The 55,320-nt window shown below is 68.2% G+C and carries 55 protein-coding genes and 1 tRNA gene (1 of these 56 only partly in view); 31 read left to right on the top strand and 25 right to left on the bottom strand.

Annotation, left to right across the window (positions count from 1 at the left end; translation table 11 throughout):
• Positions 1–556: the 3' portion of a VOC family protein gene (locus EJO71_RS30830; RefSeq protein WP_125952459.1), read on the top strand. Its footprint begins 59 nt before the window's first position; only the last 556 of its 615 coding nucleotides appear in the window; its start codon lies beyond the left edge, outside the window; its stop codon occupies positions 554–556.
• 22 nt (positions 557–578) lie between these two features.
• Here EJO71_RS30830 and EJO71_RS30825 read toward each other — a convergent pair whose 3' ends face one another.
• From EJO71_RS30825 to EJO71_RS30815, 3 genes are read right to left on the bottom strand one after another with little or no spacing between them, the layout of a single operon-like run.
• The gene (locus EJO71_RS30825; protein WP_164546944.1) at positions 579–1,964 is read right to left on the bottom strand and encodes an L-serine ammonia-lyase; all 1,386 of its coding nucleotides are present in this window, start codon (positions 1,962–1,964) and stop codon (positions 579–581) included.
• Between the two features lie 4 nt (positions 1,965–1,968).
• Positions 1,969–3,138 (bottom strand): M20 aminoacylase family protein, encoded by a 1,170-nt coding sequence (locus EJO71_RS30820; protein ID WP_125952457.1) that lies wholly within the window; start codon positions 3,136–3,138, stop codon positions 1,969–1,971.
• A gap of 28 nt (positions 3,139–3,166) precedes the next feature.
• The gene (locus EJO71_RS30815; RefSeq protein ID WP_125952456.1) at positions 3,167–4,507 is read right to left on the bottom strand and encodes a DUF3100 domain-containing protein; all 1,341 of its coding nucleotides are present in this window, start codon (positions 4,505–4,507) and stop codon (positions 3,167–3,169) included.
• A 126-nt stretch (positions 4,508–4,633) separates the two neighbouring features.
• Between EJO71_RS30815 and EJO71_RS30810 the strand changes: the two genes are divergently transcribed.
• Complete coding sequence (locus EJO71_RS30810) at positions 4,634–5,551, top strand: LysR family transcriptional regulator (RefSeq protein ID WP_125952455.1); 918 nt, start codon at positions 4,634–4,636, stop codon at positions 5,549–5,551.
• 47 nt (positions 5,552–5,598) lie between these two features.
• A complete protein-coding gene (locus EJO71_RS30805) occupies positions 5,599–6,057 on the top strand; it encodes a CopD family protein (RefSeq protein ID WP_125952454.1) in 459 nt (152 codons plus the stop codon).
• Here the strand turns inward: EJO71_RS30805 and EJO71_RS30800 are convergent.
• From EJO71_RS30800 to EJO71_RS30775, 6 genes are all read right to left on the bottom strand, one after another.
• Entirely contained in the window at positions 6,054–6,461 is a 408-nt protein-coding gene (locus EJO71_RS30800) for a hypothetical protein (RefSeq protein ID WP_125952453.1), read from the bottom strand. The two genes, EJO71_RS30805 and EJO71_RS30800, sit on opposite strands and share 4 nt — an antisense overlap.
• Positions 6,462–6,474: 13 nt before the next feature.
• A complete protein-coding gene (locus EJO71_RS30795) occupies positions 6,475–7,050 on the bottom strand; it encodes a hypothetical protein (protein WP_125952452.1) in 576 nt (191 codons plus the stop codon).
• Between the two features lie 161 nt (positions 7,051–7,211).
• Positions 7,212–7,628 carry an organic hydroperoxide resistance protein gene (locus tag EJO71_RS30790; protein WP_125952451.1) on the bottom strand — a complete coding sequence of 139 codons (417 nt, stop codon included), beginning with the start codon at positions 7,626–7,628 and terminating at the stop codon, positions 7,212–7,214.
• Between the two features lie 179 nt (positions 7,629–7,807).
• Positions 7,808–8,239: a VOC family protein gene (locus tag EJO71_RS30785; RefSeq protein WP_125952450.1), complete on the bottom strand. Its 432-nt coding sequence runs from the start codon at positions 8,237–8,239 to the stop codon at positions 7,808–7,810.
• A 28-nt stretch (positions 8,240–8,267) separates the two neighbouring features.
• The gene (locus tag EJO71_RS30780) at positions 8,268–9,506 is read right to left on the bottom strand and encodes a CaiB/BaiF CoA-transferase family protein (RefSeq protein ID WP_125952449.1); all 1,239 of its coding nucleotides are present in this window, start codon (positions 9,504–9,506) and stop codon (positions 8,268–8,270) included.
• A gap of 7 nt (positions 9,507–9,513) precedes the next feature.
• Positions 9,514–10,713 carry an acyl-CoA dehydrogenase gene (locus tag EJO71_RS30775; RefSeq protein ID WP_093195687.1) on the bottom strand — a complete coding sequence of 400 codons (1,200 nt, stop codon included), beginning with the start codon at positions 10,711–10,713 and terminating at the stop codon, positions 9,514–9,516.
• A gap of 186 nt (positions 10,714–10,899) precedes the next feature.
• On the opposite strand from EJO71_RS30775, the gene EJO71_RS30770 reads away from it, so the two are divergent.
• Together EJO71_RS30770 and EJO71_RS30765 are read left to right on the top strand one after the other, a co-directional pair.
• Positions 10,900–11,802, top strand: a complete 903-nt coding sequence (locus EJO71_RS30770; RefSeq protein ID WP_125952448.1) for a LysR substrate-binding domain-containing protein — start codon at positions 10,900–10,902, stop codon at positions 11,800–11,802.
• A gap of 7 nt (positions 11,803–11,809) precedes the next feature.
• Complete coding sequence (locus EJO71_RS30765; RefSeq protein WP_206169065.1) at positions 11,810–12,730, top strand: GyrI-like domain-containing protein; 921 nt, start codon at positions 11,810–11,812, stop codon at positions 12,728–12,730.
• Positions 12,731–12,754: 24 nt separating this feature from the next.
• On the opposite strand, the gene EJO71_RS30760 is transcribed toward EJO71_RS30765, so the two are convergent.
• Genes EJO71_RS30760 through EJO71_RS30750 form a run of 3 tightly spaced genes read right to left on the bottom strand, consistent with a single transcriptional unit; the run spans position 12,755 to position 14,417 of the window.
• On the bottom strand, positions 12,755–13,258 hold the full coding sequence (locus EJO71_RS30760) for a GFA family protein (protein ID WP_125952447.1): 504 nt from the start codon (positions 13,256–13,258) through the stop codon (positions 12,755–12,757).
• Positions 13,255–14,073, bottom strand: a complete 819-nt coding sequence (locus EJO71_RS30755) for a zeta toxin family protein (RefSeq protein ID WP_125952446.1) — start codon at positions 14,071–14,073, stop codon at positions 13,255–13,257. Before EJO71_RS30755 ends, EJO71_RS30760 begins: the two co-directional genes overlap by 4 nt.
• Positions 14,070–14,417 (bottom strand): hypothetical protein, encoded by a 348-nt coding sequence (locus EJO71_RS30750; RefSeq protein ID WP_240651570.1) that lies wholly within the window; start codon positions 14,415–14,417, stop codon positions 14,070–14,072. The genes EJO71_RS30755 and EJO71_RS30750 overlap by 4 nt, the downstream gene beginning before the upstream one ends.
• A gap of 117 nt (positions 14,418–14,534) precedes the next feature.
• Here EJO71_RS30750 and EJO71_RS30745 point away from each other — a divergent pair, with 117 nt between their 5' ends.
• Positions 14,535–15,245, top strand: a complete 711-nt coding sequence (locus EJO71_RS30745; protein WP_125952445.1) for a 2OG-Fe(II) oxygenase — start codon at positions 14,535–14,537, stop codon at positions 15,243–15,245.
• A 218-nt stretch (positions 15,246–15,463) separates the two neighbouring features.
• Positions 15,464–17,467, top strand: a complete 2,004-nt coding sequence (locus EJO71_RS30740) for an adenylate/guanylate cyclase domain-containing protein (RefSeq protein ID WP_125952444.1) — start codon at positions 15,464–15,466, stop codon at positions 17,465–17,467.
• Here the strand turns inward: EJO71_RS30740 and EJO71_RS30735 are convergent.
• Positions 17,448–17,897: a YbaY family lipoprotein gene (locus EJO71_RS30735; RefSeq protein ID WP_240651569.1), complete on the bottom strand. Its 450-nt coding sequence runs from the start codon at positions 17,895–17,897 to the stop codon at positions 17,448–17,450. The genes EJO71_RS30740 and EJO71_RS30735 overlap by 20 nt on opposite strands.
• Before the next feature lie 8 nt (positions 17,898–17,905).
• Positions 17,906–19,909 (bottom strand): acetoacetate--CoA ligase, encoded by a 2,004-nt coding sequence (locus tag EJO71_RS30730; protein ID WP_125952443.1) that lies wholly within the window; start codon positions 19,907–19,909, stop codon positions 17,906–17,908.
• A gap of 100 nt (positions 19,910–20,009) precedes the next feature.
• On the opposite strand from EJO71_RS30730, the gene EJO71_RS30725 reads away from it, so the two are divergent.
• From EJO71_RS30725 to EJO71_RS30690, 9 genes are all read left to right on the top strand, one after another.
• The gene (locus tag EJO71_RS30725; protein WP_125952442.1) at positions 20,010–20,762 is read left to right on the top strand and encodes a TetR/AcrR family transcriptional regulator; all 753 of its coding nucleotides are present in this window, start codon (positions 20,010–20,012) and stop codon (positions 20,760–20,762) included.
• Positions 20,759–21,703, top strand: coding sequence for an ABC transporter substrate-binding protein (locus EJO71_RS30720; protein ID WP_125952441.1), 945 nt, complete (start codon positions 20,759–20,761; stop codon positions 21,701–21,703). The genes EJO71_RS30725 and EJO71_RS30720 overlap by 4 nt, the downstream gene beginning before the upstream one ends.
• On the top strand, positions 21,700–22,557 hold the full coding sequence (locus EJO71_RS30715) for an ABC transporter ATP-binding protein (protein ID WP_125952440.1): 858 nt from the start codon (positions 21,700–21,702) through the stop codon (positions 22,555–22,557). The genes EJO71_RS30720 and EJO71_RS30715 overlap by 4 nt, the downstream gene beginning before the upstream one ends.
• The gene (locus EJO71_RS30710) at positions 22,550–23,320 is read left to right on the top strand and encodes an ABC transporter permease subunit (RefSeq protein WP_125952439.1); all 771 of its coding nucleotides are present in this window, start codon (positions 22,550–22,552) and stop codon (positions 23,318–23,320) included. The genes EJO71_RS30715 and EJO71_RS30710 overlap by 8 nt, the downstream gene beginning before the upstream one ends.
• The gene (locus tag EJO71_RS30705) at positions 23,317–24,105 is read left to right on the top strand and encodes an ABC transporter permease (RefSeq protein WP_125952438.1); all 789 of its coding nucleotides are present in this window, start codon (positions 23,317–23,319) and stop codon (positions 24,103–24,105) included. The genes EJO71_RS30710 and EJO71_RS30705 overlap by 4 nt, the downstream gene beginning before the upstream one ends.
• 58 nt (positions 24,106–24,163) lie before the next feature.
• Positions 24,164–24,970 carry a cyclase family protein gene (locus EJO71_RS30700; RefSeq protein WP_125952437.1) on the top strand — a complete coding sequence of 269 codons (807 nt, stop codon included), beginning with the start codon at positions 24,164–24,166 and terminating at the stop codon, positions 24,968–24,970.
• Positions 24,971–24,983: 13 nt separating this feature from the next.
• The gene (gene fahA / locus EJO71_RS30695) at positions 24,984–26,309 is read left to right on the top strand and encodes a fumarylacetoacetase (protein ID WP_125952436.1); all 1,326 of its coding nucleotides are present in this window, start codon (positions 24,984–24,986) and stop codon (positions 26,307–26,309) included.
• Between the two features lie 95 nt (positions 26,310–26,404).
• Positions 26,405–26,545 (top strand): hypothetical protein, encoded by a 141-nt coding sequence (locus EJO71_RS34500; RefSeq protein ID WP_164546940.1) that lies wholly within the window; start codon positions 26,405–26,407, stop codon positions 26,543–26,545.
• A 105-nt stretch (positions 26,546–26,650) separates the two neighbouring features.
• Positions 26,651–27,691 (top strand): RNA ligase (ATP), encoded by a 1,041-nt coding sequence (locus EJO71_RS30690; protein WP_125952435.1) that lies wholly within the window; start codon positions 26,651–26,653, stop codon positions 27,689–27,691.
• 52 nt (positions 27,692–27,743) lie between these two features.
• On the opposite strand, the gene EJO71_RS30685 is transcribed toward EJO71_RS30690, so the two are convergent.
• The 3 genes from EJO71_RS30685 to EJO71_RS30675 all read right to left on the bottom strand — a co-directional run bounded on the left by EJO71_RS30685 (position 27,744) and on the right by EJO71_RS30675 (position 29,251).
• Positions 27,744–27,819: transfer RNA gene (locus EJO71_RS30685), tRNA-Gly, on the bottom strand.
• Positions 27,820–27,894: 75 nt separating this feature from the next.
• Positions 27,895–28,800, bottom strand: coding sequence for an NAD(P)/FAD-dependent oxidoreductase (locus EJO71_RS30680; protein ID WP_125952434.1), 906 nt, complete (start codon positions 28,798–28,800; stop codon positions 27,895–27,897).
• Positions 28,790–29,251: an Rrf2 family transcriptional regulator gene (locus tag EJO71_RS30675; RefSeq protein ID WP_093195704.1), complete on the bottom strand. Its 462-nt coding sequence runs from the start codon at positions 29,249–29,251 to the stop codon at positions 28,790–28,792. The genes EJO71_RS30680 and EJO71_RS30675 overlap by 11 nt, the downstream gene beginning before the upstream one ends.
• A 682-nt stretch (positions 29,252–29,933) precedes the next feature.
• Here EJO71_RS30675 and EJO71_RS30670 point away from each other — a divergent pair.
• From EJO71_RS30670 to EJO71_RS30655, 4 genes are all read left to right on the top strand, one after another.
• The gene (locus tag EJO71_RS30670) at positions 29,934–30,848 is read left to right on the top strand and encodes a reverse transcriptase family protein (protein WP_125952433.1); all 915 of its coding nucleotides are present in this window, start codon (positions 29,934–29,936) and stop codon (positions 30,846–30,848) included.
• 60 nt (positions 30,849–30,908) lie between these two features.
• On the top strand, positions 30,909–32,081 hold the full coding sequence (locus EJO71_RS30665) for a helix-turn-helix domain-containing protein (RefSeq protein ID WP_125952432.1): 1,173 nt from the start codon (positions 30,909–30,911) through the stop codon (positions 32,079–32,081).
• A 113-nt stretch (positions 32,082–32,194) separates the two neighbouring features.
• On the top strand, positions 32,195–33,226 hold the full coding sequence (locus EJO71_RS30660; protein WP_125952431.1) for a dienelactone hydrolase: 1,032 nt from the start codon (positions 32,195–32,197) through the stop codon (positions 33,224–33,226).
• Positions 33,227–33,402: 176 nt separating this feature from the next.
• Positions 33,403–33,867: an adhesin gene (locus tag EJO71_RS30655; RefSeq protein WP_125952430.1), complete on the top strand. Its 465-nt coding sequence runs from the start codon at positions 33,403–33,405 to the stop codon at positions 33,865–33,867.
• Between the two features lie 70 nt (positions 33,868–33,937).
• Here EJO71_RS30655 and EJO71_RS30650 read toward each other — a convergent pair whose 3' ends face one another.
• The 5 genes from EJO71_RS30650 to EJO71_RS30630 form a co-directional block, all read right to left on the bottom strand.
• The gene (locus EJO71_RS30650; protein WP_125952429.1) at positions 33,938–34,381 is read right to left on the bottom strand and encodes a MaoC family dehydratase; all 444 of its coding nucleotides are present in this window, start codon (positions 34,379–34,381) and stop codon (positions 33,938–33,940) included.
• Positions 34,382–34,391: 10 nt separating this feature from the next.
• A complete protein-coding gene (boxA, locus tag EJO71_RS30645; RefSeq protein ID WP_125952428.1) occupies positions 34,392–35,684 on the bottom strand; it encodes a benzoyl-CoA 2,3-epoxidase subunit BoxA in 1,293 nt (430 codons plus the stop codon).
• A 49-nt stretch (positions 35,685–35,733) separates the two neighbouring features.
• The gene (boxB, locus tag EJO71_RS30640; protein WP_093195708.1) at positions 35,734–37,161 is read right to left on the bottom strand and encodes a benzoyl-CoA 2,3-epoxidase subunit BoxB; all 1,428 of its coding nucleotides are present in this window, start codon (positions 37,159–37,161) and stop codon (positions 35,734–35,736) included.
• 136 nt (positions 37,162–37,297) lie between these two features.
• Positions 37,298–38,974 (bottom strand): 2,3-epoxybenzoyl-CoA dihydrolase, encoded by a 1,677-nt coding sequence (gene boxC / locus EJO71_RS30635; protein WP_125952427.1) that lies wholly within the window; start codon positions 38,972–38,974, stop codon positions 37,298–37,300.
• Positions 38,975–39,233: 259 nt separating this feature from the next.
• Positions 39,234–40,178, bottom strand: a complete 945-nt coding sequence (locus EJO71_RS30630; RefSeq protein ID WP_125952426.1) for a helix-turn-helix transcriptional regulator — start codon at positions 40,176–40,178, stop codon at positions 39,234–39,236.
• 163 nt (positions 40,179–40,341) lie between these two features.
• Here EJO71_RS30630 and EJO71_RS30625 point away from each other — a divergent pair, with 163 nt between their 5' ends.
• The 11 genes from EJO71_RS30625 to EJO71_RS30575 all read left to right on the top strand — a co-directional run bounded on the left by EJO71_RS30625 (position 40,342) and on the right by EJO71_RS30575 (position 52,377).
• Positions 40,342–40,836, top strand: a complete 495-nt coding sequence (locus tag EJO71_RS30625; RefSeq protein WP_125952425.1) for a DUF4863 family protein — start codon at positions 40,342–40,344, stop codon at positions 40,834–40,836.
• Between the two features lie 123 nt (positions 40,837–40,959).
• The gene (locus tag EJO71_RS30620; RefSeq protein WP_125952424.1) at positions 40,960–42,510 is read left to right on the top strand and encodes a 3,4-dehydroadipyl-CoA semialdehyde dehydrogenase; all 1,551 of its coding nucleotides are present in this window, start codon (positions 40,960–40,962) and stop codon (positions 42,508–42,510) included.
• 34 nt (positions 42,511–42,544) lie between these two features.
• On the top strand, positions 42,545–44,092 hold the full coding sequence (locus EJO71_RS30615) for a benzoate-CoA ligase family protein (protein WP_125952423.1): 1,548 nt from the start codon (positions 42,545–42,547) through the stop codon (positions 44,090–44,092).
• Positions 44,089–44,895, top strand: a complete 807-nt coding sequence (locus tag EJO71_RS30610) for an alpha/beta hydrolase (RefSeq protein WP_125952422.1) — start codon at positions 44,089–44,091, stop codon at positions 44,893–44,895. Before EJO71_RS30615 ends, EJO71_RS30610 begins: the two co-directional genes overlap by 4 nt.
• On the top strand, positions 44,892–46,073 hold the full coding sequence (locus tag EJO71_RS30605) for an ABC transporter substrate-binding protein (RefSeq protein WP_125952421.1): 1,182 nt from the start codon (positions 44,892–44,894) through the stop codon (positions 46,071–46,073). Before EJO71_RS30610 ends, EJO71_RS30605 begins: the two co-directional genes overlap by 4 nt.
• Before the next feature lie 146 nt (positions 46,074–46,219).
• Complete coding sequence (locus EJO71_RS30600) at positions 46,220–47,092, top strand: branched-chain amino acid ABC transporter permease (protein WP_093195716.1); 873 nt, start codon at positions 46,220–46,222, stop codon at positions 47,090–47,092.
• A complete protein-coding gene (locus EJO71_RS30595; RefSeq protein ID WP_125952420.1) occupies positions 47,089–48,048 on the top strand; it encodes a branched-chain amino acid ABC transporter permease in 960 nt (319 codons plus the stop codon). Before EJO71_RS30600 ends, EJO71_RS30595 begins: the two co-directional genes overlap by 4 nt.
• Positions 48,045–48,800: an ABC transporter ATP-binding protein gene (locus tag EJO71_RS30590; RefSeq protein ID WP_125952419.1), complete on the top strand. Its 756-nt coding sequence runs from the start codon at positions 48,045–48,047 to the stop codon at positions 48,798–48,800. Before EJO71_RS30595 ends, EJO71_RS30590 begins: the two co-directional genes overlap by 4 nt.
• A 1-nt stretch (position 48,801) precedes the next feature.
• Entirely contained in the window at positions 48,802–49,503 is a 702-nt protein-coding gene (locus EJO71_RS30585) for an ABC transporter ATP-binding protein (RefSeq protein WP_125952418.1), read from the top strand.
• An 8-nt stretch (positions 49,504–49,511) separates the two neighbouring features.
• Positions 49,512–50,390, top strand: a complete 879-nt coding sequence (locus tag EJO71_RS30580; RefSeq protein ID WP_125952417.1) for an AraC family transcriptional regulator — start codon at positions 49,512–49,514, stop codon at positions 50,388–50,390.
• 106 nt (positions 50,391–50,496) lie between these two features.
• Positions 50,497–52,377, top strand: a complete 1,881-nt coding sequence (locus EJO71_RS30575; protein WP_125952416.1) for a tannase/feruloyl esterase family alpha/beta hydrolase — start codon at positions 50,497–50,499, stop codon at positions 52,375–52,377.
• A 21-nt stretch (positions 52,378–52,398) separates the two neighbouring features.
• On the opposite strand, the gene EJO71_RS30570 is transcribed toward EJO71_RS30575, so the two are convergent.
• From EJO71_RS30570 to EJO71_RS30560, 3 genes are all read right to left on the bottom strand, one after another.
• Positions 52,399–53,616 (bottom strand): glycosyltransferase, encoded by a 1,218-nt coding sequence (locus EJO71_RS30570; RefSeq protein ID WP_125952415.1) that lies wholly within the window; start codon positions 53,614–53,616, stop codon positions 52,399–52,401.
• Complete coding sequence (locus EJO71_RS30565; protein WP_125952414.1) at positions 53,613–54,281, bottom strand: TetR/AcrR family transcriptional regulator; 669 nt, start codon at positions 54,279–54,281, stop codon at positions 53,613–53,615. The genes EJO71_RS30570 and EJO71_RS30565 overlap by 4 nt, the downstream gene beginning before the upstream one ends.
• A 132-nt stretch (positions 54,282–54,413) precedes the next feature.
• The coding region (locus EJO71_RS30560) for an alpha/beta hydrolase fold domain-containing protein (RefSeq protein WP_206169064.1) at positions 54,414–55,320 on the bottom strand (907 nt) is incomplete at its 5' end.

The following is a 55,320-nucleotide window of genomic DNA, read 5'->3' as shown; positions in this document are numbered from 1 at the left end:
GCTGCGCCCCGTCAAGCTCGCGCACGTGGTGCTGCGCGTGGGCGAGCTCGAGCGCTCGCGCGACTGGTACCTGGAAGTGCTGCAGGCCCGCGTGGCCTTCGAGAACGCAATGCTGTGCTTCCTGAGCTACGACGACGAACACCACCGCGTCGGCCTGATCGCGCCGCCGGGGCTGAAGCACGAGGCCGACGCGAGCACGGGGCTGGAGCACATCGCCTTCACCTACGGCTCGCTCGGCGAGCTGCTGGCCAACCACCGGCGGCTGGCGGCCCACGGCATCCTGCCCTACTGGTGCATCAACCACGGGCCGACGATCTCGATGTACTACCGCGACCCCGACGGCCACCGGCTGGAGCTGCAGCACGACGTGTTCGAGACGGCCGAGGAAGTCGACGGCTTCTTCGCGGGCGGCGCCTACGCCGAGAACTTCATGGGCGTGGTGTTCGACCCCGTCGAGCTGGCCGCGCGCTACGAGGCCGGCGAGCCGCTGGCTTCGCTCTCCGCGCGACCCCGGCTACCCGCAGGCAAGGGGCCGTGGGACATGTTCGTGCCCTGAGCCCGGCGCGACCTGAGGGCGCTCAGCACTCCACCACGTTGACCGCGAGGCCGCCGAGCGAGGTTTCCTTGTAGGTCGCCTTCATGTCCTCGCCGGTCTGCTTCATGGTGCGGATCACCGCGTCGAGCGACACGTAGTGGCTGCCGTCACCGCGCAGCGCCATGCGCGCCGCGTTGATGGCCTTCACCGCGCCCATCGCATTGCGCTCCACGCACGGTATCTGCACCATGCCGCCGACCGGGTCGCAGGTGAGGCCCAGGTTGTGCTCCATGCCGATCTCGGCCGCGTTCTCGACCTGCGCCGGCGTGGCGCCGAGCACCGCGGCCAGCGCGCCGGCCGCCATCGAGCAGGCCACGCCGACCTCGCCCTGGCAGCCGACCTCGGCGCCCGAGATGGAGGCGTTGGTCTTGTAGAGCATGCCGATGGCCGCGGCGGTGAGCAGGAAGTCGACGATGCCTTCGTTGCTCGCCTGCGGCACGAAGCGCTGGTAGTAGTGCATCACCGCGGGCACCACGCCGGCCGCGCCGTTGGTGGGCGCAGTGACCACGCGGCCGCCGGCGGCGTTCTCCTCGTTCACCGCCATCGCGAAGGCGTTGACCCAGTCCATCGCCGCGAGCGGATCGGCCGCACCGGCCTGCGCCAGCAGTTCGCGGTGCAGCTCGGGCGCGCGGCGGCGCATGCGCAGCGGGCCGGGCAGCGCCTGCGCGGCCAGCGGGTTGTCGATGCCGAAGCCGCGCTGCACGCACTGCTGCATCACGCTCCAGATGCGCAGCAGGCCGGCACGCACCTCGGGCTCGGGCCGCCACACGCATTCGTTGCGCATCACCAGCTCTGCCACCGACAGGCCGTTGCCGCGGCATTGCGCCATGAGTTCGTCGCCGGTCGAGAAAGGATGCGGCACGGCGGCCGCCGCCGCCACCGTGGCGGCCACGGCCTGGCCGCCCTCGACGACGAAGCCGCCGCCGACCGAGAAATACGTGCCCTCGGCCAGCGCGCCGCCATCGGCCGCGAAGGCGGTGAAGCGCATGGCGTTGGGGTGTTCGGGCAGCGACTCCTCGCCGCGGAAGGCGATGTCGCGCACGCGGTCGAAGTCGATGGGCGTGGTGCCCAGAAGGCTCAGTTGGCCGGTGCGGCGCAGCGCCTCCAGCCGGGGCTGCACGGTCTCGGGCCGCACGGTGTCGGGCGCGTCGCCGAAGAGCCCGAGGATCACGCCCTGGTCGGTCGCATGGCCGTGCCCGGTGGCCCCTAGCGAACCGAACAGGTCCACATGCAGCCGCGCCACCTGCGCGAGCACGCCGCGCCGCTCGAGCGACTGCGCGAACATCAGCGCCGCGCGCATCGGCCCCACGGTGTGCGAACTGGAGGGGCCGATGCCGATCTTGAAGATGTCGAAGACTGAGAGCATCAGCGCATCATGCGGCCGGAAGCTGCTGTTTGACCAGTGCCACCCAATAGGCCGCGCCCAGCGGCAGGATGTTGTCGTTGAAGTCGTAGTACGGGTTGTGCACGTTCGGGTCGTTCGGGCCCTCGCCCGCGCCGATGCCGATGTAGGCGCCCGGGCGCTTCTGCAGCATGAACGCGAAGTCTTCCGAGCCCATGGCGGGCGGGATGTCGGTGTGCACCTGCGCGAGCTCCACCAGGCTGGCGGCCGCGGCGATGGCGGCATCGGTCTCGGCGGGCGTGTTGACCACGCCGGGGTAGCCGCGGCGGTAGTCGAGCGCCACCTTCGCGCCGTGCGTGGCGGCCACGCCGTCGCAGATCTGCTGCATGGCGGCCTGGGTCTTGTCCTGGATCGCGGGGTCGAGCGTGCGCACGGTGCCGCGCAGCACCACGGTTTCGGGAATCACGTTCCAGGTGTCGCCGCCGTGGATCTGCGTGACGCTCACCACGGCCGAGTCGGTGGCGCCGGTGCGGCGGCTCACGATGGTCTGCAGCGCATTGACCAGCTGGGCCGAGACCACCACCGAGTCGATGCCGGTCTCGGGCATCGCGCCGTGGCTGCCCTTGCCGGTGACGACGATCTCGAAGGTGTCGAGGAAGGCCGTCATCGTGCCCTTGCGGATCGCGAACCGGCCGCGCGGCAGGCTCGGGAAGTTGTGCATGCCGTAAACGGCGTCGGCCGGGAACTGCTCGAACAGGCCCTCGTCGACCATCACGCGGCCGCCGCCCTCGTTTTCCTCGGCGGGCTGGAACACGAAATGCACCGTGCCCTTGAAAGGCTTGTGACGCGACAGGTGCTCGGCCGCGCCCAGCAGCATGGCCGTGTGGCCGTCGTGGCCGCAGGCGTGCATCTTGCCGGCGCACCTCGAGGCGTGCGGCTGCGTGCCCAGCTCCTGCATGTTCAGCGCGTCGAGGTCGGCGCGCAGCGCGATGCCCGGGCCCTCGCCGTTCTTCAGCGTGCCGACCACGCCGGTGCCGGCCAGGCCGCGATGCACGGGCAGGCCCATCAGCATCAGCGCGTTGGCGACGACGTTGGCGGTGCGGTGCTCCTCGAAGGCGGTCTCGGGGTTGGCGTGGATGTCGCGGCGCCAGCTCAGCATGCGGGCGCGGGTGTCTTCGGCGATTTCGGGGTCGCGGTACATGGCTTTGGGGTTCTCTCGTGGGACGGGGTCAGTGGAAGAATTCGGCGATCACGGTCGCGCCGAGGAAGGTGCCGGCGGTGGCCGTCAGCGACACCACCACGATGCGCCAGCCCAGCTGGCGGAACACCGGCAGGTCCTTCGCGACCGAGAAGCCGGCCAGCGCGAGCACCGGCGTGGTGAAGGCCAGGAAGTTGAGCTTGGCTGTGATGGCGATGAGCGCGTCGGAGAACGGAAACAGCCCCGGAATGCCGGCCAGCGTGGCGACCACCGACAGCACCAGCACCATCGGCAGGCGCGGCACGAGGCGCTTGATGCCTTCGACGATCAGCGCAATCGCCACCACCGCGGCCATGCCTTCGAGCGACACCAGCATCGGCACCTTGTAGGTCAGCGAATTGCCGATGAGCACGCCGCCGCCCACCACCGCCCAGGCGATGAGCGTGTCGCGCAACGGCAGGGCGCCGCCATGCGCGACGCTGACCTGCGAGACGGCACCGGTGCCGGCATCCTGCGCACCGCGCTTCGAGAAGCGGCCCAGCACCGGCTCCAGCTTGCCGTAGAGCCACGAGCACAGCGGCAGCGACAGGAACAGCGTGAAGTAGAAGCCCGCCACGGTGGTCAGCAGGTTCGACGCGGCGGCAATCGCGGTGAGCTGCGGCAGCATCTCGGCCGGCTGCTGCGCGGCGATGGCGCCCAGCGCCGCCGCCATCAGGCTGCCCGAGCCCACGCCGGCGCCCATGGCCAGCGAGCGCGGATCGAAGATATGCAGGCTGGCGACGAAGCCCGCCAGCACCGCAATGAAGAGCGCGCCCAGCACCGTGCCGGTGATGTACTCGGCCAGCACGCCACGGCCCTCGGGTGAAGCCATGCCGTACTTCTCTCCGATGATCACGAGGTTGCCCTCGCGGCCCACCGAGAAGGTGGCGCCCACCGCCTCGCGCTTGATGCCCAGCAGCAGCGCCAGCGGCAGGCCCAGCGCCAGGGTGCCGAGCGCATGGCCGAACTCCTGGAACAGCAGCGCCCAGCCGGCCTGCTTGACCTGCGGCAGCGCGGCGCCGACCGTAAGACCCAGCTTCACCACGAAGAGCAGCAGGCCCGCGTTCAGCAGGCCGCCGGCGAACGACTGCTCGGCGGTCGCCACGCGCACCACGCCCGGCACGCGACGATGCGCGATGCCCCATGCGGCCGCGATCAGCAGCGCCCACAGCATCGGCAGCAGCGCCACCTTGCCGGGCCCGACGCTGAACTGCACCGGCCCGATCAGTTCGGCTGCGGCCACGATGGCCAATGTGACGAGCGCGAGCCGGAGTTTTCCGGAAGCCGAGGAAGGAGCGACGGCAGCGAGCGTGGTGGAGGCGGCGGATGTCATCGGTGGGGCATCTTGTGGCGCAGTACCTGCGGGGTACCGGCGAGTGTCAGGGTGCGGGCCTATTGCATCAATGGCCGTGAATCGACATATTCGTTGCATTCAATGCAACACTCAGGAGACCGGGCCATGGACGACAGGCTCGACACGCGCCGCGTGCGCTACTTCATGCAGGTGCTCGACAGCGGCTCCGTGCGCGGCGCCGCCGAGGTGCTCGACATGGACCCCTCGGCCGTGAGCCGCGCCATCGGCATCCTCGAGCAGGAGTGCGGCCTGCCGCTGCTGGAGCGCCACGGACGCGGCGTGGTGCCCACCGACGCGGGCCAGATGCTGGCGGGCTACGTGCGGCGCCAGAACAGCCAGAAGCAGCACCTGATGGCGCAGATGGACGGCATCCGCAAGATCGAGCGCGGCCACATCGACATCGTGGCCGGCGAGGGATACGTCGACTGGCTCATGCGCCACAGCCTGCGCGACTTCATGACCACGCACCCGAAGATCACCATCGACCTCGACGTGGCGAGCACCGACGAGATCGTGCAGCGCGTGGTCGAGGAACGCGCCCACATCGGCATGCTGTTCCAGCCGCCCAAGGACGAGCGGCTCACGTCGCACCAGTCGCACTCGCAGCCGATCCAGGCGCTGGTGCTGGCCTCGCACCCGCTCGCGCAACTGGGCCGGCCGCTGAAGCTGAACGACCTGCTGCCCTACGCGGGCGCCACGCTGCACCGCAACTTCGGCGTGCGCCAGCACATCGAGGCCGCCGAGATCAGCGAGGGCGTGCGCCTGCCCTCGCTGCTGACCACCACCTCGTTCAGCGCGCTTGGCCATTTCGTGTCGGCCGGGCTGGGTTATGCGCTGGGCACGCGCATCTCGCTCACGCCGAGCGCCACCAACCCCGAGCTGGTCGAGCTGCCGATGAAGAACCCGCTGCTGTCGCAGGGGCGCTCGCACATCGTGTCGCGGCACGGCCGCATGCTGTCGCCGGCCGCGGCCGAACTGCTGCGCTGCGTGGTGGCCGACATGCGGCGGCATGCCGCCGCATGAGGCGCGACATTGCGCGGCGCGCCCTTTCGGTGTTCTGATCGGGCCCCATGTCGTACGTCATCCCGCTCTTCATCCACCTGCTCTGCGCCGCCTTCTGGGTCGGCGGCATGGCGACCATGCACTTCGCGGTGCGCCCCTCGGCCGTCGCCACGCTGGAGCCGCCGCTGCGCCTGCGCATGATGGCCGCGACGCTTCGGCGCTTCTTCGTGGGGGTGGACGCGTCGGTCACGCTGCTGTTCGTGACCGGCGTGACGATGATCCTCGCGGCCGGCGGCTTCCGCGGCCTGCACTGGCGCATCGAGGCGATGATGAGCATCGCGATCGTGATGCTCGCCATCTACGTCTACATCCGCGCCTCGGTGTTCAGGGCCATGCGCCGCGCGGTGGACGAAAGCGCTTGGCCGGTGGCGGCCGCGCGGCTGAACACGGTGCGCAAGCTGGTGACGGTGAACCTGGCGCTGGGCGTGATCGTGTTCGGCGTGGCGACCGTCGGGCGAGCCGGTTAGCTATTGCCGCACTCCAACTCGACCCGCAGCGCGCCGGTACAAAGCACGGAGACGCAATCGGTGCATCCGGCAACGAGATATTCACGGACATCGCCATAGAACAATCCGATGCAGCTGTCGGGACGCACCAACTCCTGTGCCAACCACCCACCCGATTGAATCAAGAACACCCAGACGTCCGGCAAGGAGCAGGCCGGCCAGTATTCGCCCAGATCGCGCTCATCCATGACCCGGTAGGCCACGACGCCGTCGAACCTTGCACAGATCGACGTCTCCCTTTTTGCGTCCTGGGCGACGACTGTGAGTTGATGCGGCGCGTAGTCGATGCGCACGATCTCCCAAGCGCCGCGGCCATCGAATGCGGTAGGTACTGGGACCGCCTCGACCTTTGCTACGCGAGTCATCGTCCAAGAATCCTCAGCGCTCGCCCAGCACCGCGCCGTCCACCGGCTTCAGCAGCCACTGCGCGATGTCCTCGCCCAGCTTGTAGGTCACGACACCGACCATGCTGCAGGTGCTGCGCGGCATGCCGAAATAGATGAACATCTGGCGCTGCGCGGTGAACTTCGCGGGCGCCTCGCCCTGGCGCTCCAGCGTGCCGCGCAGCTGGACGATCTTGGGGCCGCCGTAGAGGCCGCCCGCATTCGCCAGCAGGTCGGTGATCTCCACTTTCAGCACGGGTGCGGCCTGCGCCGCATCGGGCGCCGGCGGCGTGAGCACGAACTCGTAGGGATCGAGCAGCTGGTCCTGCACCGCCTGCCGCAGCGATGCCGGCACGTCGCACGCATCGTCGGCCTTCGACAGCTGCAGGCCCTTGGCGGTGGTGCCGTAGGCGATGGCGGGCATGATGACGCTGTTGCGCGGCGTGGCGGTCGCGGGCGGCGGCTCGGGCGGCGCCGGCTGGCGCGAGCCGCAGGCGGCGAGCAGCGTGGCGGCGGCCACGGCCGTGGAAAGCCGCGCGGCAACGCGCGCGGCGAATGAATGTCCGGACATCGGAAGCTCCCTCGAATAATCGTTCTGCGCGAGATGGCGCAGGCTGATTCTGCGTGAAGCTCGAGAGCCGAAACGGTAGTCCGAATGGGTTACCGGCACCGGACTTCCAGCGCCTGCCGATGCCGTCTTCGGTTGCAAACCGCTGCGGCAGGCCGCGTCGCTCAGACCAGGTTGAGCTCGACGTCGATGTTGCCGCGCGTGAGCTTCGAGTAGGGGCAGGTCTGGTGCGCCGCGTCGACCACGGCGCGCGCGGTTTCGCGGTCCAGGCCGGGCAGGCTCACGTTCAGGCGCGCCCGCAGGAAGTACTGGCCCTCGTCGAGCACGAGATCGACCTCGGCGTTCACCGACAGGTCGGCCGGCAGCTTGATCTTCATCGCGCCGGCCGCCTTGCCCATCGCGCCGATGAAGCAGGCCGACCAGCCGGCGGCGAACAGCTGCTCGGGGTTGGTGCCCGCGCCCGAGGTGCCGGGCGACGAGAGCTTGATGTCGAGGCGCCCGTCGTCGCTGCGCGAGACGCCGTCGCGTCCGCCCGTGGTGTGGGTCTTGCCGGTGTAGAGGATCTTCGCGGTGGAGCTCATGGATGTTCCTTGCAGTGGTTGCCCGCCGGACGAGGAATTCGCCGTACGGGTCGCCTCGGTGGCGATGCATGGATTGAATCGGCCGGCTGTATCCGCGATGTGTCGGGCAAGCCATGCTTTTGCATGCCCGTGTGTGCGGCCGGCGGCCGGACACATTGGCGTACAAAAAGCGCCCGCCGTCAGGCGGCCGGGCCCTTGAGCTCGATGGTGTTGCCGTCGGGGTCGGCGATGTAGATCGAGGGCCCGTTGCCCTCCGCGCCGAAGTTGTTCTGCACCTCGCCATGCACCGCGACGCCATGCTCGGCCATCAGCGTGCGGATGGCGGCTTCATCGAAGGGTTCGATGCGCAGGCAGAGGTGATCGACGTTGCGGCCTTCCGCGCCGGCGAGCGCCCCGCCCTGCCTGCCCAGCGGGCCATCGTGCGTGACGAGGTCGATCAGGCTGGTGCCCGCGCGCAGGTGCACGAGCCCCAGGTCGTCGCGGCGCTTCTCGACGGCGCAGCCCAGCACGCCTCGATAGAAGGCGATGGAGCGTTCCGCATCCTTCACGCGCAGCACGACGTGGTCGATGCGCAGCACCGAGAAAGCGGGCATGGGCATCGGGCTGACCATGGCCTCTTCCTTCTTTTCTCTTTCTTCGTCAGACCACGCCGGCCGAACGCAGGGCCTCGAAGCGGGCGGCGTCGATGCCCATCTCCGCCAGCACCTCCTGCGTGTGCTGGCCCAGCGCCGGCGGTGCATGGCGCAGCACCGGCGGCGTGGCCGTGAGGCGCAGCGGGCTCGCCACGCCGGTGATGCTGGCAATGCCGTCGCCCGCGTCGCGCGGCAGCGTCACCGCGAGGCCGCGCGCCTTGACCTGCGCGTCGTCGAAGGCCTGCGCGATGTCGTTGATCGGGCCGCAGGGCACGGCCTTGTCCTCGAGCAGCGTGACCCACGCGGCGGTGGTGCGCGTGCGGGTGAGCTCTTCCATCATCGGAATGAGCACGCCGCGGTGCTTCACGCGCAGCGTGTTGGTGGCGAAACGCGCGTCGGTCGCCCACTCGGGGTGGCCACCGGCCTCGCAGAAGCGCGCGAACTGGCCGTTGTTGCCGATGGCCAGCAGCATCGCGCCATCCTGCGTCGGGAAGTCCTGGTAGGGCGCGAGGCTGGGGTGCGTGTTGCCCTGGCGCCCAGGCGCCTTGCCGGTGTTGAGGAAGGCGCTTGCCTGGTTGGCAAGGATGGCCATGCCCACGTCGAGCAGCGCCATGTCGATGTGCTGGCCCTCGCCGGTGCGGTCCCGCACCTGCAGCGCGGCCAGGATGGCGGTGCTGGCGTAGACGCCGGTGAAGAGGTCGGTCAGCGCCACGCCCACGCGCAGCGGGCCGCCACCGGGCACCTCGTCGGGGCGGCCGGTGATGCTCATCATGCCGGTCATGGCCTGGATCATCAGGTCGTAGCCCGCGCGCTCGGCGTACGGACCGTCGTGGCCGAAGCCGGTCACGCTGCAGTAGATGAGGCGCGGGTTGGCCGCGCGCAGGCTCTCGTGGTCGAGGCCGTACTGCTTCAGGCCACCGGTCTTGAAGTTCTCCACCACGATGTCGGCCTGCGCCGCCATCTGCTTCAGAAGCGCCTGCCCGTCGGGCGTGGCCATGTCGACCGTGACCGAGCGCTTGTTGCGGTTGCAGGCGGTGAAGTAGCTGGCCTGGTCGGAGTCGTTGCCGTTCGCGTCCTTGATGAAGGGCGGGCCCCAGGTGCGCGTGTCGTCGCCGACGCCGGGGCGCTCGATCTTGACGACGTCGGCGCCCAGGTCCGCGAGGATCTGCGTGCACCACGGGCCCGCGAGCACGCGGGAGAGGTCCAGAACCTTGATGCCGTCGAGTGCTGCGGGCTTGGCGGTCATGCGCGGATCAGTTCGAGAACGCTGCGATGCCGGTGATGGCGCGCCCGAGGATCAGCGCGTGGATGTCGTGCGTGCCCTCGTAGGTGTTGACCACTTCGAGGTTCACCAGGTGGCGGGCCACGCCGAACTCGTCGCTGATGCCGTTGCCGCCCATCATGTCGCGCGCCATGCGGGCGATGTCGAGCGACTTGCCGCAGTTGTTGCGCTTCATGATCGAGGTGATTTCCACCGCGGCGATGCCCTCGTCCTTCATGCGGCCCAGGCGCAGGCTGCCCTGCAGGCCCAGCGTGATCTCGGTCTGCATGTCGGCCAGCTTCTTCTGGATGAGCTGGTTGGCGGCCAGCGGGCGGCCGAACTGCTTGCGGTCGAGCGTGTACTGGCGGGCGCGGTGCCAGCAGTCTTCGGCGGCGCCCAGGGCACCCCACGAGATGCCGTAGCGGGCGCTGTTGAGGCAGGTGAAGGGACCCTTCAGGCCCTGCACTTCGGGGAAGGCGTTCTCTTCAGGGCAGAACACGCCGTCCATCACGATCTCGCCGGTGATGCTGGCGCGCAGGCCGACCTTGCCGTGGATGGCGGGGGCGCTCAGGCCCTTCATGCCCTTCTCGAGCACGAAGCCGCGGATCGGGCCGACGGCGCCGCTCTCGCTGACTTCCTTGGCCCACACCACGAACACGTCGGCGATGGGCGAATTGCTGATCCACATCTTCGAGCCGGTGAGCGAGTAGCCGCCGGGAACCTTCTTGGCGCGCGTGGCCATGCTGCCGGGGTCGGAGCCGTGGTCGGGCTCGGTCAGGCCGAAGCAGCCGATCCATTCGCCGGTGGCGAGCTTGGGCAGGAACTTCTGCTTCTGGCCCTCGGAGCCGAATTCGAAGATCGGCACCATCACCAGCGAGCTCTGCACGCTGGCCATCGAGCGGTAGCCCGAGTCGACGCGCTCGACTTCACGGGCGATCAGGCCGTAGGCCACGTAGTTGAGGCCGGGGCCGCCGTACTGCTCGGGAATGGTCGGGCCCAACAGGCCGAGGGCACCCATCTCGCGAAAGATGGCCGGGTCGGTCTCGCCGGTGCGGAAGCCTTCGAGCACACGGGGAGCGAGGCGCTCCTGGCAGTAGGCATTGGCCGCGTCGCGGATCATGCGTTCTTCGTCGGTCAGCTGCTGGTCGAGAAGAAGGGGGTCGTCCCAGTGGAATTGCGCTTTGGCGGCCATGTGGCTGTCTCCGGAAAAGGGGGAGGAAAGAAAAAAGAGGGGGATCGGCCGATGCTAGCCACGCGGGGACCATGACGCAAACGATGATTCCTCACCCAGATATGCGTTCGTAGAATGTCTTGCAAGATGTTCGAGCGGCTTCTCCATTGATGAGCCCTCGATTCCATACATACAGCCGAGGCATACATGCGCCGCAAGATCCCGCCCCTGCAGACCCTCGTGTGCTTCGACGCCGCCGCGCGCCACGAGAGCTACACCCGAGCCGCGCAGGAGCTCGCCCTCACGCAGAGCGCGGTGTCGCGCCAGATCGGCACGCTCGAGGCCTTCCTGGGCGTAGCGCTGTTCCGCCGCACGCGGCACGGCGTGGCGCTCACGGCAAGCGGAGCGGCCTACGCTCGGCAGATCAGCAAACGGCTGGAGGCGATGGAGCGCGACACGCTCGACGCCATGGCGCACCAGGGCGAAGGCGGCTCGCTCTCGCTGGCGGCCGTGCCCACCTTCGCCACCCGCTGGCTGATGCCGCGCCTGAAGGGCTTCGCGGCGCTGCAGCCCGACGTGGTGGTGCACATCGAGACGCGCACCCGCCCCTTTCTCTTCGCCGACGCGGAATTCGACGCCGCGCTGTACGCAGGCACGCCCGCGCAGGTCGAGAACTGGGCCGGCACGCGCGCGCTGCTGCTGATGCACGAGGACGTGGTGCCCGTGTGCAGCCCGTCGCTGCTGCCGCGCGGCAAGGCCGTGACGCCCGCCGCCATCGCGAAGATGCCGCTGCTGCAGCAGAGCACGCGGCCCGACGGCTGGCGCCAGTGGTTCGACGCGCAGCAGATCGACGCGCCCAACGCGCGCGGCGGTCCGCGCTACGAGCTGTTCTCCATCCTCGCCGCGGCAGCCTCGCACGGGCTCGGCGTGGCGCTGATGCCGACGATGCTGGTCGCCGACGAACTGGCGCGCGGCGAGCTGGTGGTGGCATGCGCGCGACCGCTCTCGGGCGAACGCAACTACTATCTCGTGACGCCCGAGCGAGCCGACCAGCGACCGCTGCTGAAGTTCTTCAGCGACTGGCTGCTGGAGCAGGCCCGACAAGTCTGAGTACTCCATGACGCGCGACAGCCGATCCGAATACGAATGGCGCATGCACAAGGTGCTGACGCACATCGACGCGCACCTGGACGAACCGCTCGAACTCGCCGAACTGGCCGATGTTGCGCATTTCTCGGCCTTTCACTTCCACCGCCTGTTCGCGGCCTGGGCCGGCGAAACGCTGGGCGACTACGTGCGGCGGCGGCGCGTGGAAGTCGCCGCGCTGCGGCTGGCGACGCAGCCGCGCGTGTCGGTGCTCGACGCGGCGCTGTCGGTGGGCTTCGGCTCGGGCGAGGCCTTTTCGCGGGCATTCCGCGCGCGCTTCGGCAGTTCGCCGACGGCGTGGCGCGCGGCTCACCGATGGTCGCCGTCCGACACGGAAAGCAATCCTGATCAGATCGCATTGCACGGCTTCACGAAGAATGAGCCCTCGTCGCGCGACACCGCGCCAACGGAGGCCAAGCCCATGAACGTCGAACTCATCACCCGCCCGCCCGTCACCATCGCCTACCTGCGCTACGTCGGCCCGTTCGGCGCGCCCATCGGCGCCTTCTGGGAGACGAAGGTGGCGCCGTGGATCGGTGCGCACCAGCTGTGGCCGAACCCGCGCTACGGCATCAGCCACGACGACCCGAGCATCACGGCGCCGGAGCAGTCGCGCTACGACGCCGCCGTGGAAGTGCCCGAAGACTTCGTGCCCGACGGCGGCTTCCAGAAGACGGTGCTACCCGGCGGGCGCTACGCGGCGATGAAGTTCAAGGGTCTGCCGCAGGAGATCAACGAGGCCTGGGCCAGCGTGCTGCGCGACTGGCTGCCGGCCAGCGGCTTCCAGATCGACAACCGGCCGGCATTCGAGCACTACCCGCCGTGCGGGGCATTCGACGAAAAGACCGGCGCCTTCGAATGCGACATCTGCATTCCGATCGCGCCGCTCTGAGCGCGGCGGCGGACCGACATCGCTTCAAGCCTTCGCAGGCCGGGCGCCTTCCCGGGCATAGGCCTCGATCAGCGCCGGAAAGGCGTCCATCGCAGGCAAGGCGCCGAAGCTGTGCTTCGCGGGCGTCGTGGCCCAGGGCAGCTTCTCGTCGGTCCAGGTCTCGACGAAGGGCTCGACCCATCCGTGGCGGTCGAGCATCGACGGCCGGAGGTTGACGAAGTAGTCGAGGCCTTCGGTGCGCGTGAACATCCAGCTCTTGCAGTGCGGGCAGAAGAAGTGGTGCGAATCGTCGCCGTGCAGCCCGCCGATGACAGGCTCGCCCGACACCACCTCGAAGCCCTGCGCGGGAATGGCGAGCGAGAGCGAGAAGGCACTCGCGCTCATGGTCTGGCAGCCGGTGCAATGGCAGGCCATCGACAGCAGCGGCGGCGCGGTGATGCGCAGGCGCACCTGGCCGCAGCGGCAGCCGCCGGTCCAGGGGAGTTGCCAGCCGTCGGCCTGGTCGGGGGATGGATTCGAGGTGCTCATGAGGTGCTCCGGCCTTCTTGTCGTTGCTGCCGCTGGGTTGTCTTCTTCGGCTGCGAAGTGCGCGGCGGCCTGAACGGCCCCGTCACCTTCTCCAGCCATGGGTCGCAGACGGCCCGCAGTCCGGGGTCCACGTCGAACTGGGGATCGCGCGCGTCGAAAAGAATCGATTTCTTCGCCTGCGCCCGCACCAGCGCGAAGGCGTCCTTCTCGGAGCGGCTGTTGTCGAACATGAGCGTCATGTTCGCGATCTGCGCCGCGTGGCCGACCGCCGCCTGCGTGCGGGGAAAGCGTTCGATGAGCTTCTTGCGGTCCACGTCGTGGCCGCCCTGCTGCTTGCGCGTGCTCACGCGGAAGACGGACATGTCCACCGAGATCAGGCCGACGAAGAGCAGCACGACGAAGTAGCCTGCCTCCTGCATCGCGCGGATGTCGTCCGCCTTCGACTCGTGGCCGCCGCCGGGCAGCGGCTTCCAGTGGGAGAAGACGGTCTCGAATGCGAAAGGCATGCGCTGGTCCATCACCAGGCTCTTGAAGGCGCGCACGCCTTCCTGCGACAGGACCTGCCATTTCTCGTCGTCGTCGCGCAGGCGCTGGGCCCAGACGGGGATGTGCCCCGTGGCGGGATCGGCATCCGGCAGGATGGACATCATCATCCGGTCGGCGTTGACCAGTGGCAGGCGCAGCGACGGCGCAAGGCGCGAATACCAGAGCGTCGACTTGCCGGAGCCGTTGTGACCCGCCAGCACGAAGGCCACCGGACGCGGGCCCTGCGTCTGCTCGAGGAGCTTGTCGAGCTTCGGGGGACGGCGGCTCACGCCTTGCTCGCGCGGAACCTGCCGTCGACCATGCGGCCGATGACCTTGGTGCCGTCGGCCGCCTCGCGAACGACCAGGGTCGGGTCCTGGGAATAGGCGGAGTAGGAAAAGATCTTCGCGGCGTTGGGGCCGCGGAAGACGACCGACCTGTCGATGCCGGGCTTGTTCAGCGCGCGGGCCGCTTTCTTCAGCAGCACCGTGGTGTTGTCTTCGGGGCGCACGACCGGACGCGGAGCCTTGCCGACCTTGACCAGTGCCATGCCGCGCCCCAGCGTGGCAACCGACCGGCCCTGGACCAGTTGCCCTGTCGAGCTTTCGCGTGCAATGGTTTTTTCTCGTGCCATGGCCGGATGATCGCTCAAAACGCGGGGCGTCCGCAGCAGCGCGGGCCAAAGCCCGTGCCGGAAACCCGCGTCCGGAAATGGCGAGCCGTGCCGGTCCGGCGGCGGGACACTGGCGGCATGACAAGAAAGCTCTCCCGGATCGACGCCTTCGACTGGCCCCGCATCGAAGCGGACCTTGCCGCCCGCGGCTGCGCCGTCACCGGCCAGTTGTTCACCCCCGAGGAATGCGCCGCGCTCGTGGCCATGTACGACGAAGGCCAGCGCTTCCGCAGCCGCGTGGTGATGCAGCGCCACGGCTTCGGGCAGGGCGAGTACCAGTACTTCGCCAACCCGCTGCCGCCGAAGCTCGCGGCGTGCCGCAGCGTGCTGTACGCGCGCCTCGCGCCACTGGCCAATGCCTGGGCCACGGCCATGGGCCTGCCGGCCGACTACCCGCCGGACCACGCCGCGTATCTCGCGCGCTGCCACGCGGCGGGCCAGCAGCGCCCCACCCCGCTGCTGCTGCGCTATGGCGAGGGCGACTACAACTGCCTGCACCAGGACCTGTACGGCGACCTTCAGTTTCCGCTGCAGCTCACGGTGCTGCTGAGCAAGCCCGGCGAGGACTTCACCGGCGGTGAGTTCGTGCTGACCGAGCAGCGCCCGCGCATGCAGTCGCGTGCCGAGGTGGTGTCGCTCGCGCAGGGCGAGACCGTGATCTTCGCGGTCAACCAGCGGCCGGTGGCCGGCACGCGCGGCAGCTACCGCGTGACGATGCGCCACGGCGTGAGCCGCGTGCGTTCGGGGCGGCGGCACACGCTGGGGATCGTCTTCCACGACGCGCGCTGACGGGCCCGCGCCCTGCAGCTCCCACGATCTGGTCTAGACAGGCTTGAGCCTCCACGGCGCCGTGCAATACCGCACGGAAAGCCGAAGTAGAGCGAGAATCACGCCCGCTTCCGAGCACCCACGGACCCCGACGCCAATGATCGGGGCCATGGATCTGCCGGAGGCCGGCCCGCGGCTTCGGCCTTGCGGGCGCGTCCGAGTGATCGTCAGGGAGTTGTATGAACAAGAACTGGTCCGGGAATCCGGAAGCGGCTGGAAAGCCGTTGCTCAAATCCGCCGGGGGCACGGTGCCGCCCACGGCATCGCTGGTCGCACCGCCCGGGCGCTCGCGCCGTTTCCGGGTCGATGTCGGCACCATCGTCAGCGCGGTGGCGCTGGCGCAATCGCTGTTGCTGGTGTCTCTCGGCTATTGGGGGTCGCAGCGGCTGGTGTCACGCGTCGGCGTGTCCGCGCACAAGGCCAACCACGACCGCACCGAGGACAAGGTGCTGGCCTTCCTGCACAAGGCGGAGTCGGTCATCAACGCGGTGGGCAGCGCCCCCAGCCTGCGCCCCGCGGGCGAGCACTCCGAAAAGACCTCGGAACTGCTCTGGACCCTGCTGCAGCAGTCGCCCGAACTCGACAGCATCTACGTGAGCAACGAGAAGGGCCAGATGCTGATGGCGCTGCGCTACCCGGTGCCGGCCATGCGCCACATAGAGCGGGGCGAAGAGTTCACCACCGAGACCTGGCAATACAAGCTGCCGCTGGACGCCGAGGCCAGCGTGCAGCAGCGCTACGCCACCCAGCGCCTGGACGCGTTCCGCAGCGACTACAACCCGACGAAGCGAAGCTGGTACACGCAGGCGCACGACGCGGGCGGGCCCGTCTGGACGCAGCCCTACGTATTCGCCGCCGCGCAGGAACTCGGCGTGACCTATGCGCTGCCGAGCAAGCGCAGCTACGCCGACAGCAGCGCCCAGGCGCTGGTGGTGGCGGGCGACGTGTCACTCGGGCGGCTTTCGGATTTCGTGCGCCAGTTCAACAACGACGGCTACGGCGACAGCGCACTGCTGAGCGCCGACTTCCGCGTGCTCGCGCGCAGCGACATGCCCGGCGTGCTGCACAAGCTCGAGCCGCCGAGCGGCGTGCTCGGCGCCTTGCACGCTCACATGGTGGCCACCGGCACGGCGGGCAGCGGCAGCGACACGGCGTTCGCCTTCGCCTACGAAGGCCACCGCTACCTGGTGCAGACCTCGCTCATCCCGAGCACCGGCTGGCAGCTGGTGAGCTGGGTGCCCGAGGAAGTGCTGCTGGGCGACCTGCGCCGCACGGTGCTGTGGGGGCTGGTGCTGGCGGTGGCCTTCCTGGCGATCGCACTGTTCCTGTCGCTGAAGCTGTCGAAGCTGGTGACCGCGCCGGTGGAGAACCTCTCGCACATCGCGCGCCGCATCGGCCTGCTGGAGCTCGACAACCTGCCGCGCGAGCCCAGCCGCGTGCTCGAGATACAACACCTCGACCAGGCCCTGGACGACTCCGCGCGCAGCCTCAAGGCTTTCAGCAAGTTCGTGCCGGTGGGCCTGATCAACCAGCTGATCGACGAGGGTCACACGCTCGGCCCTTCGGGTTCGCCGCGCCGCGTGACGGTGATGTTCACCGACGTGGAGGGCTTCACATCGATCTCGGAGTCGCTCGACACCGACGTGCTGGTGGGCATGCTGACCGAATACTTCAACCTCGCGACGGGCGTGTTCGCGCGGCATGGCGGCATGGTCGACAAGTTCATCGGCGACGGCATCATGGTGCTGTGGGGCGCGCCCTCCGACCTGAAGGATGCCGAGTACCGGGCCTGCGTTGCCGCGCTGGAGCTCCACGAGGAAATGAGCGCGCTCAACCGGAAGTGGCGCGAGCAGGGGCTGCCGGTGTTCCGCACGCGCGTCGGCATCCATACCGGCAAGGTGATCGCGGGGGTACTGGGTTCGAACGACCGGCTGTCCTACACCGCGTTCGGCGACGTGATCAACGTGGCGAGCCGCATCGAGGGCATCAACAAGCAGCTGGGGACGCAGACGCTGATGTCCGAGGCCACCTTCGCGGGGCTCGATGGCCGGCTGCGCACGCGGCGCATCGAGGAGCTGGTGGAACTGCGCGGCCGCCAGACGGGCCTGGTGCTCTACGAGCTCCTGCCCGGAGCCGAAGCCGGTCCGTGGACCGGCGGGCCGCTCAGCGCGGAGCCTGCGTGACGCGCACCAGCACGAGGTCGGCGCTGTTGGCGCCGCCTTGCGTGAGCACGGAATACTGCGTGTCGTTGATGAACAGCAGCTGATCGCCGCGCGTGATGCGCGCCGACACCGCATAGCGCATGCGCGGGTCGATGCGCGCGGCATCCACCTTCAGCTCGTAGGCGAAGGGCACCTGCTTGCCGTTGGCCTTGATGCGCTGCTCGGCAAGCACCTTCGAGGGCGCATCCATGAGCGACACGTCGAGCAGCTGCACCACGATTTCGGCCGCGGGGTCGAGCGCGATGCGTTCGCGGTACGTGACGGTGCCGCTCACGCGCAGTTGCGCCGCACTGCCACCGCCCGCCGATGGCGAGGAAGGCACGGCGCAAGCGCTCAGCAACGAGGCACCTGCGATGGCGGAGAACATGAGGAGGCTGGTTCGTCTTTTCATGCGCCGCATTATGCGGAGGCGGCCTCCGCACGCCGTGCGGCAAAAGCCACGAACCAGTCAAGGCTTCCCGGATTGGCCATGGCTTCGCGGTTGACCACCTTCTCGATGGGCTGGCCCAGCAGCAGCTTCTTGATCGGCAGCTCCTGCTTCTTGCCAGACAGCGTGCGCGGGACCTCGGCCACCTGGAAGATGTCGTTGGGCACGAAGCGCGGCGAGAGCGATGTCTTGATGGCGTTGTTGATCTTCGCGCGCATGGCGTCGTCGAGCGTCGTGCCGGGGCGCAGCACCACGAACAGCGGCATGTAGCTTTCGCGGCCCAGGTATTCGAGGTCGACCACCATGGAGTCGAGCACTTCGGGCAGGCCCTCGACGGCGCTGTAGATCTCGCTGGTGCCCATGCGCAGGCCCTGGCGGTTGATGGTGGCGTCGCTGCGGCCGTAGATGATGCAGCCGCCGTCCTCGCCGATCCTGATCCAGTCGCCGTGGCGCCAGACGCCGGGGTAGGTGTCGAAGTAGCTCGACACGTAGCGCGCATTGCCCTCGTCGCCCCAGAAGTAGAGCGGCATCGAAGGAATGGCCCTGGTGCACACCAGTTCGCCCACTTCGCCGATGACCGGCTGGCCCTGCTCGTTCCACGCCTCGACCGCGTGGCCGAGCTCGCGGCACTGCATCTGCCCCGGCACTTCGGGCAGGTCGCGGTTGCCGCCGACGAAGGCGCCGCAGAAATCGGTGCCGCCGGAGATGTTGCACCACCACACATCTTTGGAGCCCGCGTCGAGGATCTGCTTCGAGCCCCAGCGCTGCACTTCCTCGGGCAGCGGCGAGCCGGTGCTGCCGAGCGCGCGCACGCGCGAGAGGTCGCCGCACTCCTTCGCGACAAGACCCGCCTTCATGCAGTTGGTGAAGTAGGCCGCGCCTGCACCAAAGAAAGTGACCCTGTGCCGCGCCACGAAGCGCCACAGCACGCTCCAGTCGGGCTTCTCCTTGCTGCCCGCCGGATTGCCGTCGTAGATGCAGATGGTGGCGCCGAAGGCCATGCCCGAGAGCTGCGAGTTCCACATCACCCAGCCCGTGGAGCTGTACCAGTGGTAGCGCTCGCCGTAGTTGTTGGCGCCGTAGCTCGCGCCCACGTCGTTGTGCAGCCCGCAGGCATGCATGGTGAGGATGATGCCGCCCTGCCCGTGCACGATGGGCTTGGGCAGGCCGGTGGTGCCGCTCGAATAGACGATCCAGATCGGGTGGTCGAAGGGCAGCCACTCGGGCTCGAAGGCCGCGACCTCTGCATCGTTGCGCGCCACGGCCTGCGTCCAGTCGACATCGTGCGGAACGGCGCCGGCGGCATAGCGCGACTTCACGAGCAGCAGCTTCTGCACGCTCGGCAGCTGGCCGCGCAGCTCCTGCAGCACGGCGCTGCGGTCGAGCGGCTTGCCGCCGTAGTGAACGCCGTCGACGGCGATCAGCACCTTGGGCGCGATCTGGCTGAAGCGGTCGGCCACGGCGGCCGTGCCCATGTCGGGCGCGCACACGCTCCAGATCGCGCCGATGCTGGAGCATGCGAGAAAGGCCACCATGGTCTCGGGCACGTTCGGCATGTAGGCCGCGACGCGGTCGCCGCGTTGCACGCCGAGCGACTTGAGCGTGAGCGCCACCGACGCGACCTGGCGGCGCATCTCGGGCCACGACATCTCGCGCACCTGGCCCAGCTCGTTGTCGCTCACGATGGCGGGCATGCCGGCCGCGTGCGCCGCATCGACGTGGCGCAGCACCTCGCGGGCGTAGTTGACCTGTGCGCCGGGAAACCAGCGAGCGCCGGGCATGCGCGACTCGGCGAGCACCGCCGTGTGCGGCGTGGGCGACTCGATGCGGGCGTAGTCCCAGATGCTCTGCCAAAAGGCATCGAGCTCGGTGACGGACCAGCGCCACAGGGCGTCGTAGCTGTCGAAGACAAGGCCGCGCGTCTCGCGCAGCCAGTCGCGGTAAAGGCGGATCTGGGGAATATTGGGAGCGGGCATGGCACGAGCGTAGCGCTGCGAACGACCGTGCTCAATGAGGGTTGACCTCAGGGTTTGTACGTGTGTTCAATGTTTTTGTACAAGCGTTCAATACGCCCCGATGAGCACCCGCACACCCACCGCAAGGCGCGGCACCTCGCGTGCCGCGACGCCAGCCCTCGCCGCAGTCGCCACCGAGACTGCGCGGCCCGACCGCAAGCAGGCGATCCTGCTGGCGGCCGAGAAGCTTTTTTCGCAGCATGGCTACCACGTGGTGACGATCCGCCAGATCGCCGAGGAGGCCGGCGTGCCGCTGGCGCTGGTGGGCTACTACTACGGCCAGAAGCACGAGCTCTTCCATGCGATCTTCGAGCACTGGTCGCACTCCATCGATGCGCGGCTCGCGGGCCTGGCCGCGGTGAACAACGACCCCGACGACCCGCGCACGCTGCAGCGGATCATCGAAGCCTTCACCGCGCCCGTGCTCGCGCTGCGCGCGAGTTCCGAGGGCGAGTACTACGCGCTGCTGGTGGCGCGCGAGCTGTACCACGCCACCGAGGAAGCCGACCGCGTGCTGCGCGCCTACTTCGACCCGCTGGCCGAGGCCTACATCGATGCGCTGCACATCGCGCTGCCGCACGCCACGCGCAGCCAGGCGGCCTGGGGCTACCAGTTCGCGCTGGGCGCGCTGCTGCACCACCTGAACGACAGCCGCATCGAACGCCTCACGCGCGGCGAGAACAGGCGCGCCGACCCGGCCGTGGCGCCGATGCTCGTGAACTTCATCGTCGGCGGCCTGCGCGCGGCGCTGCCGCGCCCGAAGACAGCCAGGCCCACGCAAAAGAAAACCACCCCCAGGAGACAGAAGACATGATGAAACGACGCACCCTGCTGTCGGCGCTCGCCGCTGCATCGGCCGCCGCCGCGCTGCCTTCGCGCGCCCAATCCACCACGAAGATCGTGTTCGGCTACACGGCCGTGACCGACTTCGCATCGGTGTTCGTGGCCGCCGAGGAGGGCTACTTCAAGAAGCGCAGCCTCGACGTCGAGCTCAAGTTCATCCCGCTGAACTCGACCATTCCGGCGGCGCTGCAGTCCGATTCGCTGCAGATCGGCGGCCCCACGCCCTCGGTGTTCCTGCAGGCGGTGGACGGCGGTCTCGACCTGGTGCTGGTGGCCGGCGGCGGCCTCACCTCTAAGACCATCACCGGCTTCGGCCTGGTGGCGCGCGCGGGCTCGGGCATCAAGAGCCCGCAGGACTGCGTGGGCAAGAAGATCGGCGTGCCGGGCCTGGGCGCCTTCCTGCACGTGACCTTCCGCGCCTGGCTGAAGGACAGCGGCGTGGACTACCGCAAGGTCAACTTCGTCGAGGCCGCGTTCCCGCAGCATGCCGACCTGCTGCGCGGCGGCTCGGTCGACGCGGTGGTGTCGGCCGACCCGTTCATGAGCCGCATCACCGAGAGCGGCGCGGGCTACGTGGCCTCTTACTACTCGACCTTCCTGCCCGAGAACAACCAGACCATCGTGCACGCGGCCAAGCGCGAGTGGGTGGCGAAGAACCCGGTGGCGGCGCGCGCCTTCCGCGAGGCGCTGGTGGAGGCCGCGTCGTTCATGCAGCAGCCGAAGAACGACGCGAAGGTGCGTGCATCGATCGGCAAGTACATCAAGCTGCCGCCGGACGTGCTGGCCAAGGTGCAGGTCTCGCCGCCCGGCCCCGTGGTGACGGAAAAGCAGCTCGCCTACTGGACCGGGCTGATGAAGGATCAGGAAATGCTCAAGACGAGCATCGACGTGGCGAAGCTGGTGGCGAAGTGATCGCTGCTCCCGCCCCCGTTACTGCGCGTGCCGCACTGTCGGCGAGCGCCTTTCATTCGCCAGCCAGCCCCACGATGCAAGCCACCCCTTTCCTGCGCTTCGACGGCGTGACCATCCGCCTCGGCGGGCGCGAGATCCTGTCGCCCACATCGTTCGACGTGGCGCGCGGCGAGTTCGTCTGCATCGTCGGCCCGAGCGGCTGCGGCAAGACCACGCTGCTTCGCGCGGCCAGCGGGCTCGTCACCGCGAGCGCGGGCGAGGTGCGGCGCAACGGCGCGAAGATGACCGAGCCATCGCGCGAAGTGGCCTTCGTGTTCCAGGACTACGGTCGCGCCCTGCTGCCCTGGCGCACGGTGGAGGGCAACGTGAGCCTCGCGCTGGAAGCGGCCGGCGTACCCGCCGCCGAGCGCGCGCCGCGCATCGCCGACGTGCTCGGCAAGGTCGGCCTCGCGAAGCACGCACACAAGTTTCCGGTGCAGCTGTCGGGCGGCATGCAGCAGCGCGCGCAGATCGCCCGCTGCCTTGCGCAGAAGCCCGAGCTGATGATGATGGACGAGCCCTTCGGCGCGCTGGACGCGCTCACGCGGCAGAGCCTGCAGGACGAGCTGGCACGGCTGGTGCGCGAGGACGGGCTCACCGTGCTGTTCGTGACGCACGACCTGGAAGAGGCCATCTACCTCGGCGACCGCGTGATCGCGCTGCAGGCCAACCCGGGCCCCGGGCGGCCGAGCCTCGCACGGATGATCGACGTGAAGATCCCCCGCCCACGCGATCAGCTCTCGACCAAGGAGCACCCGGAATACCTGCAGCTGCGCCGCGAGCTGTTCGCCTTCATCGAGCAGGGCCATGACTGAGAACCGCCTCTTCCGCTGGCTGCGGCCGTGGGTGTTTCCCGTCGTGCTGATCGGCGCCTTCGAGTGGTACGCGCGGCGCGCGGCCGCGCTGGGCAGCGATGCGCTCGCGCCGCCGAGCGCGGCGGCCAAGGCGTTTGTCGGCGCAGCCATGGACGGCTCGCTCTGGCAGGCCACCGGCTTCACGCTCGGCACGGCAGCGCTGGGCCTGCTGCTGGGTGCGGTGCTCGGCATCGCATTGGGCGTCGTGCTCGGGCTCTCGCGCCGAGCCGCGCAACTCGGGTCTGTCTCCATCGAGGTGCTGCGCCCCGTGCCTTCCGTCGCACTGATTCCGCTCGCCATGCTGGGCTTCGGCTTCGGCGTGCGCATGGAGCTGGCCATCGTCGCCTTCGCCACCTTCTGGCCGCTGCTGGTGCTGGTGCAGTCGGCGGTGCAGCAGGTCGAGCCCCGGCTGCTCGAAGTCAGCCGGGTGCTGGGGCTGTCGGCGCGCGAGCGTGCCTTCAAGATCGTGCTGCCCGCCATCGTGCCGCGCCTGTTCGTCGCGTTGCGCCTCGGCGTTGCCGTGGCGCTGGTGGTGGCCGTGACGGTGGAGATCGCGGCCAACCCCAACGGCATGGGCTACGCGATGATGATCGCGCAGCAGAGCTTCGACCCCGCGCTGATGCTCGCCTGGCTGGGCTGGATCGGCGTGGTGGGCTTCGCGGTCAACGCGGGCATGCTGATGCTGCAGCGCGCGGTGTCGCGGCGCATGGGAGTGCAGTCATGACCGGCAACAACGACCGCATCGGCCTGTACCGGCTCGGCTCGGCGGGCGTGCTGCTGGCGCTTGTCGCGCTGTGGTGGGTGGCGAGCAACGCGGGCTGGGTCAGCCGCGTGTTCCTGCCTACGCCGCAAGCCACTTTCGCGAGCCTGCTCGAAGGACTGAATCTTGCGGGAGGCAATGGCAATGGCGAGCTGATCGCCTTCACGCAAGCGACGGTGGGCCGCATGATCGAAGGCTGGCTGCTCGCATCGCTCTTCGGCGTGCTGCTGGGCGCGGCCATCGGCGTGTCGCCCCAGGTCCGGGCGTGGATCCAGCCGACGCTGGAATTCATCCGCCCCCTGCCCGCCTCGGCGCTGCTGCCGCTGGCCATCTCCATCTTCGGGCTGAACCCCGGCATGGTGCTTTTCGTGGTCGCGTTCGGCGCGATGTGGCCGGTGCTGCTGGCCACGGTGCACGGCTTCGCGGCCGTGGAGCCGCGCCTGTCGGAAGTGGCGCGCTGCCTGCAGATGTCGCGCGCGGCGTACATCTGGAAGATGGGCCTGCCCAACGCGATGCCCGACATCCTGGCCGGCATGCGGCTCGCGCTGACCATCGCGCTGATCGTCGCGGTGGTGGGCGAAATGATCGCCTCGCAAAGCGGCCTGGGCCAGGCCATCCTGCTGGCTGCGCGCGCCTTCCGCGCCAGCGACCTGTTCGCCGGCATCGTGCTGCTCGGGCTCATCGGCTTCGTGAGCAACGCGCTGCTGGCCCTTGCCGAGAAGCGCCTGCTGCGCTGGCAGCAGCCCTGATTCCTTCTTTTTCTCTTTCCTTCTCTTCCAACACGAACACCCCACAAGGAGCCCCGACATGCCACGCAAATTCGTCGACCTCTCGATCTTTCTGGAGAACGACGTGCTCTCCGACCCGCCGGCCTTCGCACCGAAGATCCAGTACTTCACGCACGAGCAGACCTACGAGCAGATCGAGCCCTTCTTCCCCGGTTTGAAGAAGGAAGACCTGCCCGACGGCGAGGGCTGGGCGGTGGAGCTGGTGCAGTTGTCGACGCACAACGGCACGCACCTCGATGCGCCCTATCACTTTCACTCGACCATGGACAAGGCGCTGGGCGAGAAGAAGCCCGCCATCGCCATCCATGACGTGCCGCTCGAATGGTGCTTCCAGCCGGGCGTGAAGCTCGACTTCCGCCACTTCGCCGACGGCTACGTGGTGACGGCCGACGATGTCGAGGCCGAGCTCAAACGCATAGGTCACACGCTGAGCCCGCTGGAGATCGTCGTGGTCAACACGCGCGCCGGCTCGCGCTACGGCCACCCCGACTATGTTTCCGCCGGCGCGGGCATGGGCTACGAGGCGACGATGTACCTGCTGGAGCGCGGCGTGCGCCTCACGGGCACCGACGCATGGAGCTGGGACGCGCCCTTCGTGCACACCGCGAAGAAGTACGGCGAGACGCACGATGCATCGCTGATCTGGGAAGGCCACAAGGCCGGCCGCGACATCGGCTACTGCCACATCGAGAAGCTGCACAACCTCGAAGCGCTGCCGCCCACGGGCTTCTACATCAGCTGCTTCCCGCACAAGATCCGCGGCGCGTCGGCCGGCTGGACGCGTGCGGTCGCGATCTTCGACGAAGCGTTGATGGCATCGGTGTGAGGTTCCGTTCATCATGAGCATCACACTCAACCACACGCACGACGTCCATGCGCGCAGCTGGGTCGAATCGGCCAACGCAACGGGCGCCGACTTCCCGATCCAGAACCTGCCGCATGCAGTGTTCCGTCGCGCCGGCAGCAGCGAGGCATTTCGCGGCGGAGTCGCCATCGGCGACCAGGTGCTTGACCTCGCGGCACTCGTCAGGCTGCAGCAGCTCGACGGCCTCGCGCTCGATGCGGCGAAGGCCGCCGCGCAGCCTGCGCTGAACGACTTCTTCGCGCTCGGCAACGCGGCGTGGAAAGCGTTGCGCCACGCACTCTTCGCCTTGCTGAAGAACGACGCACCCGTCGCCACCGTTCAAGCCGTGCGCGACTGCCTCGTGCCGCAGTCCGAAGCCGAATACACCGTGCCCGCGCGCATCGGGGACTACACCGACTTCTACACATCGATCGACCACGCGCTGAACATTACCCGCCTGATGAATCCCGATGGCGACGTGACGCCCAACTTCCGCTGGATCCCGATCGCGTACCACGGGCGCGTGTCGACCATCGGCGTGAGCGGCCAGCGCTTTCACCGGCCGATGGGACAGGCGATGGCACCGGGCGCGAAGGCACCGACCTATCAGGCCTGCGCGCGGCTCGACTACGAACTGGAGCTCGGCGTGTGGATCGGCACCGGCAACACGCAGGGCGAGCCCATTCCGCTCGAGCGCGCGGAGGAGCACATCTTCGGCATCTGCCTGCTGAACGACTGGTCGGCGCGCGATATCCAGTTCTGGGAGATGGCGCCGCTCGGCCCCTTCCTCGCGAAGAACTTCGCGACCACGATCTCTCCGTGGATCGTGACGATGGAGGCACTCGCGCCCTACCGGCAGGCATGGACGCGCCCGACCAGCGAGCCACAGCCGCTCGCATACCTGGAGCACGCGGCGAACCGCGAGAGCGGCGCGCTCGACATCCGGCTGGAGGTCTGGCTCGAAAGCGAGAAGGCACGCAAGGACAAGACCGGGCCGTCGCGCCTGTCGTCCACCAGCTTCAAGCACCAGTACTGGAGCGTCGCACAGATGGTCACGCACCACACGATGGGCGGCTGCAGCCTGAACCCCGGCGACCTGTTCGGCAGCGGCACGATTTCAGGCCCCGGCGAAGGCGAGGCCGGCGCGATCATCGAACTGACGCGCGCGGCGCAAAGCCCCGTGACACTGGCCAACGGCGAGCAGCGCGGTTTTCTGGAAGACGGCGACGCGGTGCTGCTGCGCGGCTGGTGCGAGAAGCCGGGACATGCGCGCATCGGGTTTGGAGAGAGCCGGGGGACCGTGTTGCCGGCGAGGGGTTGACGCCGGCGCAAACACTCTTTACAGTCCGGCTCCCTTCGCGGCATCGCTGCGAAGATCCCGGACAACACCATCCGCATTCATCCGAAAGCCACTCCGTGAGCACCGCACTGGTCATCGCCAAGAACGTCAGCAACGCGAACCCGACAACGGGTCACGCGTTCGCGTACGTCGCGGGCCATGCAATCGGCCAGCAACAAACGGGCAACCAGGCCTCACCGGGTGGAGTCGGCGCATAGCGCGCACCGCTTCAGAACTCTTTCTTTTCAAAGAGGCCCGGACACCGATTGGTTCCGGGCCTTTTTTCTTTTTGCGTCACCATCAACCACAGGGAGAAAACAACCATGCGCAAACTTGTCACCGTCCGCACCGTCGACGTCGTCCGCCCCATTGCCGGGGCCGATGCCATCGAATGCGCCGTCGTCGAAGGCTGGACCGTCGTCATCAAGAAGGGAGAGTTCGCCGTTGGCGACCGCTGCGTCTTCTTCGAGATCGACGCCTTCCTGCCGCTCGACGACCCGCGCTTCGCCTTCCTGGAGAAGGCTGCGATCACCTGGAACGAACAACGCGGCGTGCGGCTTCGCACGATGAAGCTGCGCGGCCAGATCTCGCAGGGGCTGATCCTGCCGCTGTCGCAGTTCTCGGAAATCGACGCGCTCGCGCTGGCCGATCCGATGCTGCGCCAGCGCGATTGGGCAGAGCTGCTGGGCATCGGCAAGTGGGAGCCCGTGATCCCGGCCTGCCTGTCGGGCGAGGTGGAGGGCCCGTTCCCGCTCTTCATCGCCAAGACCGACCAGGAGCGCATCCAGAACCTGCCGGAGGTGCTTGCTGCGAACGACGGACATGCGTTCGAGGTCACGGTCAAGCTCGACGGATCGAGCATGACCGCGTTTCACAACGCAGGTGCCGTGGGGGTGTGCGGGCGCAACTGGCAGCTGCGCGAAACCCCGGGCAACAGCCTGTGGCGCGTGGCGCGGGAAGACCGACTTCTGGAAGCGCTCTCGACGCTGGGCCGCAGCGTGGCGCTGCAGGGCGAGATCGTCGGCGAGGGCATCCAGGGCAATCCGGAGAAGCTGCGCGGGCAGCAGTTCCACGTCTTCGATGTATTCGACATCGACCGTGGCGACTACTGCGGCATGGACGAGCGCAACGCGATCATCGATGCGCTGCGCGTGCTGGGAGCAACGGTGCGTACCGTGCCGCTGCTCGAAGTGAGCGCGCTCGATCGCTTTGGTGGGTCGATGGCCGAGGTGCTGGCGTACGCCGAAGGGCCGTCGCTGAACCCGGGCACTTCGCGCGAGGGGGTCGTGTTCAAGCGGCTGGACGGCGGACTGTCGTTCAAGGCGATCTCGAACAGCTACCTGCTGAAGCACGCGGACCGCTGAGCAGGCGCCCAAATGAAAAAGGCCACCGATGAGGTGGCCTTTTTTTGCAATATGGAGCGGGAAAAGAGTCTCGAACTCTCGACCTCAACCTTGGCAAGGTTGCGCTCTACCAACTGAGCTATTCCCGCGTGAGCCTCAGATTATAGGGTGATCTGAGGCCGTTTTTCCGAATCCCGGAAAAAAGTTCTTCTTTGTCCATTTCTTCAGGCATCGAACACCATCGACCGGTGCATGGACACGCCGGCGAACAATCCGTCCGCCGACGCCAGCGTGGCATTGGAGAACATCATCGAGAGATCGCCCGCAGCGTAGACGCCGGGCACGGTCGTCATCTTCATCGCGTCGACGCGCAGCACCCGGCCGAACGGACCATCGTCGAAGGCGCAGCCGAGGCCTTCGGCCAGCGGGCTTGCCGGACGCGTATGCGGCGCCACGTAGAGCGCCTCGATGGGCACCAGCCTTCCGTCGTCGATGCGCACACCGGCCAGGTCCCGCCCCTCGCCTTCCAGGCCGGCGATTCGCCCCGGCTCGATGGTCACGCCGCGTGCCTGCAGCCTTGCGCGCGCTTCGGCATCGGGCCCCTCGCCGCCATTCAGGAAGACCGTGGTCGGTCCCCATTCGGCAATCAGCAGCGCATGGTCCGGCGGGTGCGCGCCATGGTGATAGAGCACGCCCAGCGGACGCCCGCTGAACTCGTAGCCATGGCAGTAGGGACAGTGCAGCACGCTCTCGCCCCAGCGTTCGCCGATGCCGGGAATGTCCGGCAGGCCGTCCTGCACGCCGAAGGCCAGGAGCAGCTTGCCGGCCGAGCGCTGCCCGCCGCTGTCAAGGGACACCGTGAATCCCCCTTCGCCGTCAGCACTCACGTCCACCGCACTGGCCTTGATGAACTCGACGCTGGGGTACGCGAGCAGCTTGTCGCGCGCGTCGGCGATCATCTTCAAGGGCGGCACGCCGTCCTGCCCGAAGAAGCCGTGCGACGCGGCGGCGAAGCGGTTGCGCGGCGCGCCCGCGTCGACGACGCAGACCTTTCTTCGTGCGCGGGCGAGCTGCATGGCAGCGGAGAGGCCGGCAAAGCTGCCGCCCACGATCAGAGCGTCATGACGCATGTTCGATGTCCTTCAATGTGAAGCCGCCGCCAGTCATGCGGCGATGGAAGTCCCTGGAAAGATCCGCCAGCGTGATGCTGTTGAAGCGCCGCAGCAGCAGCGCCTCGGCCTCGTCGCACACGCCGTCGAGCGCCGCGTTCACGGCCTGCTCGACGATGCAGCCGGGGCTCTCGGTGCGGTTGCCCATCGCCAGCAGCGCGGGCGCGCCGACGGCGTTGTGGATGTCGCCCAGCGTCACCGCCGACAAGGTGCAAGACAGCACCCAGCCGCCGCCGTGGCCCTTGGCCGAGCTCACGAAGCCCGACTGCCGCAGGCCCGCCATGAGACGGCGCACCACGACCGGATTGGTCTGCATCGCGATCGCGAGCGACTCGGAAGTGACGGGCGTCTTCATCTCGGCCATGTGCAGCAGCACGTGCAGGACGGCTGAAAGCTTGCTGTCTCGTTTCATGCAACATTATGAGTTGCATAATTATGAAGGCGTAGTCAGACGGGCACTGAACCCTTGAGAAAAGGTGGGTCTTTGGAGAACGGCAGGAGTCGCAAGCAACAGAGGAAAGCCCTCTTGTATGAGCTAACAGACAGATGTAGATTTCCTCTCGCTTGGGCTAAAGGGTGCACTCGTCAAGAGCGGGGCCACGGTGACGGGGCCCGTGGAAATCGAAAGATTTCTGGCATCTGCCGGGGCACGGAGTCTTTGCGAAGACCTTTATTTCTAGTGACGAAGTCGTCGCGATGACTGCTTGTCTTGGCAGCTTCGGCTTCAGGCGAGTTTGAAGCCGAAACTAGTGGTCCAGAGGTAAAACTGCTGGCGCTCTCCCACTTTCTCCAACTCGGACGAGAGGCCTCGCACGTCGCGAGGCCGGGTTGAAGAAGGAGTCATGACATGACTAAGAAGAAGCGTAGGCGCCCAAGTCGCCAGCGGGCATCGACAAAGCCGATGTTTAGCCAGATTGCACGGAGCGTAGTGTGGATCGCGAGGTTCATCGTCCTCCTTCTGGAAATCTGGGACAAGCTGAGGGATGTCCTCTGGTCCGCATATTCAGCGAATGGAGACCTCGGTGACGCCTGCTGCGTCGAAGTCAACTATGCATGAGTTCTGATCCGCGCCTGCCTTTTGACGTGAGGACCACTTGCCCGCTTCAAGACGCTATCCGATCAACGAGAGCCCGCTCTACAAGATTCGAAGCCGACGAACGCTGGCCGCAGTTCTTTTTTCCAGTCTGCCAAAGCTAGAGGCGTTGGCAAATCAAACGGACAACTATCGGCGTTTCGATGTGGTGTACGCCGGAAAAAAGAGATCAGTGGAACTTCCAAAGCCCGCATTGGCGCGGCTGCACAGGCGCATCTTCCAGATACTCGACTACATCGAGAAGCCCGACTATTTGCACTCGGGGTGCAAGCAGCGCTCTTACATTACGAACGCTCAAGTTCATGTTGGTTCGGTTCCCCTCGTCAAACTCGACATCAAGAAGTTCTACGCCTCGGTGTCATCCGCTCACGTATATCGGTTCTTTCATGGTGGTCTTCAATGCGGTCCCGACGTATCGGGCCTGTTGGCAAGACTCTGCACTGCGAACGGTCACCTCCCCATAGGAAGCAGCGCTAGTCAATTGTTGGCCTTCTTCTCGGCGAAGCCCATGTTTGATGAGTTACACCGGCACTCGATCAGACACGAAGTCAGGGACAGCTATTACGTCGACGATCTGACTTGGTCAGGCGTGAACGCAACTCCTCGCTTCCTCTGGGCGGCAAAGCAAATAGTTCACCGCCATGGGTTCAAATACCACGGTGATCGTGTCTACACGGCGAGTCAGCCCAAGGTTGTGACGGGAGTGCTGATCGCCGGGGACCGCATTGCTGTTCAGCCGAGGCGCGAGCTTGAACTATGGAACACGATCAATACTCTGAGCATGCTGGATCCAGCGGAAAGGCTGGAAACAATCAATAGCCTCATCGGCAAAGCGGCAGCGAATGCACAGATCGATGAGCGCTTCCTTGCACGAGTCCGGCAACTTCGGGCCTACAAGATAAAGATGCGGCTTTAGAAGCGGGCAAGAGGCCGAGCCACCTGTTATCGTCGGCCGCCGCCAAACGCACGCCACCCGATGACAGCGCTGCCACTTTCGTCAAGCCTGCTCGACGCCGCCCTGCGCGGCGTGCTGCTGGCCCTGCTGCTCGTGCTCGCCCTGATCCTCGGCCGCGACCGCCCGCGCCTGGCGGTCGCGCGCGCCGGCGTGCTGCTCGCGATGGGGCTTTGCGTCCAGGTCATCGGTTCCACGCCGATGTTCGAGGCGTCGGTGCGGCGCGCGTGGCAGTCGCCCTTCGTCGCTGTCTCGGTCGGCAATGCGGTGCTGTTCTGGGTGTTCGTGCAGGCGCTTTTCGACGACGACTTCAGGCTGCGGCCCGTGCACGTCGCTGCGTGGCTCGTGGTGGCCGCGGTGGCGGCGCTCAACTGCGCGGTGGTCGCGGGGAGTGCTTCAGTGCTTGCACCGGTCACGCTGGGCGTTCAGCGCGCCGTGCCGCTGGTCTTCGCGGTGTTGGCCGCGACGGCGGCGGCTTCGCAGTGGCGAGCAGACCTGGTGGAGGGGCGCCGCCGGCTGCGTGTGTTCATCGTCGTGACGGGCATCGGCTACAGCGTCGGGATGCTGGCCATGCGGCTCGCCTCGCCGCGCGGGCAGCTGTCGAGCCTCTCGGCCACCGCCGACGTGGCGATGCTGCTGCTGATCGTGGCGGTGGTGACTTGGCGGATGGTCCGGCTGGCAGGGTCGGAGCTCTTTCCTGTCATGCAGGCGCCCGTTGCGATTCCGGTCATGGCGCCGGAAGAAGAAGAAAGGGAAGCAGCCGAAGAACAGCCCGCCGCGGCGCCCGCACTTGCCAGGCCCGGGTCAGATCCCGCCCCGGAGCCCACGCTCAACCCCGACCCCGCCGAAGACCGCCTCGCCGAATCGCTGCAGCACGCCATGGCGGTCGAGCACGCCTACCGCAGCGAAGACCTGAGCATCGCCAGCCTCGCCGCCCGGCTGTCGGCGCCCGAGTACCGCCTGCGCCGGCTCATCAACCGGCGGCTGGGCCATCGCAATTTCAACGCCTTCGTCAACGGCTTCCGGCTGGCCGAAGCGACGGCTGCTCTGGCCGATTCCTCGAAACGCGAGCTTCCCGTGCTGACCATCGCACTGACCGCGGGCTTCCAGTCCATCGGCCCGTTCAACCGCGCATTCAAGGCCGCCACCGGCCTCACGCCCACCGAATTCCGCAAGAAAAAGCTGGCCGATTCCTGAAATCTCTGGCCGAAAGCCGCGCTTGCGGGTTTCGGCAAGACGCGGGCCGCATCGCCCGGCATCGTGCGGTCACCGTGGGCGTGGGCCCTCGATGACGACAAGGAGTTGGTTCGATGAGAAGACGTCTGTATTTCCTGTGCCTGCTGCTGGCGCTGTGGTCCGGTTGGGTTCACGCCTCGATGGGACTCGCGGAAATTCCCGCCGCGCCCGGCGACGGCCCGGTAACGGTGTTCTACCCGTCCGCCGACGCGGCCCAGCCCACCCGCCGCGGGCGCTTCACCTTCGACCTCGCCGTGCAGGGCACGCCGGTGCGTGGCAACGGCCGGCTGGTCATCGTCTCGCATGGCTCCGGTGGCGCACCGTGGGTGCACGCGGACATCGCGCGCAGCCTGGTCGGGGCCGGCTTCATCGTCGCCATGCCCGAGCACAAGGCCGACAACTACAAGGACGACAGCAATCCCGGCCCCGACAGCTGGTCGATGCGTCCGGCCGAGGTGTCGCGCGCCATCGACGCGGTAGGGCGCGACCCGCGATTCGCGCCGCTGCTGCAGCTCGACAAGGTCGGCATGTACGGCATGTCGGCGGGCGGCCACACGGCATTGAGCCTCGCGGGCGGGCGCTGGTCGCCGGCCGGGTTCATGCAGCATTGCGAGGCGAACCTGGTGGACGACTTCCAGTCCTGCGTCGGACTCATCACGCGACTGACCGGCGGCCCGCTCGACGGCATCAGGAAATGGGCCGCGCTGTTCGTCATCCGCCATCGCTTCGACGACGCCGCGCCGCGCGAACACACGGACCCGCGCATCGCCGCCATCGTGGCGGGCGCGCCCTCGTCGGCCGATTTCGACATGGCCTCGCTGGCCAATCCGCGCGTGCCGCTGGGCCTGATCACCGCGCGGCATGACCGATGGCTCATCCCGCGCTTCCACAGCGACCGCGTGCTGGCGGCCTGCCTGCCGCGCTGCGAGTTGATCGCGGACATGCCCACCGGTGGCCACGGCGCACTGCTCTCGCCCCCGCCTCCGGGCCTCACGGGGCTGGTCGGCGACATGCTCGACGACCCACCCGGCTTCGACCGCGCGGGCGTGCTGCCGGAAGTGAACCGCAAGACAACGGCGTTCTTCAGCGCGCATCTGCTGCCTTGAGCAGGTCGGGGCTAACGTCCGAGCCCCCGATTCCGCCGACAGCCGATTCCCACACGCACGGACGACTGTGGCGCACATGGCGACAGATCGCGGCCCGGCCATGGTTGCCCCCGAACCGATCGAACCCCGGTCGGTTCGTTGAAACCGTGACCATGCTACGAAAGGAACAGTCACCCATGAAGCAGCAAAAGCAACACAACCGCATCGTTCTCGGCGCCCTGCTCGCAGGCCTCCTGGCCATCGGCGGCGCAGCCCAGGCGCAAGGCGTCGGGGTCGGTGTCGGGGTCAATGCCGACGTGAATGCGTCGGGCTCGAGCACGGGCACACGCAGCGGCGCGAGCGCAGCGACCGGCGCCAATGCCGGGGCCGGCGCGAACACGAACGCCGGCGGTGCAACGGGCGCCGCGGGCAATGCAGTCGGCGGCGTGCTGGGTGGCGCGACTGGTGCCGTCAGCGGCGCCACGAACGCGGTCGGCGGAGCGACGAATGCCGTCGGCGGCGTGACCAACACCGTGGGCGGCACGCTCGACGGCGCGACCGGAGCGGTCGGCTCGGCCGGCGGCGCGGTGAAGGCGCCTGCCGTCGGTGCGAAGGCTCATGGCAAGGCCCAGGGCTCGGGCGCGGTCGACATCAAGAAGTAACGACGACTTCAGCCCGATGAGAAAGGCCCGCGGTGCCGGTGCGCCGCGGGCCTTTTCCTTGCTCGGTCGATCAGTCCGCCGGCTTGAGCTTGAACAGGCTCGTGACCTCGGTGTCGAGCACCATCAGTTCGCGCTGATTGAATAGCCGCCAGCGCCAGCGCAGGATGCCGAGCGTCGGGCGCTTCCCGGAACGGCGCACCTCGATCACGTCGGCCACCAGCCGCAACGCGTCACCTGGGCGCACGGGGTTGGGCCAGCGCACGTGCTCCAGGCCCGGCGATGCGAATGATTCGGAGCCGGCGAGCGCCGCCCTCACCACCAGTTTCATCGCGATGGAGCAGGTGTGCCAGCCGCTCGCGATGAGTCCGCCGAAAGGGCTTTCGGCTGCCGCTTCCGCATCGGTGTGGAACCACTGCGGGTCGTAGGCCCGCGCGAACTGCAGGAGCTCGGCTTCGGTGAGCACATAGGGCCCGGCCTCGATGACCTGGCCGGCGTGGAAGTCGGCGAACTTCATCCGCCGCAGCTTAGTACGTTTCGAGGTGCAGGCGGCCTTCGCGCTTCAGCGCGGCGCCCACCGTGTCCCAGTCGAGCCCCGCTTCCTTCGCCACGTCGCGCAGTGCGAGCACCACGCCCTCTTCCATGCTCTTCAGGCCGCACACGTAGAAGTGGCTGCTGCCGTCCTTCAGCAGCGCGGCCAGGTCGGCGGCGCGCTCGCGCATCAGGTCCTGCACATAGCGCTTGGGCTGCCCCGGCGTGCGCGAGAACGCGAGGTTGATGTCGATGAAGTCCTTGGGCAGCGACTGCAGCGGGCCGAAGTACGGCAGCTCCTGCTGCGTGCGCGCGCCGAAGAACAGCATCAGCTTGCCGCCCTCGAACTTGCCGCTCTTGCGCAGGCGGCGGCGCCATTCGGTCATGGCGCGCATCGGCGCGCTGCCGGTACCGGTGCAGATCATCACGATGTGCGAGCGGGGATGGTTCGGCATCAGGAACGAGGAACCGAAGGGCCCCACCACCTGCACCGTGTCGCCCACCTTCAGGTCGCACACGTAGTTGGAGCACACGCCACGCACCGGCTCGCCTTCGTGGTCCTCGGTCACGCGCTTCACGGTGAGCGAGACGTTGTTGTAGCCGGGCCGCTCGCCGTTGCGCGGGCTGGCCACCGAATACTGGCGCGCATGGTGGCGTTTGCCGATGGCGTCGACGCCCGGCGGCACGATGCCGATCGACTGGCCTTCGAGCACCGGGAACGGCACCACGCCGAAGTCGAGCACGATGTGGTGCGTCTCGCTGTCGAAGCCGGCCTCGGTGCAGTTGAAGTTGCCCACCACGGTGGCCGTGGTCGGCGTCTTTGGCGGAAAGAGGTTGGTGTAGGCGTGCGCGGCCGACCAGGGCGGCACGGTGGCACCGTACTGCGCGGAGTTGAAGGCCGGCTCGAGCGATTCGACCGCCGCCTGGGCCTGTGCCTGCGTCTGCGCGGGCACGGCGGCTTCGGGGTCGCCCGCCACATCCGCCGAAACGCCGGCCGCCTCGAGCTCCTCGGGCGACAGCTCCGCAGGCAGCGACTCCCACGTGAACTGCTCCTCGATCGAATACGCGCGCACCAGAGGCATGGTGCGCCAGTTGTCGATCGAGCCCGTCGGGCACGGCGAGATGCAGGCCATGCAACCGTTGCAGATGTCGGCCCGCACGACGTAGTTGTTGTCGTCGTGCGTGATCGCATTGACGGGGCAGGTGGCCTCGCAGGTGTTGCAGCGGATGCAGATCTCGGGGTCGATCAGGTGCTGCTTGATGACCCCGGCTTCAACGGCCATGTCCATGTTGTTCTCCATCCCCTCGCCGTGGGGACGAGGGATTCAATTCACGCGTTCAGCCGAAGCGCACGTACTCGAAATCGACCGGCTGGCGATTGATGCCCATCACCGGCGGCGAGATCCAGCCCGCGAACTTGCCCGGCTCCACCACGCGGCCCATCAACGATGCCACGAAAGCGAAGTCTTCGGCACTGGGCAACCACTCGTCGCGCTTGGCGGCCCATTCCATGTCGTTCACCACGCGGCCTTCCGGCGACATCTTGATGCCGGCGAGCGCACCGATCTGGCGGTTGAAAGCCTTGTGCGGCACGACCAGGCGGGTCGGGATGCCGGCTTTCTCCAGCACCTTGTTCCAGCGGCCCACGCCGGCCACCGAGTCCTTGATGAAGTCGTCGCGCAGCACTTCGTTGAGCGCGTTGAGCATCGGCACGTCCTTCTCGACGAGCTGGCCGTCCTTCACCTCGAGCACCTTGTAGGTCTGGCCCTTGAGCACGTGGTCGTCGGTGCGCTTGCCTTCTTCGTAGCGACCCTTCAGGCCCGAGCTGTAGAAGATGGCCGCGTTGCTCGACTGGTCAGCGCCGAACAGGTCGATGGTCACGCTGTAGTGGAAGTTCAGGTAGCGCTGGATGGTGCCCAGGTCGATGCAGCCGGCCGCACGCACCTTCTGCGGGTCGTCGGTCTTCAGCTCGTTCATGACCTGCGCGGTGCGCGCGATGACGCGCGACACGCCGCTCTCGCCCACGAACATGTGGTGGGCCTCTTCGGTCAGCATGAACTTCGTGGTGCGCGCCAGCGGATCGAAGGCGCTCTCGGCCAGCGCCGACAGCTGGAACTTGCCGTCGCGGTCGGTGAAGTACGTGAACATGAAGAACGCGAGCCAGTCGGGCGTGCGCTCGTTGAAGGCGCCCAGGATCCGCGGGTTGTTCTCGTCGCCGGAGGTGCGCTGCAAGAGCGCCTCGGCTTCCTCGCGGCCGTCGCGGCCGAAGTGCTTGTGCAGCAGGTAGACCATGGCCCACAGGTGACGGCCCTCCTCCACGTTGATCTGGAACAGGTTGCGCAGGTCGTACATGCTGGGCGCGGTCAGGCCCAGGTGGCGCTGCTGCTCGACCGAAGCGGGCTCGGTGTCGCCCTGCGTCACGATGATGCGGCGCAGGTTGGCGCGGTGCTCGCCGGGCACGTCCTGCCAAGCCTTCTCGCCCTTATGGTCGCCGAAGTGGATCTCGCGGTTGGCGTCGCCCGGGTTCAGAAAGATGCCCCAGCGGTAGTCGCGCATCTTCACGTGGCCGAACTGGGCCCAGCCCTGCGGGTCGACGCTCACGGCCGTGCGCAGGTACACCTCGTGGTTGGTCGAGCCCTCGGGGCCCACGTCATCCCACCAGTTGATGAAGTTGGGCTGCCAGCCTTCGAGCGCGCGCTGCAGCGTGCGGTCTTCGCCGAGGTTGACGTTGTTGGGGATCTTCTCGCTGTAGTTGATCGTGCTCATGGCGAAACCTTTGTCGAATGGTTGCTGGAGAGATGTCTGTTCAAGGAACGCTGCGGAACCGGCTTTGCCGGGCCGCTAGCGTTGCCCCCTGGAAGGGGGTTGGCGAAGCGACACGAAGTGCGCGAAGCCCTGGGGGTCATACCCGATTCATGTCGAAGCCGGCTTTCTGGCCGGTGCCGTAGACCTTCAATGCCCCCTTCTCGCCGACGGCGTTCGGGCGGTTGAAGATCCAGTTCTGCCAGGCGGTGAGCCGGCCGAAGATGCGCGTGGCCATGTTCTCCTTGCTCGCGAAGCGCAGGTTGGCTTCGAGGCCGGTGAGCGCATCGGGCGACATGGCGGCGCGCTCCTCGATGACGATGCGGATCTCGTCGTCCCAGTCGATGTCGTCGGGCGCGGCGGTGACGAGGCCGAGCTTCAGCGCCTCGTCGGCATCGAGCGCCTTGCCGGCGGCGGCGCGCGCAGCTTCGAGCGGCGCGGCCTCTTCATAGAAGCGGCGCTGCAGGCGGCTCTGGTCGTTCACCATCGGGAAGAAGCCGAAGTTGAATTCGTTCAGCACGAGCTTCGGCGCGCGGTCGGCGTCGTCGGGCAGCGCGAGCATGTACGTGCGGTCGGCGGCGAAGGCCAGCTCGGCGAGCGTGCCGGCGAAGCACGAGCCGGCTTCCACCAGCGCGAACAGGCTGCGCGAGGAAACATCGAGGCGCGCCAGCGTGCGGCGCAGCGCGCCGATGGTCTCGCGCACCAGCCAGTGGTCATTGTTGGCGAGCATCACCGCGTCCGACGCGAGCACGGCGGCGGCGTCGCCTTCGGTCTTGAGCAGCCAGGTGCCGATGTCGAGCTCGTTGGTGCGCAGGTTGAGGATCGCGTCGTCGAGCTCGCGGCACACCGCGAGCGGCCACCAGGCGGTGCCGGCGGCTTCGATGGCGGCCACGTCGGCCGGTTGCGCGCCGGTGGGCGACTTGACGGTGATCGTGGCGGTTCGCTTGCTGCGGTCGATCTGCACATTGACGTGCGAGTAGGCAATGCCGTCGGCGCTGTCGGTGCGCTCGAGGCGGGTCAGCGCCACGCCTTTGCCGCTGGCCGGGCGATCGCTGCCGGAGGCGAGCTGCGAAGCACGCTCCTGCACGGCCGCTGCGAACTGCGCGGGCTTGGCCACTGCGTCGACCAGGCGCCAGTCGACCGCGCGCTGGCCGCGAACGCCTTCGACGCTGGTGCAGAAGATGTCTGCAAGGTCATGGCGCACGTGGCGCTTGTCGGTCACGCGGGTCAGGCCGCCGGTGCCGGGCAGCACGCCCAGCAGCGGCACTTCGGGCAGCGACACGGCCGAGGAGCGGTCGTCCACCAGCAGGATCTCGTCGCAGGCCAGCGCCAGTTCGTAGCCACCGCCCGCGCAGGCGCCGTTCACGGCCGCGAGGAACTTCAGGCCCGAGTGCTTCGACGAGTCTTCGATGCCGTTGCGCGTCTCATTGGTGAACTTGCAGAAGTTGACCTTCCAGGCGTGGCTGGACACACCCAGCATGAAGATGTTGGCGCCCGAACAGAAGATGCGGTCCTTGCCGCTGGTGACGATCACGCTGCGCACCTCGGGATGCTCGAAGCGCACGCGGTTGAGCGCGTCGTTCAGCTCGATGTCCACGCCCAGGTCGTAGCTGTTGAGCTTGAGCTTGTAGCCGGGGCGGATGCCGCCGTCTTCCGCGATGTCGAGCACGAGGCGCGCGATGGCGCCGTCGAAGCTCAGCGACCAGTGGCGGTACTGGCCGGGTTCGGTGCGGTAGTCGACGCGCGGGGGCGCCTGGAGCGTGGTGGTGTCGGTCATGCGGAAGTCTCCTGTGGGGCAGTGTTCGGAAACCGTGAACAGGAAAGATAGTGCACTTTCTTGCTCCGATGACATGCATCATGCTGCATGCAAACAGGCAAGTCAATGCCTGCTGCACTTTTTTTCAGATTTCAGCCCGATTCAGGCTTCCAGGGACTTTTCCAGGAACACCGCGGATCCGGCTTTGCCGGGCCGCTGGTGTTGCCCCCCGTAAGGGGGTTGGCGCAGCGACACGAAGTGCGCGAAGCCTGGGGGTGAGCTAAGCGAGCCCCATGGACTGCCGGGCGACCGCCCGGAGTGCCTGGAAGCTCTGCGACAGCGTCTTGCCGCTGGTGTCCACCGACAGGTCGGCCTTCGAATAGAAGGCGGCCCGGCCGTTCAGGATGCGGCGCAGGTCTTCCATCGCTTCCTTGCTGGCGGCCATCGGGCGGGTGTCGCCCTGGGCGGCCACGCGGCCCATGTGCTCCTCGGGCGCGGCCTGCAGCCACACGGTGGTGCAGTGCGCGAGCAACTCGTTGAAAGTGGCCGGGTCGGAGACGATGCCGCCGGGCGTGGCGATGACGACCTCGCTGTAGATCTGCACCGCCTCTTCCAGCGCGCGGCGCTCGTAGCGGCGGTAGGCGTTGGTGCCGTACAGGTCGTGGATCTCGCGCACACTGCAGCCCGCGAGCTTCTCGATCTCGCGGCTGAGTTCGATGAATGGAATCTCCAGGTCCTCGGCCAGCATCTGGCCCAGCGTGGACTTGCCCGCGCCGCGCAGGCCCACGAGCGCGATGCGCCGGTGCCGGGCCGGGTCGACGGAGGCGGTGCCCAGCAGCTCGCCGATCGCCACGCGCACGCGGCGCAGGTCGGCTTCGCTGCGGTTTTCCAGCAGTTCGCGGATCAGCAGCCACTCGGGCGAGCTCGTCGTGACGTCGCCCACCAGCTCGGCCAGCGAGCAGTGCAGCGCGCCGGCCACCTGCTGCAGCACCAGGATCGACGCGTTTCCGATGCCGTATTCGAGATTGGCCAGGTGGCGCTCCGACACGTCGGCGGCGATGGCCACCGCCTTGCGCGTGAGGCCGCGCTGCGCGCGCAGGTTGCGCACGCGGTCGCCCAGCGCCGCGAGCAGCGGATTCTTCGCCTCCCCGGCGGGCGCAGCACCGTTGCCGCCATTGCCGCCTTCCAGCGCGGCGGCCAGCGCCGCGTCTACATGCTCATTCATGCAATTCCTCGTTCTTCGCCGGGATTGTGCTCGCTCAGGGTAAACACCATAGATGCACTATATTGCTTGACACTCATTGTCTCGATGCTTATTGTTCGGCCACACGCAAGATACTGCACGCGCAGTGATCCTGCAAGGTAGTTCCAAAGTTCGAGGCCCCACGATGTCCGACAGCAGCAGCACTCCCGCCACCGGCAAGGAAGCATTTCACCAGCTGATCGCCGGCCTGACCGCCGAGATCGCCGGCAAGCCGCTCGACGGCTCGCTCGACCAGTGGCTCAACGCCAAGCACGGCGCCGGCAGCGCCAGCTTCGAACAGCTGCGCCAGGCCTGCATCGGCGGCGTCGCCGAAGGCTGGCTCTGCGAGCGCGAAGGCGGCGGCATCAAGTACGGCCGCGTCTTCAAGGCCGAGGACGCGCTGCACCGCTTCTCGGTCGACGTGGTCGACATGCAGGACATCGCCGGCCCGCACCACACGCATCCCAACGGCGAGATCGACCTGATCATGCCGCTCGACGGCGCAGTCGCCACCTTCGACGGACGGCCCGCGGGCTGGTGCGTCTACGGGCCCGGTACCGCGCATCGCCCGACCGTGGCCAGTGGCCGCGCGCTCGTCCTGTATCTCTTGCCCGAAGGGCAGATCAAGTTCACCGTATGAAGCACTCCCCCAGGCTTGCCCACTTCGTGTGGCCGCCAACCCCCTCGCCGGGGGCAACACCAGCGGCCCGGCAAAGCCGGTTCCGCGGTGTTCCCCGAATCTGCCCACGTTGAGATCCATCGAATGACCGAGCTTCTTTCCAACTACGTCGCCGGCCGCTGGCAAAGCGGATCGGGCGTCGGCACGCCGCTGTTCGACCCGGTGCTGGGCACCGAGCTCGCGCGCGTCGATGCCACCGGCCTCGACCTGCCCGCCGCCTTCGCCTTCGCCCGCGAACAGGGCGGCAACGCGCTGCGCGCCCTCACCTACCGCCAGCGGGCCGCACTGCTCGCGGCCGTCGTGAAGGTGCTGCAGGCCAACCGCGACGCCTACTACGAGATCGCCACCGCCAACTCGGGCACCGTGAAGAACGACTCGGCCGTGGACATCGACGGCGCGATCTTCACGCTCGGCCAGTACGCGAAGTGGGGCGATGCGCTCGGCGACGTGCGCGCGCTGCGCGACGGCGATGCGGTGAAGCTCGGCAAGGAGCCGGTGTTCCAGTCGCAGCACCTGCAGGTGCCGACGCACGGCGTGGCGCTCTTCATCAACGCCTTCAACTTCCCCTCGTGGGGCTTGTGGGAAAAGGCCGCGCCCGCGCTGCTGTCGGGCGTGCCGGTGATCGTGAAGCCTGCCACCGCCACCGCCTGGCTCACGCAGCGCATGGTGAAGGACGTGGTCGACGCGGGCGTGCTGCCCGCCGGCGCGCTCTCCATCGTCTGCGGCAGCTCGGCCGGTTTGATGGATGCGCTGCAGCCCTTCGACGTGGCCTCGTTCACCGGTTCGGCCGAGACGGCGGCGGTGATCCGCTCGCACCCGGCCGTGGCCCAGCGCTCGGTGCGCGTGAACATCGAGGCCGACAGCCTCAACAGCGCCCTGCTGCTGCCCGGCGCCTCGCCCGGCAGCGATGCCTTCAACCTGCTCGTGCGCGAAGTGGTGCGCGAGATGACGGTGAAGTCGGGCCAGAAGTGCACTGCCATCCGCCGCATCCTGGTGCCGGCAGAGCTGTACGACGCGGCGGCCGAGGCCATCGGCGCCAAGCTCGCGGGCATCACCGTCGGCAATCCGCGCAACGAGAGCGTGCGCATGGGTTCGCTCGTGAGCCGCGCGCAACTCAACGCGGTGCGCGAAGGGCTCGACGCACTCGCCGCACAGACCACCGTGCTGCACGACGGCCGCGACAAGCCCCTGGTCGACGCCGACCCGGCCATCGCCGCCTGCATCGGCCCCGTGCTGCTGGGCGCGCGCGATGCCGACGCAGCGCAGCGCGTGCACGACGTCGAAGTGTTCGGCCCCGTCGCCACGCTGCTGCCCTACCGCGACCTCGCGCACGGCATCACGCTCGCGCACCGCGGCCAGGGCTCGCTCGTCACCTCTCTATATGGAAGCGACGACGACGCACTGGCGCAGGCCGCGCTCGCCGTCGCGCCGAGCCACGGCCGCGTGCACGTCATCACGCCCGAAGTGGCGCAGGCCCACACCGGCCACGGCAACGTGATGCCGATGTCGCTGCACGGCGGCCCCGGCCGCGCCGGCGGCGGCGCCGAGCTGGGCGGACTGCGCGCGCTCGATTTCTATCACCGCCGCGCCGCGGTGCAGGCAAGCCCCGGCGTCCTCGCCGCACTAGGCCTCTAGAAGAAGAACACGCAAGGCCGAAGGAGACAAGACCATGACCCCGCCCCCACGATTCAACTTCGCCGGACATCTGTTCGACCTCAACCGCGAACGCGCCTCGCGCACCGCCTACATCGACGACCGCGGCACGCTGAGCTACGGCCAGCTCGAAGACCGTTCGCGCCGGCTGGCCGCTGCCCTGCATGCGGCCGGCATCCGGCGCGAGGAGCGCGTGCTGCTGCTGATGCTCGACGGCAACGACTGGCCCGTGAGCTTCCTGGGCAGCCTCTATGCCGGCGTGGTGCCGGTGGCCGTCAACACGCTGCTCACGCCCGACGACTACGCCTACATGCTCGACCACAGCCGCGCGCAGGCGGTGCTGGTGTCGGGCGCGCTGCTGCCCACGCTGCAGGAGGCCATGGTGCGTGGCGGGCACGAGGTGCGCACGCTCTTCGTCTCGCAGCCCACGGGCGCTCTTCCCGATGGCGCGAAGGAATTCAACGCCGCGCTCGCCGCCGTCGAGCCCCTGGCATCGCCGGTGACGACCGCTTCGGACGACCCGGGCTTCTGGCTGTACTCCTCCGGTTCCACCGGCAAGCCCAAGGGCACGGTCCATACGCACGCCAACCTGTGGTGGACGGCAGAGCTCTACGGCAAGCCGGTGCTCGGCCTCACGGAAGACGACGTGTGCTTCTCGGCCGCCAAGATGTACTTCGCGTACGGCCTGGGCAACGCACTGACCTTCCCGCTCTCCGTGGGCGCGACCGTGGTGCTGATGGCCGAGCGCCCCACGCCAGACGCCACCTTCCGACGCTGGGTGGAGCACAAGCCGACCGTCTTCTTCGGCGCCCCCACCGGCTTCGCCGGCATGCTCGCCTCGCCGAAGCTGCCCACGCGCGAAGCGGTGGCGCTGCGCATGTGCTCCTCGGCTGGCGAGGCGCTGCCCGGCGAGATCGCGCAGCGCTTCAAGGCGCACTTCGGCTGCGAGATCATCGACGGCATCGGCTCCACGGAGATGCTGCACATCTTCATCTCCAACCGCCCCGGCGACGTGCGCTACGGCACCACCGGCCGGCCGGTGGAAGGCTACGAGGTCGAGCTGCGCGGCGAGGACGGCCGCCCCGTGCCCGACGGCGAAGTGGGCGACCTCTACATCCGCGGCCCCAGCTCGGCGCTGATGTACTGGGCCAACCGCGAGAAGTCGCGCGAGACCTTCCAGGGCGGCTGGACCAAGAGCGGCGACAAGTACACCCGCGACACCGACGGCTACTTCACCTACGCCGGGCGCAGCGACGACATGCTCAAGGTCAGCGGCATCTACGTCTCGCCCTTCGAGGTCGAGGCCACGCTGATGCAGCACCCCGCCGTGCTCGAGGCGGCAGTCATCGGCAAGGAAGACGCCGACGGACTGACCAAGACCAAGGCCTTCGTCGTGCTGAAGGATGGCGGAACGGTCACCGAGGAAGAACTGAAGGCTTTCGTCAAGGAACGACTGGCGCCCTACAAGTACCCGCGCTTCCTGGAATTCGTGAGCGAGCTGCCGAAGACGGCCACGGGCAAGATCCAGCGCTTCCGGCTGCGCGAGAAGGAAAAGCAAGCATGAGCGCGCCCGCGTTCGCCACCATCGATTGGCGCGGCCGCGAGGTGCGCATCGAGTGCCAGTGGATCGCGCCGGAGCGCAGCGATGCGCCGCTCGTCGTCTTCCTGCACGAGGGCCTCGGCTCCGTCGCGATGTGGAAGGACTTTCCCGCACGCGTCTGCGAAGCCGCCGGCGTGCGCGGCCTCGTGTTCTCGCGCCCCGGCTACGGCCGCTCCACGCCGCGCGCCGACGATGAAATCTGGGACGCCGACTTCATGCACCGCCAGGCGCACGAAGTGCTGCCCGCCCTGTTCGCCGCGCTCGGGCTCGGCCACGAGAAGCCCTGGCTCTTCGGCCACAGCGACGGCGGCTCGATCTCGCTGCTGTACGCCTCGCGCTTTCCTGACAAGGTGGCGGGCCTCGTGGTGCTGGCGCCGCACATCTTCGTGGAGGACGTGACCGTCGCGAACATCGAGAACGCGCGCACCGCCTACCTCGGCACCGATCTGCCGCAGAAGCTCGGCCGCTACCACGACAGCGCCGACTCGGCCTTCTGGGGCTGGAACCGCATCTGGCTGCACCCGCCCTTTCGCGACTGGAACATCGAGGCCGAGCTCGACGGCATCCGCTGCCCCGTGCTCGCGGTGCAAGGCATCGACGACGAGTACGGCACGCTCGCGCAGATCCGCGGCATCGCCGCGCGCGTCGGCGGTTGCGAGCTGCTCGAAATCCCTGAATGCGGGCATTCCCCGCATCGCGATCAGCCGGATCGTGTCATCGTCGCGGCCACTTCCTTCATCACCAAAAACCGGAGAGAGACATCATGACCACTCGCACCGCCTCGACCATCCGCCTGGCCCTCACGGCCATCGCATTCGCCTCGCTGGCGACGGCCGCTGCAGCCCAGGGCACAGGCAAGCTCAAGGTCGGCCTGATGCTGCCCTACAGCGGCACCTACACCGCCCTGGGCGTGGCCATCGAGAACGGCTTCAAGCTCTACGTCGACGAGCAGGGCGGCAAGCTCGCCGGCCGCGAGATCGAATACTTCAAGGTCGACGACGAATCCGACCCCGCCAAGGCCACCGACAACGTCAACAAGCTCATCAAGCGCGACAACGTCGATGTGATCGTCGGCACCGTGCACTCGGGCGTGGCAATGGCGATGGCCAAGGCCGCGAAGGAAAGCGGCACCGTGCTGATCGTGCCCAATGCCGGCGCCGACGCGGTCACGGGCCCGATGTGCGCGCCCAACATCTTCCGCAGCTCGTTCAGCAACTGGCAGCCGGCCTACGCCATGGGCGAGGTGGCGGCCAAGCAGCAGGGCAAGAAGAAGATCATGACGATCACCTGGAAGTACGCGGCCGGCGAAGAGTCGGTCAACGGCTTCAAGGAAGGCTTCGAGAAGGCCGGCGGCAAGGTCGACAAGCAGCTCACGCTGCCCTTCCCCAACGTGGAGTTCCAGGCGCTGCTGACCGAGATCGCGGCGGCCAAGCCCGATGCGGTGTACGCCTTCTTCGCGGGCGGCGGCGCGGTGAAGTTCGTGAAGGACTACCAGGCCGCCGGCCTGAACAAGACCATTCCGCTCTACGGCCCCGGCTTCCTGACCGACGGCACGCTCGACGCGCAAGGCGAATCGGCACAAGGCATGCTGACCACGCTGCACTACGCCGACGGCCTGAACACCGCGCGCGACAACGCCTTCCGCGTGGCGTACGCCAAGTCGTTCAAGCTGCAGCCTGACGTGTACGCCGTGCAGGGCTACGACGCCGCGCAGATGCTGGGCGTGGGCCTGAACGCCACCAAGGGCGACATCTCGAAGAAGGCCGAGTTCTCGGCCGCCGTCGAGAAGGCCAAGATCGACAGCCCGCGCGGCACCTTCACCGTGAGCAAGGCCCACAACCCGGTGCAGGACATCTACCTGCGCAAGGTGGAAGGCAAGGAGAACAAGCTGGTGAGCACCGCCATCAAGGGCCTGGCCGACCCCGCTCGCGGTTGCAGGATGTAAGGCTCACCCCCAGGCTTCGCTCACTTCGTGTGCTGCGCCAACCCCCTTGCAGGGGGCGACACCTGCGGCCCGGCAAAGCCGGTTCCGCGGTGTCACGCGCAATGCACTCCCATTGAACAACGATCCCGCCCAGAGAGAACCTCCACGTGGATTTCGGCACTTTCCTGGTCCAGTGTCTGAACTCGGTTCAGTACGGACTGCTTCTTTTCCTCGTGGCCTCGGGGCTGACGCTGATCTTCGGGATCATGGGCGTCATCAACCTCGCCCACGGGAGCTTCTACATGATCGGCGCGTACATGGCGTTCTCGCTCGCGCCTGTCTTCGGCGATCAGTTCCTGCTGATGCTTGTGGCCGGCGTGGTGCTGGCGGCGGTCTTCGGCTACCTGCTCGAATGGGCTTTCTTCAGCTACCTCTACCAGCGCGACCACTTGCAGCAGGTGCTGATGACCTACGGCCTGATCCTGGTGTTCGAGGAGTTGCGCTCCATCCTCGTGGGCAACGACGTGCACGGCGTGAAGGTGCCCGCGTGGCTCGACGGCAGCTTCGCACTGGGCAGCGTCATGAGCTACCCGTGGTACCGGCTCTTCGCCTCGGCCGCCTGCATCGTGCTGGCGGTGGGCCTGTACTGGGTGGTCAACCGCACGCGGCTGGGCATGATGATCCGCGCCGGCGCGAGCAACCGCGACATGGTGCGCGGCCTCGGCATCGACGTGAAGCGGCTCTACCGCATCGTGTTCGCCGCCGGCGTGGCGCTCGCGGCGCTGGCCGGCATGATCGCCGCGCCGATGTCCTCGGTGTATCCCAACATGGGCGCGAGCGTGCTCATCATCTGCTTCGTGCTGGTGGTGATCGGCGGCATCGGCTCCATCACCGGGGCGCTGGTGGCCTCGCTGCTGGTGGGCTTCGTCGACACCTTCGGCAAGGTGTTCTTCGCCGACCTGAGCGGCATCGGCATCTACCTGCTGATGGCCATCGTGCTGATCTGGAAGCCCGAGGGGCTGATGGGGAGGCGGCCATGACAGTCATGAAGAAGGGAGCGTTCCTCCTGCCCGTGGCCTGCGCGGTCGCCATCGGTATCGCCGGCCCGTTCATGGGCAACTACGCATCGGACTTCATCGTGAAGGTGATGATCCTGTCGATCTTCGCGCTGAGCCTGGAACTGCTGGTGGGCATGACCGGCCTCGTGAGCCTGGGCCACGCGGCGTTCTACGGCATCGGCGCCTACGTCACCGTGCTCGCCTCGGGCAGCGAAGGCGGCAACTTCGCGCTGCTGCTGCCGATGGCCATGGGCGCGGCGGCGCTCTACGCCCTCTTCGTCGGCGCGCTGAGCCTGCGCACGCGCGGCGTGTACTTCATCATGGTGACGCTGGCCTTCGCGCAGATGGCCTTCTTCGTGTTCCACGACACCAAGGTGGGCGGCGGCAGCGACGGCATCTACATGTACGTGCGGCCCGCCATCGGCGCGCTCGACATGGAGAACCGCACGGTGCTGTTCTACGTGGTGCTGGCCTCGCTGGTGTTCACCTACGGGCTGCTGGCGCTCATCCGGCGCTCGCGCTTCGGCGCGGCGCTGGCGGGCATCCGCGTGAACGAGCAGCGCATGCGCGCGGCGGGCTTCGCGGTGTACGGCTACAAGCTCGCGGCCTTCGTGCTGGCGGGTGCGCTGGCCGGGCTCGCGGGCTTCCTGCTGGCCTCGCGCGACGGCGTGGTCAATCCGGAGCTGATGGCCTGGCACAACTCGGGCGAGGTGCTGCTGATGGTGATCCTCGGTGGCCTCGGCCACCTGCGCGGCGCGGTGATCGGCGCCATCGCGTTCACGCTGCTGAAGGAGATCTTCTCCACGCACGCGGTGATGGGCCCGCTGGCCGACCACTGGCAGCTGACGCTGGGCCTCACGATCATCGTGTTCGTGGCGCTGCTGCCCAAGGGCCTGATCGGCCTTGTGCAGCGCCTCTCGCCGAAGGGGGCTGCATGACGAGCACCACAGCACTGCTCTCCGTCGAAAAGCTCACGCGCCGCTTCGGCGGCCTCACCGCCGTCAACGGCGTCACGCTCGACCTGCACGTGGGCGAGGTCCACGCAGTGATCGGCACCAACGGCGCCGGCAAGTCCACGCTCATCAATATGCTCTCGGGCGAGATCGAGGCGAGCGAAGGCCGCATCGCGCTCGACGGCGTCGACATCACCGCCCGCGCGCAGTGGAAGCGCGCGCGCGACGGCGTGGGCCGCAGCTACCAGCGCACGACCATCTTCCCGGAGTTCAGCGTGCACGAAAACTGCCGGCTCGCCGCGCAGGCCGCCACGCCGAAGCCCTGGGCGTTCTGGCAATCGTCGCAAGGCTGCGCCACCAGCAGCGCCTCGGCCGATGCGGCACTGGAAGCCGCCGGTCTCGCGCACGAGGCACAGCGCATCGCCGGCACCATGAGCCACGGCGCGCAGCGACAGCTCGAGGTGGCGATGTGCCTGGCCACCAACCCGCGCGTGCTGCTGCTCGACGAGCCGCTCGCCGGCATGGGCGCCGAGGAAACCGACCGCATGCTCACGCTGCTTGCGCAGCTGAAGGCCACGCATGCAATCCTGCTGGTGGAGCACGACATGGACGCGGTGTTCCGTATTGCGGACCGCATCACGGTGATGGTGAACGGCACCGTCATCGCGACCGGCAACCCGGCCGCGATCCGCGAGAACCCCGAAGTGCGTACCGCCTACCTCGGAGAGGATCACTGACATGCTCATCGTCCGCGACCTCAACACTTACTACGGCAACAGCCACATCCTGCGCGGCGTGCATGCCGGCATTCCGGCGGCCACATCGGTCGGCCTGCTTGGGCGCAACGGCATGGGTAAGACCACGCTGATCCGCACCATGATGGGCTACGTGCGCCCGGCCTCCGGCGAAGTGCAGGTCGACGGCCGCACCGTCACCGGCCTGCCGCCCGAGAAGATGGCGCGCCTGGGCATCGGCTACGTGCCCGAGGGGCGCGGCATCTTCCCGAACCTGTCGGTGCGCGAGAACCTCGTGATGAGCGAACGCGCCGGCATCGACGGGCGGCGCGAATGGACCTTCGACCGCGTGATGGCCACCTTCCCGCGCCTGTCGGAGCGGCTGTCGCACGGCGGCCAGCAGCTGTCGGGCGGCGAGCAGCAGATGCTGTCGATCGGCCGCGCGCTCATGACCAACCCGCGCCTGCTGATTCTCGACGAGGCCACCGAGGGCCTGGCGCCGCTGATCGTGGCCGAGATCTGGCGCGTGATCGGCGAGATCCGCGCGACCGGCATCGCCACGCTGATCGTCGACCGCGACTACAAGAAGGTGCTCGCGCACACCGATCTCGCGGTGGTGATGGAGAAGGGGCAGATCGTTCGGCACGGCGCCTCGGCCGACCTGCTGGCCGAGCCGCACGCGCTGGAGGAACTGCTCGGCGTGTAGGCCTCGCCATGACGCGCGAGATCAGCCTCCTCGACGCATCGGGCAAGCCCCTGCCCTTCGACGGCAGGATGCTGATGAACGCGCAGGCCACCGCGTGGCAGGGCTTCGCGCTCGAGGTGCGCTCGATGTCGGGCGACGGCGAGAACCCGGCCTGCTACAACCCGCATCCGCTGATCGGCCTGTGCGTGCGCGGCCATGTGAAGGGCGCGATGACGCGGGCGCGGCGCACCCACTCCTTCGAGGCGCATGCGGGCGGCATGTTCATCTTCGAGCAGGGCTACGAGGTCGACCGCGCGACGTGGACCGGCGAGCTCACCGAAACGATCGTGCTCGAGATCCGACCCGAGGCGCTGCGCAGCCTCATGCCCGAGGGCGACGGCGAGCTGCACCTGCAGACGCACCTGTCGACCACCGACGCGACGCTGTCGGCGCTCGTCGTCGCCATGCGCGACGAAGTGGAGCGCGGCTGCAGCTCGGGCCGCCTGCATGCACAGGGCCTGTCGATGGCGCTCGCGAGCTACCTGCAGAACCGCTATGGCGCCACGGGCAACACACGACGCCCGCGCGGACGGCTCTCGCAGAGCGATCTGCGCAGGGTGTACGACTGGGTCATGCAGCACCTGTCGGAAGACTTCGGCATCGACGAGCTGGCGGCCGAGCTGCAGATGAGCGCGGTGCACTTCACCCGGCTCTTCCGCGCCAGCACGGGCGCGACGCCGTACCGCTACGTGATGGAGCAGCGCGTGCGCCATGCGCTGTCGCTGCTGGGCGGCAGCCAGTCGCTCGCCGAGATCGCGCAGGCCGTGGGCTTCTCGAGCCAGGCGCATTTCACGCAGGTGTTCCGCCAGCTGGTGGGCACCACGCCGGCGCGCGCGCGGCGCGGGTAAGTCCCGGTGGCGGGTGAAGGAATCCTGCAAACGGTGATCGCATGTCGATATACCGCGGCGGAGGGCGCGGGCAAATTCATGTCTCTACATAACAGGAGACGAGAAGATGCCAACACCCACGCCAGCCGCCCGCGCGGCGACCGCCCTCTGCCTGAGCCTTGTCGCCGCGGCCACGCTCACCGCATGCGGCGGCAGCAATTCGTCCGGCCCCGCCGTGCTGCCTTTCGTTCCCGCGCCGGCTCCGCCTGCCGCCGCACCGGTGGCGCTGGCTTGCGACGAGAGCCTGAAGACCGCGTTCAAGCCTGATGCCGACACCACCGTGACCGTGGTGAAGCAGTTCCGCAAGGGCGACGACCTGAACCTCGACGGCAAGGCCTCGGGCACGGTCGCAGCCAGCGATGTCTGCATGGTCAAGCTCAACGTGGGGCCGGGCCATGTGGGACCGGCCGATGCGCCCTCAACCTCGCCGGGCATCGGCATCGAGGTGTGGCTGCCTTCGCAGGCCTCGTGGAACAACCGCATCCGCGTGCTGGGCGGCGGCGGCTTCGTGGGCGATGCGGGCATCAGCGCGAAGACGCAGATCGGCGGCGCGAACGCCGCCGCGATCGCAGCCGGCGAAGGCTCGGTGAGCGCGGTGACGGACGCGGGCCATGCGTCGAAGGCCCCGCTGCCTTCGGTCGACGGCTCGTTCGCGATGAATCCCGACGGCACCGTCAACACCACGCTGTGGACCGACTTCGCGAGCCGCGGCATCCACCAGATGGCCGTCAAGGCCAAGGCGCTGGCAGCGGGCTTCTACCAGCGCGACGCGAAGTACGCCTACTGGGACGGCTGCTCCACCGGCGGCCGCCAGGGCCACATGCAGGCGCAGGTGAACCCGGACGACTTCGATGGCATCCTGGCCGGCAACAGCGCGATCAACTGGACCAACTTCATCACCGCCGAGCTCTATCCACAGGTCGTGATGCAGCGCGACCTCGGCGGCACGCCGCTCACGCCGGACCAGCTGGCGCTGGTGTCCTCGTCGGCGGTGAGCGCCTGCGACAGCACGCTCACAGGCCAGCACGACGGTTTCATCAGCGACCCCGCCGCCTGCAAGTACGACCCTGCGCAGGACACAGCCGTGCTGTGCACCGGCAGCGGCGGCACCAACGCCACTGCCGCATGCCTGAGCACGGCGCAGGCTCAGGCGGTCAACAAGATCTGGTACGGACAGACGCGCGACGGCAGCGCACCGGCGCCCGCGAGCGACAACGGCTACGGCGCCACGCTGGCGTCGAACCAGCTCTGGTACGGACTCACGCGCGGCACCGCGCTCAACAGCCCCGGCGCCCCAGGCTTCTCGCTGGCCGACTCGGTGGGCGGCGTGCCCGCCCCCTTCCACATCGCCGCGCACCAGGTGGCGCTGAACCTGCAGGACCCGACGCTCGCCACGCCGGACTTCATCAACGCCACGGGCAACGGAGCCGACAAGTGGAAGGGGCTCTCGTACGCGCAGCTCGCCAACGCGAGCGACCGCGGCAAGGCGCTGCAGACGGCCTTCGCGAACATCAATGCCGACAACCCCGACCTCGCGCGCTTCCGCGACCGAGGTGCCAAGCTGCTGACGTACCACGGGCTGGCCGACCAGCTGATTCCGAATTCGGGCACCGCCAACTATTACGAGCGCGCGGCCAAGGCGATGGGCGGCATCGATGCGCTGCAGAAGTTCTATCGCTACGTGGAGATTCCGGCGATGGGCCACTGCGCGGGCGTGGGCTCGGTCAACGGCCTCGCGGGCACGAGCCCCACGGCCAACCCGCCGCTGCCGGCGCCGAACCAGCTGTTCACGGCACTCACCGACTGGGTCGAGAAGGGCGTGACGCCAGACGCGCTGGTGCTGCAGAACTCGGACAAGTCGCTTGCACGGCCGCTGTGCACCTATCCGAAGAAGATCGCCTACCTGGGCGGCGACGTGACCAAGGCCGCGAGCTTCGCCTGCCGTTGAAAGGGCTTGCCGCGGACGGCCTCAGGCGGTCGGCACGATGCGTTCGATCGCGCCGACGGCCTGCCCGAGGCCGTCTTCCGCGCGCATCCGCTCGCCCAGCGCTCGGGCCCGTGCGCGAACTTGCGCACCGCCGGCAAAAGCGATGCCGCGCGCGAGATCGTCGGCCCGCAGGCGCCCGCCCGCCACAGCAGGAGGCGCCACGCCGGCTTCAGCCAGCCGCTGTGCCCAGAAGGGCTGGTCGCCCGCGAAGGGCGCGACCACCGACGGCACGCCCGCGCGCGCGGCCGAGTGACTGGTGCCCGATCCCCCGTGATGCACCACCAGCGCGGTGCGCGGGAACAGCCAGTCGTGCGGCGTGTCGCCCACCACATGGAAGTTGGAAGGCAGGCCCTGCGTGTCGATGCCGCCCCAGCCGGGATTCAGCAGCGCGCGGCGACCGGCGATGCCGTCGATCACCGCGGTTCGCAATCGCTGCCTGTCGAAGCCCGTCATGCTGCCGAAGCCCACGTAGACGGGTGGCTCGCCCTCAGCGAGAAAGGCTTCCAGATCAGGCGGCGCACGCCAGTCCTGTGCAGGCGGAATCCATTGGCCGCAGACCATGGCGTTGTCGGGCCAGTCGGCCGGCCGGGGCACGAGGCTCGGGGAAACGCCGTAGAGCATCGGGTGCGTGTTCCACATCACGCGCCGCGGCGGCAATTTGCCGACCGTCGCGCGCGCAGCGTTGATCGCCGGCCGGAAGGCGCGCCAGAGCATCGCATTGATGAAGTGATGGCTCGCGCGGCGCAGCAGTCGAGGCACCCGCGCGGGCGGCAGGAAAGGCGAGGCGAAGGCGGCCGTCGGCGTGAGCGGAAACATGCCCGCCCCGATGGCCGGCACGCGCAGCACCTCGGCCGCCGAGAGGCCGGTGAAGGCGGCGAGGCCCGAGCACACGATGGCATCGCAGCCGCTCGCCGCCTCGACGGTCTGGCGCAGCCACGCCGTGGCGTTGTCGTTGGCGATGGCGGCCAGCGCCTTCATGGCCGCCGCCGGACGGTCTCCGAGCGCGATCACGTTTGCCAGCGTGCCCTGGATGTCGCCGGCCAGCGGCTGGGAGCGCACGCCCAGCCGGTGCGCCGCGCCGAGCGTGGAGGCGTCCGCCAGCAGCACCGAGCCGTGGCCCGCGTCGTCGAGCGCACGGCATAGTGCGGCGAGCGGGCGCGCGTCGCCCTCGGTGCCGTAGGTGACGACGGCGATCTTCATGGCTGCTGCCTCCTGCGCGAGGGCTTCGCGTCCTTGCCTGCCTGCGCGCCGGCGATGAAGAGATCGGCGATCACCGCGAACTCCTCGCGCAGCACCAGGCCGGGCAGCGTGAGCCAGCGCATCAGCGCGCCGAAGTACAGGTGGTGCAGCAGCGACGCGAGGTGCGCGGACGAGACGTCGGTGCGCAAGGTGCCGTTCTTCTGGGCCGCCGCGATCAGTGCGTCGAAGAGACCGATGAGATCGCGCGGGAGCTCGTCGCCGCTGCCGCTCTCCGCGCCGCCACCCTGGAGCTCGCTCTCGACGTTGAGAAAGCGGAAGCGGAAATAGTCGAGCAGGTAGTCGCGGTGCTGCCCGGTCCATTCCGCCGACTCCTCGAGCAGGCGGGAAAGCTGCTCGCCGAAGCCCGCCTGCCAGTCGATGGCCGCATGCAGGCGCCGGGTGTCGTCCGCGAGCTTCAGATGCACCCAGTGCGCGAGGATCGCGTCCTTGGTCGGGAAGTGGTTGTAGAGCGTGCCCTTGGCAAGGTCCGACTGCTGGGCGATCTGCTCCATGGTGGTGGCGTCGTAGCCCTGCGACTCGAAGAGGCGCATGGCGATGGCGGCCACGTGGTCGAGCGTCTGGGCACGGCGGCGTTCGCGGCGGCCTGGGAGTTCGGGTGCTGGCAAGGTTCCGCCCTTGAATTTTGAACGTCGTTCAAGTTTATACGACGTTTAACAATCGCCACGCAGGCACGACAGGTCCGTCGGCAAGTGCCCGGGCCTGGGCTCCGACACCCCGGCGTGCGAGCACGCGCCGGGTCAGTCCCGGCCCCGCACGATCCCAGCGATGGCGGCACGCGCCGCCATCGCCTGCTTCACCGGCAGCAGCGGCCAGACGTGGACCATGCCGGGAGCCTCATGCATCTCGACATGCACGCCCTGCGCCGCGGCCCGATCACGCAGCGCCAGGCAATCCGCCAGCAGCAGGTCGCGCGTTCCGATGAACACGGTGAGCCTGCCCAGCCCCTGCAGCGGACCGTGCACGGGGCTCAGGTGCGGCAGGCCCGGATCTTCGCTGCCGGCCCACCACCGTCCCGCTTCAGCCAGTCCGGGGCGGGCCAGCCACGGATCGTCGGCTTCGCGTGCCGGAATCGCGGGGTTCGACACCGTGAGGTCGAGCCAGGGCGAAATCAGCACGATGTCGCGCGGCTGCGGCTGGCCCAGCGCGGCAAAGCCCTGGGCCAGCGCGAGCGCGAGGCCGCCGCCCGCCGAATCGCCCATCAGCACCAGCTGCCGGAGGTCGTGCACGGCGGCCAGCCCACGGTAGATCTCGTTCACCATCGCGTAGGCAGGCCGGTAGGTGTGCTCGGGCGCGAGCGGAAAGATCGGTACGTGCGCGACGCAGCCCGTGGTCTCGGCGAATTCCGCCAGCAGGCGCCAGTGGAACGGCGAGATCTCGGCCACGTGCGCACCGCCGTGCAGGTAAAGGAGCTGCACCGGTCCCGCGCCGGAAAGCGGCGCGAGGGTGTAGCAATCATGGCCGCCCACCTGGCGCCTGCCGATCGCGCAGCGCTTGCGCACCGACGCGGGCGGTTCGGCGCTCGCGGTCTTGCGGTCGCGCTCCACGGCCGCGCGCAGCCCTTCGATGCTCTCGAATCGGCGACGGCGGCCCAGGAGCTTCAGCAGCAGGAGAAACAAGGGCCAGGGCATGGTCATGAAAGCTCCT

It is taken from the genome of Variovorax sp. 679 (assembly GCF_003952185.1).
Classification (GTDB): Bacteria; Pseudomonadota; Gammaproteobacteria; order Burkholderiales; family Burkholderiaceae_C; genus Variovorax.
Note: the sequence above shows the minus strand (reverse complement) of the source record. Positions and strands in the feature narration are given on the sequence as shown.

Bases quoted from the DNA above. Each gene is read 5' to 3' on its own strand.
- EJO71_RS30820 (WP_125952457.1), bottom strand. From the start codon at position 3,138: ATGTACCGCGACCCCGAAATCGCCGAAGACACCCGCGCCCGCATGCTG.
- EJO71_RS30815 (WP_125952456.1), bottom strand. From the start codon at position 4,507: ATGACATCCGCCGCCTCCACCACGCTCGCTGCCGTCGCTCCTTCCTCG.
- EJO71_RS30810 (WP_125952455.1), top strand. From the start codon at position 4,634: ATGGACGACAGGCTCGACACGCGCCGCGTGCGCTACTTCATGCAGGTG.
- EJO71_RS30805 (WP_125952454.1), top strand. From the start codon at position 5,599: ATGTCGTACGTCATCCCGCTCTTCATCCACCTGCTCTGCGCCGCCTTC.
- EJO71_RS30800 (WP_125952453.1), bottom strand. From the start codon at position 6,461: ATGACTCGCGTAGCAAAGGTCGAGGCGGTCCCAGTACCTACCGCATTC.
- EJO71_RS30795 (WP_125952452.1), bottom strand. From the start codon at position 7,050: ATGTCCGGACATTCATTCGCCGCGCGCGTTGCCGCGCGGCTTTCCACG.
- EJO71_RS30790 (WP_125952451.1), bottom strand. From the start codon at position 7,628: ATGAGCTCCACCGCGAAGATCCTCTACACCGGCAAGACCCACACCACG.
- EJO71_RS30785 (WP_125952450.1), bottom strand. From the start codon at position 8,239: ATGGTCAGCCCGATGCCCATGCCCGCTTTCTCGGTGCTGCGCATCGAC.
- EJO71_RS30780 (WP_125952449.1), bottom strand. From the start codon at position 9,506: ATGACCGCCAAGCCCGCAGCACTCGACGGCATCAAGGTTCTGGACCTC.
- EJO71_RS30775 (WP_093195687.1), bottom strand. From the start codon at position 10,713: ATGGCCGCCAAAGCGCAATTCCACTGGGACGACCCCCTTCTTCTCGAC.
- EJO71_RS30770 (WP_125952448.1), top strand. From the start codon at position 10,900: ATGCGCCGCAAGATCCCGCCCCTGCAGACCCTCGTGTGCTTCGACGCC.
- EJO71_RS30765 (WP_206169065.1), top strand. From the start codon at position 11,810: ATGACGCGCGACAGCCGATCCGAATACGAATGGCGCATGCACAAGGTG.
- EJO71_RS30760 (WP_125952447.1), bottom strand. From the start codon at position 13,258: ATGAGCACCTCGAATCCATCCCCCGACCAGGCCGACGGCTGGCAACTC.
- EJO71_RS30750 (WP_240651570.1), bottom strand. From the start codon at position 14,417: ATGGCACGAGAAAAAACCATTGCACGCGAAAGCTCGACAGGGCAACTG.
- EJO71_RS30745 (WP_125952445.1), top strand. From the start codon at position 14,535: ATGACAAGAAAGCTCTCCCGGATCGACGCCTTCGACTGGCCCCGCATC.
- EJO71_RS30740 (WP_125952444.1), top strand. From the start codon at position 15,464: ATGAACAAGAACTGGTCCGGGAATCCGGAAGCGGCTGGAAAGCCGTTG.
- EJO71_RS30735 (WP_240651569.1), bottom strand. From the start codon at position 17,897: ATGAAAAGACGAACCAGCCTCCTCATGTTCTCCGCCATCGCAGGTGCC.
- EJO71_RS30730 (WP_125952443.1), bottom strand. From the start codon at position 19,909: ATGCCCGCTCCCAATATTCCCCAGATCCGCCTTTACCGCGACTGGCTG.
- EJO71_RS30725 (WP_125952442.1), top strand. From the start codon at position 20,010: ATGAGCACCCGCACACCCACCGCAAGGCGCGGCACCTCGCGTGCCGCG.
- EJO71_RS30720 (WP_125952441.1), top strand. From the start codon at position 20,759: ATGATGAAACGACGCACCCTGCTGTCGGCGCTCGCCGCTGCATCGGCC.
- EJO71_RS30710 (WP_125952439.1), top strand. From the start codon at position 22,550: ATGACTGAGAACCGCCTCTTCCGCTGGCTGCGGCCGTGGGTGTTTCCC.
- EJO71_RS30705 (WP_125952438.1), top strand. From the start codon at position 23,317: ATGACCGGCAACAACGACCGCATCGGCCTGTACCGGCTCGGCTCGGCG.
- EJO71_RS30700 (WP_125952437.1), top strand. From the start codon at position 24,164: ATGCCACGCAAATTCGTCGACCTCTCGATCTTTCTGGAGAACGACGTG.
- fahA (WP_125952436.1), top strand. From the start codon at position 24,984: ATGAGCATCACACTCAACCACACGCACGACGTCCATGCGCGCAGCTGG.
- EJO71_RS30690 (WP_125952435.1), top strand. From the start codon at position 26,651: ATGCGCAAACTTGTCACCGTCCGCACCGTCGACGTCGTCCGCCCCATT.
- EJO71_RS30680 (WP_125952434.1), bottom strand. From the start codon at position 28,800: ATGCGTCATGACGCTCTGATCGTGGGCGGCAGCTTTGCCGGCCTCTCC.
- EJO71_RS30675 (WP_093195704.1), bottom strand. From the start codon at position 29,251: ATGAAACGAGACAGCAAGCTTTCAGCCGTCCTGCACGTGCTGCTGCAC.
- EJO71_RS30665 (WP_125952432.1), top strand. From the start codon at position 30,909: ATGACAGCGCTGCCACTTTCGTCAAGCCTGCTCGACGCCGCCCTGCGC.
- EJO71_RS30660 (WP_125952431.1), top strand. From the start codon at position 32,195: ATGAGAAGACGTCTGTATTTCCTGTGCCTGCTGCTGGCGCTGTGGTCC.
- EJO71_RS30655 (WP_125952430.1), top strand. From the start codon at position 33,403: ATGAAGCAGCAAAAGCAACACAACCGCATCGTTCTCGGCGCCCTGCTC.
- EJO71_RS30650 (WP_125952429.1), bottom strand. From the start codon at position 34,381: ATGAAGTTCGCCGACTTCCACGCCGGCCAGGTCATCGAGGCCGGGCCC.
- boxA (WP_125952428.1), bottom strand. From the start codon at position 35,684: ATGGACATGGCCGTTGAAGCCGGGGTCATCAAGCAGCACCTGATCGAC.
- boxB (WP_093195708.1), bottom strand. From the start codon at position 37,161: ATGAGCACGATCAACTACAGCGAGAAGATCCCCAACAACGTCAACCTC.
- boxC (WP_125952427.1), bottom strand. From the start codon at position 38,974: ATGACCGACACCACCACGCTCCAGGCGCCCCCGCGCGTCGACTACCGC.
- EJO71_RS30630 (WP_125952426.1), bottom strand. From the start codon at position 40,178: ATGAATGAGCATGTAGACGCGGCGCTGGCCGCCGCGCTGGAAGGCGGC.
- EJO71_RS30625 (WP_125952425.1), top strand. From the start codon at position 40,342: ATGTCCGACAGCAGCAGCACTCCCGCCACCGGCAAGGAAGCATTTCAC.
- EJO71_RS30620 (WP_125952424.1), top strand. From the start codon at position 40,960: ATGACCGAGCTTCTTTCCAACTACGTCGCCGGCCGCTGGCAAAGCGGA.
- EJO71_RS30615 (WP_125952423.1), top strand. From the start codon at position 42,545: ATGACCCCGCCCCCACGATTCAACTTCGCCGGACATCTGTTCGACCTC.
- EJO71_RS30610 (WP_125952422.1), top strand. From the start codon at position 44,089: ATGAGCGCGCCCGCGTTCGCCACCATCGATTGGCGCGGCCGCGAGGTG.
- EJO71_RS30605 (WP_125952421.1), top strand. From the start codon at position 44,892: ATGACCACTCGCACCGCCTCGACCATCCGCCTGGCCCTCACGGCCATC.
- EJO71_RS30595 (WP_125952420.1), top strand. From the start codon at position 47,089: ATGACAGTCATGAAGAAGGGAGCGTTCCTCCTGCCCGTGGCCTGCGCG.
- EJO71_RS30590 (WP_125952419.1), top strand. From the start codon at position 48,045: ATGACGAGCACCACAGCACTGCTCTCCGTCGAAAAGCTCACGCGCCGC.
- EJO71_RS30585 (WP_125952418.1), top strand. From the start codon at position 48,802: ATGCTCATCGTCCGCGACCTCAACACTTACTACGGCAACAGCCACATC.
- EJO71_RS30580 (WP_125952417.1), top strand. From the start codon at position 49,512: ATGACGCGCGAGATCAGCCTCCTCGACGCATCGGGCAAGCCCCTGCCC.
- EJO71_RS30575 (WP_125952416.1), top strand. From the start codon at position 50,497: ATGCCAACACCCACGCCAGCCGCCCGCGCGGCGACCGCCCTCTGCCTG.
- EJO71_RS30570 (WP_125952415.1), bottom strand. From the start codon at position 53,616: ATGAAGATCGCCGTCGTCACCTACGGCACCGAGGGCGACGCGCGCCCG.